This window comes from Streptomyces sp. NPDC006476, assembly GCF_040612015.1.
GTDB lineage: Bacteria > Actinomycetota > Actinomycetes > Streptomycetales > Streptomycetaceae > Streptomyces > Streptomyces griseorubiginosus_B.
In genome coordinates, this window is record NZ_JBEXPK010000008.1 from 1 (window position 1) to 54,744 (window position 54,744).

Consider the following 54,744-nt stretch of genomic DNA (forward strand, 5'->3'; position numbering starts at 1 on the left):
GCGAAACCGCCGAAAGCCACCCGTCCCGGCCCAGGCCGCCCACGAGGCCGTACCAGCAGCGCCGCACCCCGCCACCCCGTCGGCAAACACCGGCATAAAAAGGACACCCATCGACCCGGAGGACCGAGGGGAAACCTTTAATTTCAAGCTCAGGGCGGCCGGCGACAGCGCCGTTGAAGTTGACGAGGTATTCGCAGTACCGGCGCACCTGCTCGATGGGGTTGAGGACCGGCTGAGTATAGGAAGGGACGTGGCAAAGGACCGGGTCATCCTCATCCGGGACGACATCGCTCCATTGCTTAAGCTCCACCACGACATAGGAGGGTTCACCCGTGCTTGGGTGGATTCCGGCGAGGACCGCGTCGGCTCGCTTGCTGTTCATCGGGAGCGCGTACTCCAGCATGACCTCGACGTCACCGAGGCCCGCGTCGTTGAGCGCGGCGGTCAGCGCGGGGACGCTCCGTCCCCAGGACCGCGCCTCCGAGGGGTTGGGCCGGTAGCCATGCATGTGGGTGAACTGCTCGGTGAGGTGGAGATAGAGCGAACTGTCGAGCGCCATGGCGGCGACCGTTTTCGCAGACGCGCGGAACAGCAAGGACTTCCCCCGGACAGCACGAAAAGACTCGTGCGGGTGGGGGCGTGTCCTTCGAGACTCCACCGAGGTGGAGCGGAAGCCCGTCGGGCCGCGATGACGACGGGTTAGAGGTTACCTGGGCGGTGGCGAGGGACAATGACGGGGTTTCGAGGTTGCGCAGGGCTCTGGCCCTATGCGCCCCTGGCGCCCTCGGGCTGCGCTAGTCCGGTGCCCCATGCTCGCGAGTGATCCGTCGACGCGGCCCTACTCCCTGCCGCCCTGAGGCGGCCGCGTTACAGTCGCCAGCAATCGCCGGGCAGCATGGGCCTCTCCCTGGGGGCTGGTCGATCGGTCGCTACGGACAGCCAACGGCCAACAATGTATCCACCGGGCGCACTTGATCGCTCCCGGGCGTCGTGGAACGTACCCCGTCGCCCCGGCGCCTGGTGATCCGGCAGGATGACGCCATGACCGACGGGTTGGACGTGTGGACGACTGCGGCAGGGTTCGACCGGAGCGCTGTGGCCGAGGATGAGGCTTCGGCAGCGGACGAGCGCAAGCAGGTGCTCGGACAGTTCCCCTTGGAGGAGTGGGCGCGCCTGCCGCTGGAGCGCTACGCGCTGGGTCTGGACCCTTCCCGTTCGGGGACGACGTACTGCCGGCTGATCGAGTTCGGCACGCCGAACCTGGGCAGTATCAGGGGCGGCAGCGCGGCGAAGCACATCATGTATCGCCACAACTCCGGTGAATGGCGGATGGCCGCGCCGCTGCGTGGCCTGGATCCGCAGGAAGCGTGGGAGCAGCTGCGGGGGCAGTTCGTCCAGGCCTTCGAGGCGGTGGCGGCAGGGGACTTCGAGGCGCTGGACGACCTGGAGCTGCTGCGGTTCGGTCCCGCCCTGGTGACCAAGTCGCTGGCCACTTACTTCCCCGAGCACTTCCTACCCGTGTACTCCGCCGAACACATGCGGAGGTTCCTCGCCTTGCTGGGGGGCACGGCGCCGGCCGACTCGCCGACCTGGCGCAGCAACGGCAGGCTGCTGGAACTTGTGCGGTCACGGCCCGAGTTCGAGGGCTGGACCGGTTACGAGGTGATGACCTTCCTGTACCAGGACTTCGATCCACGTCCTCGGGTGCGCACGATCTGGAAGATCGCCCCGGGTGAGCGAGGCCGGTTGTGGGAGGAGTGCCGTGACGGTGGGTTCATCTGCGTGGGGTGGGACGAACTCGGCGACCTGAGCGCGTTCCAGACCGACACGGAACTCAAAACGGCCCTCGACGAGCACTGGCCGCGCGGCAGCGGCGGTAGTCTCACGACCGCGCGGCGGCTGCTGGCCTTCCGGGATCTGGAGGCAGGCGACCGGATCGTGGCCAACCGCGGCATGGACGAGATCCTGGCCACCGGAACGGTCACCGGGAACTACCACTTCTTGCCGGACCGGCCGGAGTATCAACATGTCGTTCCCGTGAGCTGGGACGTCTCCCACGCGCAGAAGCTGGCGAAGCCGCAGCACGGATGGCGGTCCACCTTCGCCAAGGTGGACCCGACCCAGTTCGTCAAGTTCACCGCGCACCAGGCCGGTTCCGCCTCGCAGGCGACCCCACCGGCCACGGTCCCCGCGGACGTGCAGGCCGTGCTGGACGCACTCAAGCGCAAGGGGCAGGTGATCCTGCACGGACCGCCCGGCACCGGCAAGACCCGGCTCGCCCTCAGCACCGCCCTCGTCCTGGCAGGACGCACGGAGATGATCAACGGTGAGCCCGCCCAACGCGCCCTGGCCCAGTCCGACGTACTCGGCGGCGAACAGGTCCGCATGGTGACCTTCCACCCCTCCTACGGCTACGAGGACTTCGTCGAAGGCTTCAAACCCGACCTCAGCGCCACCGGGCCCGGACTCACCCTCTCCCTCGCCGACGGTCTGTTCCACGTCCTGTGCCGCCGGGCCTCCGAACAGCCCAAGCAGACGTACCTGCTGATCATCGACGAGATCAACCGCGGCGATCTGCCGCGCATCTTCGGCGAGTTGATCACGCTTCTGGAACTCGACAAGCGCGGCCTGCCGCTCGACCTGCCCGTCAGCAAGCGCAGCTTCTCCGTGCCGCCGAACGTCCGGATCCTTGGGACGATGAACACCGCGGACCGGAGCATCAGCCACCTGGACGCCGCCGTGCGCCGCCGGTTCGCCTTCCTGCCCGTCGATCCCGATCCGGACGCCGTGTCGGGCACGGTCGGTCCCCTGGACCTCGCAGCGTTCTTCGAGTCCCTCAACACCCGCATCACCAGGCACCTCGACGCCGATCACCAACTCGGGCACGCCTACCTCCTCCGGGACGGCGAGCCGATCGCGACCGAGGAGGATCTGGCCGCCGCCTTCCACCACGAGGTGATCCCGCTTCTGGAGGACTACTGCCTCGGCCGGGCCGACCTACTGCACCGCATCCTCGGCGGCCTGGTCGACCCGGGCACCGGGCGCGTCGCAGTCATGTCCGCGCAGGACCTAGCCGCCGCCCTGGCGACCGAGTTCACCAACGGCGAGCCAGGCCCCGATGCCTGACCGAGCCGAGATCCGAATCGGCGAGTACCAGTCCGCCCCGCTCGACAGCGATCGGCTCACCCCCCGGGACGTCGAGCGTCTGCGTGCCCTCGAGGCCGGGCGTCACCTCACCCTGGCTCCTGACCGGTCGGGGTGGCGGCTCAGGGCCGGGGCGACCGTCGGGGTCCTGGTCCTGGACCGCGTCCGTCTCGTCATCGAGCCCAAGTTCGCCATACCGGGCGAGCGGCTCATGAGCTGGCTCGCCTACGCTCTGAACGCGCCCGCCCCCGTCCGGGTGTCCGTACGACGCTGGACAACCGAACCTGACGGTTACGCCGACCTCGTCGCCGCGGCCTTGCTGGAGCAGTGTGAGCAACTGGTCCGCGAAGGGCTCCGCCGCGACTACGTCCGGCACGACGGCGTCGAGCCGGTGCTCCGAGGTCGCCTCGACGTCGCCGCCCAGGCGACCCGCCGATACGGCCAACTCGATCGGCTACACATACGCACCTTCGACCGCGAGACGGATATCTGGGACAACCGGGTCCTGGCAACTGCCTTGAAGGCCGCCTTCGTTCTGACAGGCAGTCCAGATCTGGCACGCGACCTGCACGGCATCACGGGCGCGTTCCCGCGTCCTGCCGTCCCGGCCGCAACCCTCCACGCCCTGGACCGGATCTCGTACACGCGCCTGAATGCCCGCTACCGCCCCGCCCACACGTGGGCGCGACTGCTCCTGAACGGCGGAGGCGTGACCGACCTGCTCGCCGACCAAGGCAACTCGGCAGACGGCTTGCTGCTGGCCATGCCCGCGCTGTGGGAGGCCGTCGTCCGACGGCTCGGCACGGAAGCCGGGGTCTCCCTGGGTGGCCGTGCCCTCTCGAGCGGCGGTGACACGGCCATCACCGTCCGCGGGGACCTCGGAAACGCCTCGACCTTCCGCCCCGATCTGCTGCTCAGCCTCCCCCTGCCCGGCACATCGCAACGCGCTCTGCTGCCGGTGGACGCCAAGTACAAGCGCTACGACCGCCATGGCGTCAGCGCCGATGACGTCCACCAACTGCTCACGTACAGCGCGGGCTACACCCCCAGTGGTGATCCGTGCGGTGTGATCATCCACCCTCGGTCAGAGGGGCACACCCACCGCGTTCTCCAGGTGGGCGGCCCGCGGGGGCGGCTCGGCACCATCCATGTCCTCGGCGTGGACACCCAGGCGGACCCTGGGCATGCGAGCGCATGGATCAGGGCGGCGTTGCCCTGAGCCGATCACCGGGAGGATCACGGGTCGTGCCGACCCGCGTGTCTGACGAACAGAACCGGGCGTACCACCGACGCGGCGCCCTGGTCCCAGTTTCATGCGCGAGCAGCACACGGCGTCTCTCGTGGGCCTCGGGCAGGGCCTCGGCTCGGAAGACGAGATTGAGAAGGGCGTCAGAAACGGAAGTCGTCGCGGCTTTCGGCTGTAGACAGCATCCGCATCTCACTCGTGCTGTCGTCCACCGGGGTGGTGAGCGCAATGGCGATCAGCGACAGGAGCAGCCCCTCGACACGCACCACCATCACACCCGCCCCGTACTTGAACACGTCGAAGCTGTTGTCGATGTTCCAGCCAAAAATTCGCCGACGGAAACGGCTGCGGGCCTCCCCTGAAGGGCCCCTCCGACCGCAGATCCTGGCGGGCCTTCGGACCATGGAGCCGGTGAGTCCGCCGGAGTACCGAATCCTGCAAGGAGTTCGATGATCTTAGGAACCTGGAGGGGCTTCCCTCCGCCTAACACTGCAAGCCTTCGAGAGATCGGAAAGAGCCCCCGCCCCAGATCAGAGGCCCCTTCCCAGACTAAGCCGCAGGTAGCGGCAGACGAGTCGGGCTATACGCCGGGTTCTGTCGCCCGGTCGCCTCACGGCGGCCGGGGAGACGGCCATCCATCTAGGGCCGATGTTGCCATCGACCTCGTGCGGTCTACCCGGGGACTTGGGCGGGCAGCCCTCGAACGTCCCCGCAGGAGCCCCGTTCCAATCCCTGGAAGGAACTCCCTTTTGACCTTGCTCCGGGTGGGGTTTACCTAGCTGCCCAGGTCACCCTGGGCACTGGTGGTCTCTTACACCGCCGTTTCACCCTTACCCGGCACCGAAGTGCTGGGCGGTTTGTTTTCTGTGGCACTGTCCCGTGGGTCGCCCCAGGTGGCCGTTAGCCACCACCCTGCCCTGTGGAGCCCGGACGTTCCTCGGGGAGGCCCTCAAGGGGACTCCACGCGGCCGTCCGCCCGGCTCGTCTGCCGTGATGACCATGCTACCCGGCGGGTGGGGGTGCCCGCGGACGGACCGGCGGGGTCGTCAGGGGCAGCGGCTACTGGACCCGTCGTCGCCAGTACCGAGCCCGCCAGGATCAGCGTGAACGCCGCTCCGATGCCCCACGTCAGGTCCTCGCCCAGGAAGAGCGCCCCTGCCGCGACTGCCACCGCCGGGTTGACGTACGTGAAGACCGTCGCCCGGGTCGGGCCTACCTCCCTGATCAGTTCCAGGAAGGCGACGAAGGCCAGGGCCGTGCAGATCACGCCCAGACCCAGCAGGGCCGACAGGACCGAGGCGGAGGGGACGGAGGACGGCCAGGAGAGGGCCGCCGATGGGGCGTAGACCAGGGCCGCCAGGGCCAGGCACGGGGCTGTGAGCTGCAGGGTGGGGACGTCCTTCAGCCAGCGGGATGCGATCAGGGGGGCCGTTGCGTAGCCGAGGACCGTCAGGAACACCTCGACCAGGGAGCGGGCGTCTCCGCCGGTGAGGTGGGGGATGGTCAGGACGGCCACGCCCGCCAGGCCTAGCCCCAGGCCCACCATCCGACGTGCGCCCAGTCGCTCCGTGTTGCCGAAGAACCGGGCCAGCATTACCCCCACTATCGGCACGCCCGCTATCAGCAGGCCCGCCGTCGAGCTGGACAGGTGGCGTTCGGCGTCCGTGAGGGTGAACCACGGGCCGATGATCTCTATGCACGCGAACGCCAGCATCGGCAGCCAGTGGGAGCGGAGGACGCTGAGCAGGCCGCCTCCGCGGATCGCGAACGGGAGCAGCAGGAGCGCTCCCAGCGCGCATCGCGTGAAGACCACCATCGACGGGGACAACGGAGCGTCTACCGCTACCTTGATCATCAGGTAGGGGATGCCCCAGACCACTCCCATCAGGGAGAACAGGAACCAGCCGCGTGCAGTCATGCCGACAGGATCGGCCGACCCGCTACCTGCCGTCTTGAACGCTGTTGCGGTACGCCGCCGGCGTCACCCCGAGCACCCTGCGGAACCAGCGCGTCAGGTGGGCCTGGTCCGCGAAGCCGACCAGGGGCGCGACCTCCGCCGGGCGCAGGCCCGCGTCCAGGAGGCGGCGGGCCCGGGTCACGCGGTGCTGGGCCAGCCAGGCATACGGCGGTATCCCCATCGTCGTACGGAAGGCGCGGAGGAGCTGGTAGCGGGACAGGTCCAGCTCTGTGGCGAGGGCTGCCAGGGACGGGGGGTCGAGCAGTTCGTCCGCCAGGCGGTCTCTTACGACCCTTGCTATGCGCTCGGCGCCCGGGACCTCGTCGCATATGGGGCGGGCCGTCGAGTGGCGGCGGGCCAGGGCCGTGAGGAGCCACGGGAGGCGGGACTCCGTCTCCAAGGGATCGGGGCAGGCGCTCAGTTCGACGTGGGCGGCGAGGATGGCTGCGAACAGCTCCGGGTCGTCTATCAGCGGTTCGTGGAAGTGTGGGAGGCCGCCGACCGTGCCGTCGGTGAGGAGGGTGGTGTCGGCGTAGAGGGCGCGGTAGGCGTAGCCGTCCGTCGCGTTGCCGGGGCCGCCGGTGTGCACCTCGTCCGGGGCCAGGACGACGATCGAGCCCGGGCCCGGGCGGATGTGGCCGCCTCGGTAGTCGATGACCTCGGAGCCGCCGACGCAGACCCCGACCGAGAACTCGTCGTGAGCGTGCGGGGAGTAGACGTGTTTGTCGAAGTGGGCGGTCAGCAGGTCGAGGAAGGGGCCGCAGCGGCCCAGCCGCGCCCTCGTCCACCAAGCCTGTTCGGCCATCGCTTCCCCCTTCGACCCCTTCGTCGCTCTAAGGGTGGAACGCTCTCAGGCCCCTTTTCCATGCCGCCCCCAGATCCGCGTCGTCCGGAAACCGGCCGTGGATCTCCAGGATCACCATCCCGTGCGCGAAGGCCCACAGGGACCGGGCCGTGTCCAGATCGCCGCCGCACGCCCGCATCAGCGGCATCGCCGCCCGGTCCTCCAGGCCCGGCGGGAGGGCGGCGCGGGGCAGGGGGCGTTCCGTGGCGAGGCAGTAGAGGTGCGGGTGGGAGAGCGCGTAGGCGCGGTACGCGTCCGCGAGCGCCGTCAGTGAACCCGGTTCGCGCTCCTCCGCCGCCTCCAGTGCCGCCGCCGACTCCTCCAGCATCTGGGCGATCAGCTCGACCTCGAGGGCGTTCTTGTCGGGGAAGTGCTTGTAGAGGGACGGCGCCTTGATGCCCAGGCGGTCGGCGAGGGCCCGCATGGTCAGGGCGGTGGGCCCGGAGTCCTCGAGGATGTCCCGGGCGACCGCCGCGATCTCGCCGGCCCTCGGCGCCAGTCGTTCACCCACGCTGGAAGCCCTCCTTCGTCCGCAGCCCGTAGCCGAAGGCGCGATCGTACGAGATGTGGGCAAGCCAGCCGCACAGCGCCGCGAAGGCCGGCGCCCAGGCGAAGTACGGCTGGACCGCGTACACAACCAGCAGCGCCAGCGGGACCAGGGCGCGGTGCATCGCGTTGTAGTACGGCACCGCGCGCGGCGCCAGCTGTCCCTTCGCCATACGGGGCGCGTCGTCCAGGGCGACCAGGAAGGTCAGGTCCGGCAGGACGAGGAAGACGAACGCGAGGGTGCCGGCGAACCAGCCGTGGTTCATGGCTTCGAGGACCGCGAAAGCGGACCAGAACAGGGCGTTCGCGAGCCACGCGGTACGGCGGACGACGAGGGTGACCGAGGAGCGGCGGGCGGTTGCGGTCGGGCTGGTGCTCATTACGGGCTCCCAATGGTCTCTAGTGAGGCTAACGACGTTAGCCTGCGACGTCGACAACCGTATGGCTAACAGCGTTAGCCGTCAAGGGCTCCCTTGACCCTGCCGCTACGTCAACCTCTCTACTGGTGCCATGCGGATCGGAGAACTCGCCGCCACCGTCGGTGTCACCACGCGGGCCGTGCGCCACTACCACCACCAGGGCCTGCTGCCGGAACCCGAGCGGCTGACCAACGGGTATCGGGACTACACGCTTCGGCACGCCGTCGTGCTGGCCCGCATTCGGCGGCTGACCGAGCTGGGGCTCGGGTTGGCGGAAGTGCGGGAGGTGCTCGCCGACGACGCCGGAAAGGACCTCGCCGAGGTGCTCGCCGAGCTAGACGAGGATCTGGCGCGGCAGGAGGCGGCGATCCGGGAGCGGAGGGTACGGCTGCGGGTGCTGCTGGAGGCCGAGGACGGGCTGCCCGTCGAAGGGCCCGTCTCACCCCGCCTGGCCGCCCCGTTCGGCGACATGAGCCGCGTGGCCGTCGACTCCCCCATGGCCGCCAAGGACCGCGAGATGCTCGCGCTCATCGAGACCACGGCCGGACCGGAGGAGCGGGAGCGCCTGATCGACGTGCTGCACACCGCCTTCGGCTCCCCGGACGCCGTAGCGCGGGTGACCGAGGCGTACGCGCTGCTCGACCGGCTCGCCGACGCGGATCCCGCCGATCCGCTCGTCGAGGAGGCGGCCCGCGCGCTCGCCGCCTGTCTGCCCCGCGAACTGCTGCCACCCTCCAACCCGGCCAACGGCGGCGACAGTTTCATGCATGCCTTCTACGCCGACTTCGCTCCCGCCGAGGCGGAGGCCATCCGCCGCACCCTCCGCATCCTGGGTGAGGAGGGGGAAGGGCCGTGAGGACCGTGTACGCCCTCGTCCGGCATGAGGTGCGGATGCTTGTCGGCATCGTCCTGTGGGTCGCCCGGCGGACGGACGGGACCGTCGGCAAGACCGGCTTCGGGTACGCGCGGGGGCAGGGCGCCGTGATGTTCGGATTCGCGTTCGTGTGCGTGGTCGAGACGCTGACGATGTCCGTGCTGCTGCGGGACCATCCCGTCGCGCATCGCATCGTGCTCGTCCTCGACCTCTACACCGTCCTGTTCGTCATCGGGCTGCACGCCGCGTCCGTCGTACGGCCCTACGTCCTCGGGGCGGACTCCCTGCGCATCCGGAACGGCGGGCACGTCGACCTCACCGTTCCGCTGGAGCGGATCGCCGGCGTGCGGCGGGAGTTGCGCACCACCCATCAGCGGGCGGAGGGCGAACTCGACGTACCCGTAGGCTCGCAGACCACCCTCACCCTCGAACTCACCGAGCCCGTCCCCCACGTCACCTTCCTCGGCCGTCGACGGGCCGTCCGCCTCGTCCGCTTCCACGCCGACGACGCCGAGGCCCTCGTACGGGAGATCATGCGGGCGCGAAACGTACCTTCGCCGTTGCCGGGTCGGCCTGGGTGAGGCGGACCCGGAGGCGTTCACCGAGAGGGAGACGACCGAGGGGGAGAGTGCCGCCCTCGATGCGGCCTATGACCGCCGGGGACGTCAACTGCACCACTCCCACGGTTGGTTGACGTTCCTCGACCTCCACCACGCAGCCGTCGAACTCCTCCCCCACCCGGTCCTTCAGCAGCGCCGCCTCCACGATGTCCACGCACTCCCGCTCGACCGTCCCCGCGCGGCGGTTGCCGTCGGCCATCTCGTGCGGCAGCGCGTCCAGGGCACCCAGCACCCAGTCGGGCGGGGGCTCGCCCGCCACCGCGGCCAAGCAGATCTCCGACGCGTAGCGGTCGGCCAGGCGTCTGAGGGGGGCCGTGCAGTGGGCGTAGGGGGCGGCCACTGCGGCGTGGCTGGTGAGGGCGGGCAGGTGGCCGTCACGGAAGACGGTGTAGCCGGCTCCGCGGAGGAGGGTCGTGCACTCCTGGAGGAAGGCCGCGTGGTGGGGGTTGTGGGAGTCCAGGGAGCGGATCAGGTGGGCGTAGGAGACGTGGTGGGGCCAGTCGATGTGCAGGGCGCGTGCGGTGCGGCGGAGGCGGCCGACGGCGCCGTCCGGGGCGGCCGGGAGCGTGCGCAGGATGCCCGTGCCGTGCGCCAGCATCAGGTCGGCGGCAGCCATTCCGGTCAGCAGGGAGATCTGCGCGTTCCAGCCGTCGGCCGGGAGCGGGGCGCGGTACGTCAGTTCGTACGCGTCGTTCCGCTCCACGATCTCCTGCTCGGGCACGTTCAGGGAGATGCCGCCTCGCTCCACCTCCAGGTGCTCCCGCAGCTCGCCGATCACTTTCAGGAGCGCGAGTGGCTCCTCGGCCGTCCCCTCGTCGATCTGGCGCTGCACGCCCTCGTAGTCGAGCTTGGCGCGGCTGCGGACCACGGCCCGGCGGACGTCGACGTCGACGGTACGGCCCTCCGCGTCGAGGTCGATCGTCCAGAGGGCCGCGGGGCGGTCCTGGCCTGGGAGGAGGCTCGCGGCGCCCTCGCTGAGGAGGGGCGGGTGGAGCGGGACCTTCTCGTCGGGGAAGTAGAGGGTCGTCACCCGGCGGTGGGCCTCCGCGTCCAGCGCCCCGCCGGGTACGACGAAGGCGGCGACGTCGGCGATGGCGTACCGGACGCGGTAGCCGCCGGTGTTCCGGCGGGAGAGGTGCATGGCCTGGTCGAGGTCGGTGGCGGTGGGCGGGTCGATCGTGAAGAGGGGGATGGCCGTGGCGTCGTACGGCGGGAGGGGCGGGGCCTTCGCGGTCTGCTCGGCCTCGGCCAGGGCGTCGGGTGGGTAGCCGTCGGCTACGCCCAGTTCGGTGCGCAGGGCGGTGAGGGCGGCCCGGAGGGGGGCTTCGGGGGCGCCGGTCACGCGGATGTGGCGGCGGGGCATACAGCGAGGGTATGCAGATCGGGGGTCGTACGCTGTGCGGAGCTCAAGAGAAGGAGATCGTCCGTGCTCGTCCTGCTGCCCCCGTCCGAAGGCAAGGCCGCCTCATCCGGCCGTGGTGCCCCGCTGAAGTTGGAGTCGCTGTCGCTGCCGGGGCTGACCGCCGCCCGTGAGGCCGTACTCGGTGAGCTGGTGGAGCTGTGTGCCGGGGACGAGGACAAGGCGTGTGAGGTGCTCGGGCTGAGTGAGGGGCTGCGGGGCGAGGTCGCCAAGAACGCCGGGCTGATGACGGCCGGGGCGCGGCCCGCCGGGGAGATCTACACCGGGGTGCTGTACGACGCTCTGGATCTGGGCTCGCTGGACGCGGGTGCGAAGAGGCGGGCGGGGCGGTCGCTGCTCGTCTTCTCCGGGTTGTGGGGTGCGGTGCGGGTCAACGACCGTATTCCTTCCTACCGTTGCTCGATGGGCGTCAAGCTGCCCGGGCTCGGGGCGCTGGGCGCGCACTGGCGGGCGCCCATGGCGGACGTGCTGCCCGAGCTCGCGGGCAGTGGGCTCGTGCTTGATCTGCGGTCATCCGCCTATGCCGCCGCCTGGAAGCCCAAGGGGGAGGTGGCTGGGAGGACGGCCAGCGTGCGGGTGCTGCACGCGCCCACGCGGAAGGTGGTCAGCCACTTCAACAAGGCGACCAAGGGGCGGATCGTACGGAGTCTGCTGGCGTCCGGGGTCGCGCCGAAGGAGCCGGCGGAGCTGGTGGAGGCGCTGCGGGACCTGGGGTATGTGGTGGAGGTTGAGGCGCCGAAGGGGGCTGGGCGGGCGTGGACGCTCGATGTGCTGGTGGACGAGGTGCACTGAGGGAGCGACCCGCGCTGTTGCAGCATGCGCAATGAGCTTTGCGCATGCTGCGTTACGGCGGCACGATGACGTCATGACCTCGCCGCTGTCCTCCCCGGTGTCCTCCTGGCTGCCCGGCTCCGTGCTGGACCTCGCCCCCGTCGTCCCTGTCGTCGTCATCGAGGACGCCGCCGACGCCGTACCGCTCGCCCGGGCCCTGGTCGCCGGGGGGCTGCCGGCGATCGAGGTGACTCTGCGGACGCCGGTCGCGCTGGAGGCCATTCGGGCCATTGCCGCCGATGTGCCGGACGCGGTCGTCGGGGCCGGGACCGTGATCACGCCGGAGCAGGTGAAGGAGTCGGTGGCCGCCGGGGCTCGTTTCCTGGTCAGCCCGGGGTGGACGGACTTGCTGTTGGAGGCGATGCGGGGGTCGGGGGTGCCGTTCCTGCCGGGGGTGTCCACGGCTTCGGAGGTGGTGGGGCTGCTGGAGCGGGGGGTGCGGGAGATGAAGTTCTTCCCGGCCGAGGCGGCGGGGGGTACGGCGTATCTGAAGTCCCTCGCCGGGCCGTTGCCGCAGGCGCGGTTCTGTCCGACGGGTGGGATCGGGGCCGGGAATGCCCCGGAGTACCTGAAGTTGCCCAACGTCGGCTGTGTGGGCGGGACTTGGATGCTTCCGGCGGACGCCGTGGCCGCCCGGGACTGGGGGCGGGTCGAGGCCCTTGCCCGGGAAGCCGCCGGGCTCCGTCAGCGCAAGTGATCAGCGCAGGTGAGACGTGTCGTTGAAGAGCCGTACGCTCGCGTTGCCGTCGGCGTAGTAGGCGACCGCCGACAGTGAGGCGGCCGAGAGTTCCATCCGGAACAGAGCCTCCGGCGGGGCGCCCAGGGCCAGTTGGACGAAGGTCTTGATCGGCGTGACGTGGGAGACGAGCAGGACCGTGCGGCCCGCGTAGGCCGCGACGAGTTTGTCCCTCGCCGCCGCGATACGGGTCGCCGTCGCCGCGAAGCTCTCGCCGCCGCCGGAGGGTTCCACCGTGGGGTCGGACAGCCAGCGGGTCAGGTCGTCCGGGTAGCGTTCGCGGACCTCGGCGAAGGTCAGGCCCTCCCAGGCACCGAAGTCCGTCTCCCTGATCTCGTCCTCGACGCTCACCTCCAGGCCGAGGTGCCGGGCGACGATACCGGCGGTCTCGCGGGTCCGGGCGAGGGGCGACGCGACGATCGCCTGCACGGTCCCGCGCCGGGCCAGCGAGGCCCCCGCCCGTTCGGCCTGCTCCCGGCCGACGTCGGAGAGGGAGGGGTTGGTGCCGCCGGAACCCGAGAACCGCTTCTGCGGGGTCAGCGGGGTCTCCCCGTGCCGGAGCAGTACGAATGTCGCGGGCGCGCCCATGTCGGCGGGGGCCCAGCCGGGGCCGGCGACGACACGCGAGGCACGGACGTCCGCGGCCGACTTGGCGGTGCCCTCGGCACGCCCGGCTTCTGCGGTCCGGTCACGCGGGGACTCGGCCGCCGTAACCTCCGCGCCCCGCCCGCTCGCCAGAGCCGCCCGGACTCGTGCCGCCCCAGCCGCCGCGTCTCCCGAAGCCGCCTGCGGTTCAGGCGCCGTCGCCGTGCGTGCGGCCTTCACCGCCGCAACCTCCGGCGTCCCCTGCGGCTCGGAAACCGACGCCGCGCGCGCCGCCCCCGCGTCCAGTTCCGCCGTCGACCCCGCCGCCGACCACTGCTCCCCCCGCTTCCCCGCGTCCATCGCCTCGTTCGCCAAGCGGTCCGCGTGTTTGTTCTTCTCCCGCGGGATCCACTCGTACGTCACCTGGTGCGGCGGGAAGATGCGGGACGCCTCGGCGGCCAGCGGCTTCATGTCGGGGTGTTTGATCTTCCAGCGGCCGGACATCTGCTCGATGACCAGCTTGGAGTCCATGCGGACATGGACGGTCGCGGAGGGGTCCAGTTGGTGCGCCGCCCGCAGGCCCGCCAACAGCCCCCGGTACTCGGCGACGTTGTTCGTGGCGATGCCGATGTACTCGGCCGCCTCGACCAGGGGCTCCCCCGTCGCCGCGTCGAGGACGACAGAACCGTAGCCCGCGGGCCCGGGGTTGCCCCTCGACCCGCCGTCGGCCTCGACGATGAACTCCCGCACGGAACGCGCCCCTTACCCTTGCAGCCCTTACAGACCGGACTCGGCCGTGCGCACCAGGATGCGGCGGCAGTTCTCGCAGCGCACCACCGTGTCGGGGGCGGCCGCGCGGATCTCGTTGATGTCGGTGATGGCGAGCTCCTGGCGGCAGCCCTGGCAGGTGCGCTGGTAGAGCTTGGCCGCGCCGATGCCGCCCTGCTGCTCGCGCAGCTTGTCGTAGAGCTTGAGCAGGTCGGCGGGGATGGTGGCGGCGATGACCTCGCGCTCCTTGGTCACCGTGGCCACCTCGCCGTCGATCTCCTCGAAGGCGGCGTCCCGGCGGGCGGTCGCGTCGTCGATCTTCGACTGGACGGAGGAGACCCGCTCGGTCAGCTCGCGCACCCGCTCCTGCACGGACTCGATGCGCTCCATGACCTCCAGGACGATGTCCTCGAGGTCTCCCTGCCGCTTGGCGAGGGAGGCGATCTCGCGCTGGAGGTTCTCCAGGTCCTTGGGGGAGGTCACCGCGCCGGAGTCCAGGCGCTGCTGGTCGCGGGCGGCGCGCTGGCGCACCTGGTCCACGTCCTGCTCGGCCTTGGTCTGCTCGCGGGCGGTGTCGCTCTCCTCGGTCTGCGCGGCCACGAGCAGGTCGCGCAGCTGGGTGAGGTCCTTGGTCAGCGACTCGATCTCGGTGTGTTCGGGCAGGGACCTGCGCCGGTGCGCGAGCTGCTGCAGGCGGACGTCGAGTGCCTGGACGTCGAGGAGTCGGATCTGGTCGGCGGGCGCGGCGTTCAGTTGGGGGCTCCAGGTGAAGGGGAGTGGCTGGTCCAGGGGTCGGTGACCGTCTTGGAGACGTGGACGCGCAGGTCCCAGCCGTGGCGGTCGGAGATCTCGTCGAGCTGGGCTGCGGCCAGCTCGCACCAGGGCCACTCGGTGGCCCAGTGCGCCGCGTCGAGCAGCGCGAGGGGGCTGTGGAGGACGGCCTCGGAGGCCGGGTGGTGGCGCAGGTCGGAGGTGAGGAAGGCGTCGACGCCGGCCGCGCGGACCTGGTCGAAGAGGCTGTCGCCGGAGCCGCCGCTGACGGCGACCGTGCGGATGGTCGCCTCGGTGTCACCGGCGACGCGGATGCCCTGCGCGGTGGCGGGCAGGCGTTCGGCGGCCCGTGCGGCGAAGTCGGCGAGGGTGAGTGGGTGGTCCAGTTCGCAGATGCGGCCGAGGCCCCGGCGGCCCTCGGGGTCGGTCGGGTCCGGGACGAGGGGGCGTACGACCCGCAGGTCCAGGGCGCCGGCGAGGGCGTCGCTCACACCCGGGTCGGCCGTGTCCGCGTTGGTGTGGGCCACGTGCAGCGCGATGTCGTTCTTGATGAGGGTGTGCACGACCCGGCCCTTGAAGTGCGAGGCCGCCACCGTCGTCGTACCGCGCAGGTAGAGCGGGTGGTGGGTGACCAGCAGGTCGGCGTCGAGCTTCACCGCCTCGTCGACGATCTCCTGGACGGGGTCCACGGCGAACAGGACCCGGGTGACCTCCTGGTCGGGGTCGCCGACGACCGTGCCGACCGCGTCCCAGGACTCGGCCCGCTCGGCGGGCCACAGGTTGTCCAGCGCGGCGATGACTTCAGACAGACGGGGCACGGACAAAAGGCTACCTGCCTGATCTGTGCCGCTGAACCGAAGCCCGTGGTCGGAGTGCGGCCGGGAGTACGGGTCTCGTCGCCCCGCTGCTCCCCGATCGGCCCCTATGGCCCCCTTCAGCACAATCGCCCCCTTTCCCTCAGGCGAATCGTTCCGCTGCCATCCTTATGTGTGAAGCGTGAGCCTGGTGGTCCCACGTCCGTGCGTACGAAAACTAGCTTCGTGGCCGGAGGTGACCAGACGATGAGGGCCTGTGCGATCGAGCCCGAGGCCCCGGGGGGCGAGGCTCCCCGGGCGGCCTGCACCATCACCGCTGACGGCGCCTACGCCGCCCGCCTCGTCCTGGGCGGCGACTGCTGGTTCCCGGAGCGCTGGACGCTGGACGGCCCGGAGCCGTACGCCGTGGCGCTGCCCGGCAACCAGCCCGAGGAGCCCGGCACCGAGGTACAGCCGATGGGCGACGGGCGGGTGCTCATCCGGCGGGTGACGGAGGGGCGGCACGTCTTCTCGCTGCTGTATCCGACCGGCCCCGGCACCGGCGAGGTGCTGATCGGCGCGGTCGAGTGCCCGGACGCGGACACCTCGCTGGGGCTGCTGCCACCGGCACCGGGGGGTGCGAGGGCGTACGCCCTCGCGGTGGGCCGGCGTTCCAGCACGCTGTGGCTGGTGGCGGGCGGGGCCTTCGGTCCCGAGCGGGTGACGGAGGTCCCGGGGCGCTGCTCGGGCGGGGCGTGGCTGGACCATGCGGGGCGGATGCTGGCCCTGGACCGGGAGGTCGGGGGGCGGACCAAGACGATCGTGGTGGATTTGGAGCGGGGCGGCGAGGTGTCGCCGTTCCTGCAGATCGCCGACGGCAGCGACGACCGGCTGCTGCTGGCCGACCCGGACAGCGGGCTGCTGCTGATCCGCTCGGACGCGCCCTCGCCCGGCGAGGACCGGCTGGGGTGGGGGGTGCTGGGCAGCACGCTGCCGGTGCGGTTCCCGGAGTGTCTGCGGGTGCCGGAATGTGCGGTGACGCCGTTCGCGATCCAGCCGGGGCGGGTGCTGGTCCCGGAGAGCTGCGCGGTGGCGCTCCGGGTCGACGGGTCGATGGGCAGCTGGGTGGCGCTGTGGCGGCCGGACCGGCGGCAGGTGCACCATCTCCCGGCGCCCGAGGGGTGGTTGACGGGGACGGGGGTGTGGACGGCCGACGGGGTGCTGCAACTGCCGTACTCCACGCCCGAGGTGCCGTGCGGGGTGGCCGGGGTGACCCTGCCCACGCAGGATCCGGTGCCGAGTGCGGTGGCCTCGACGGATCCGGTCGGCGGAAATGGCACTTCTGTCGCGGCGAAGGACGACAGTTCCGCAACAGCGCCGGAGGAACAGCCGGCGGAGCCCGTGGTGGCGCGTCCGGTGCCGTTGCGGGAGGCTCCGCTGGGACGTCTTGTAACGAAGTAGTGCCGATGGGCCGTGGCGCCTGGATTCGGCCCGAGGTGTGCTGGTTACACTCGCCGGGCTGTTAGAAAGATCATGTTGTTACGGGGTGAAACCTTCCGATGAGCGACACCAGCACGATGCAGCCGCTGTCCGCCGAGGCCCAGGAGGACGCCGGTCACGGTCGTCACCGGGGTCCGGTCTCGGTCCAGGACGGTGACACGGCCCCTCAGGGCCGTCACCGCAAGCAGTCCGAGGACACGGGGACGGCTGCCTGAGAGCCTGCCTGAGAGCAGAGAGCAGACGGAATGGGCCCGCACATCACTGCCGATGTGCGGGCCCTTTCCTCTGGCCCTTCTGGCTCTTCGAGTTACGTGTCGAGTTACGTGCGTTTCAGGCCCAGCACCTCCACCGCCCCGAACGTCTCCCCCTCCGGGCGTTCGGCGTAGTGCGGGCTGAGGACCGCGTCCAACTCGTCGTAGGTGAACGTGTCCTGCTTGCTGTCGAACTTGGCCCGCACCCGCGGCCGGTCGACGATCGCCACCATGCCGCCGTGCACGACGAGGAGCTGTCCGTTGACGCGGGACGCGGCGGGCGAGGCCAAGTAGCCGACGAGCGGGGCGACATGCTCGGGCGAGAGCGGGTCGATGCCGTCGTCGGGTTCCTGGAAGCCGGCGAAGACGTCCTCGGTCATACGGGTACGGGCGCGGGGGCAGATGGCGTTGGCGGTGACCCCGTACTTGGCGAGCGCGAGGGCCGTCGAGGTCGTCAGGCCGACGATTCCGCCCTTGGCCGCCGCGTAGTTGGGCTGGCCTGCGGAGCCCGCGAGGAAGGCCTCCGAGGACGTGTTGACGATACGGCCGTAGACCGGGGCGCCCGTCGCCTTGGAGCGTTCGCGCCAGTGGGCGGCGGCGAAGTGAGTCGTGTTGAAGTGGCCCTTGAGGTGGACCCGGATGACCGAGTCCCACTCCCCCTCGGTCATGGAGAACACCATCCGGTCGCGCAGGATGCCCGCGTTGTTGACCAGGACGTCCAGCTTTCCGAACTCCGCGACCGCCAACTCGACGAGTTCCCGGGCCTGTTGGAAGTCGGCCACGTCGCCCGTGTGCGCCACGGCACGGCCGCCCGTCGCGCGGATCTCAGCGGCAACTTTCTCGGCGGGGGCCGCGGAGGCCTCCCCCGTGCCGTCCCGGCCCGGTTGTCCGAAGTCGTTGACGACGACGGCCGCTCCGAGCCGGGCGAGTTCCAGTGCCTCCGCCCGGCCCAAGCCGCGACCCGCCCCGGTGACCACGGCGGACAGTCCCTCAAGTGGCAGTGACATGAGCACCCTTCACGTAGGCGTCAGATCTCGATGCACGTACGCAGCGCGGTCCCCGAACGCATCTGGTCCAGCGCCTCGTTGATCTCGCTCAGCGGCACCCGGTGGGTGATCAGGCTCTCCAGGTCGACGCGGCCGGCCCGCCACAGGGCCATGGTGCGTTCGTAGGAGCGCAGGACGTCGCCGCCGCCGTACATGGACGGCAGGATGCGCTTCTCGTCGAAGAACAGCTCGAACATGTTGAGCTGCAGGAAGTCGTCCATGGCGCCCGCGCCGACGACCACGAGGGTGCCGCCGCGCCGGGTGTTCTCGTACGCGGTGCGGGCGGTGGCCGACTTGCCGACGACCTCGAAGACGTAGTCGAAGCCCTCACCGCCGGTGACCTCCTGCTTGGCGGTGGGCAGCTCGTCGGGCGAAACGGCCTTGGTGGCACCGAACTTGAGCGCCGACTCGCGGCGCGCGGCGACCGGGTCGACGGCGACGATCTCGGCAGCGCCCTTCAGCCGCGCCCCCTGGATCGCGGAGATGCCGACGCCTCCGCAGCCGATGACGGCGACCGACGAACCGGCCTCCACGTCGGCGGTGTTGAGGGCCGCCCCGAGCCCTGTGGTGACTCCGCAGCCGATCAGGGCGGCGATGTCGAAGGGCACGTCGTCGGGGATCGGTACCGCGCACCCGGCGTCGACGACGACCTCCTCGGCGAAGGTGCCGGTGCCCGCGAAGCCGAAGACGTCACCGCCGGGGCGCTTGAAGTTGGGGGTGCCGGCGTTCATGAACCCGGCCAGGCACAGTTCGGTCTGGCCGCGTTTGCAGGCCGGACAGGCGCCGCAGGCGGGCAGCCAGCAGACGACGACCCGGTCGCCGGGCTTGACACGGGTGACGCCCTCCCCCACCTCCAGGACCTCGCCCGCGCCCTCGTGCCCGGGCACGAACGGCGCCGGCTGCGGCAGCACCCCGTTCATCGCGGACAGGTCCGAGTGGCACAGCCCCGTGGCGCGTATCCGGATCCGCACCCTGCCGGGCCCGAAGCCCGTCGGTTCGACGTCTTCGAGGACCTCCAGCTTGTCCTGGCCGATCTCGTTCAGTACGGCTGCTCGCATGGTGCGGCTCCCCTCAAGTCAGCTGGGATTCAGGAGTGTTCGACGACGGTGTCGGCGAGGACGGGCGCGTCGTCCCGCTCGACGGCGCTGACGGCGACCCTGGTGGACTCCGCCGTGTGCCACATCCGGATGCGCAGGGTCTCGCCGGGGTAGACCACGCCGGCGAAGCGGGTCGTGTACGAGCGCACCCGGCCGACGTCCCCGCCCAGCAGCGTGTCGACGACCGCCTTCAGCGTCATGCCGTAGGTGCACAGCCCGTGCAGGATGGGCTTCTCGAACCCGGCGAGCTTGGCGAACTCGGGGTCGGCGTGCAGCGGGTTCCAGTCGCCGGAGAGGCGGTAGAGCAGGGCCTGGTCCTCGCGGATCGGGCGTTCGACGGTCCGGTCGGGTTCGCCGGTGGGCGGGTCGAGACGGGTGGAAGGGCCGCGGTCGCCGCCCCAGCCGCCCTCGCCCCGTACGAAGATCTGGGCGTCGTTGGTCCACAACGGGCCGTCGGCGTCGGCGACTTCGGTGCGCATGACCAGGACGGCCGCCTTGCCCTTGTCGTACACGGCGGCGATACGGCCCGTGGCGGTGGCGGTGCCCTGGGCCGGGATGGGGCGGTGCAGGGTGAGCGACTGGCCGCCGTGCAGGACCTTGGCGAGGTCGACGTCGATGCCCGGCATCGACAGTCCGCTGATCACGCCCGGTGAGCCGGAGCCGGCGACGGTGGCGAAACTGGGCAGCACGTGCAGCCGGGACTCCAGGGTGTAGCGCAGCTCGTCGGGGTCGGTGGCGGGGATGCCGGCGCCGATGCCGAGGTGGTAGAGCTGGACGTCCTTGGTGGTCCAGGTCAGCTCGCCGGTCCGGGGTTCGGCGGCGAGGGCCTTGGCTGCGTCGATGGGCATGGGGCTCCTGAAGGTGGCGACTGAAGACCCCGGTGCGGCCGTCCGCACCGTCGGCCGCACCGAGGTCGCTGCGGGCCGATCTAGAACGCGTTCCAGTCCGGCGCCCCTTGTATAGCCCAGCGCACCGCCATTGTGAAGGCTCCTGACGCTGTGTCAGGTGACGGGGTTCGGGACATTTGTACTGCCCGGCTCCGTACAAGCGCATCTGCCGGGCGGGCGCCGGGGTTCGTAGCGTCGTAGGCATGACAGTCGTAGGGATGACATCGGACACCGAATCGGCCGTGTCCTTCACGGGGGCGGTCAAGAACTACGGCACGGTACGGGCCGTCGACGGCCTCGACCTTGCCGTCGCTCCCGGTGAGACGGTCGCGCTGCTCGGACGCAACGGGGCCGGGAAGTCGACGGCGATCTCGCTGCTGCTCGGGCTGATCGAGCCGGACGAGGGGACCGTGCGGCTGTTCGGCGCGCACCCGGAGCGGGCGGTGCGGGACGGGCGGGTGGGCGCGATGCTGCAGGAGGCGCGGGCGGTGCCCCGGGTCACCGTGCGGGAACTGGTCACCTTCGTCGCCGGGCGCTACCCGGCGCCGATGCCGGTCGCGCGGGCGCTGGAGCTGGCCGGGATCGCCGAACTGGCGGGGCGCCGGGTGGACCGGCTCTCCGGCGGGCAGGTCCAGCGGGTGCGGTTCGCGCTCGCCCTCGCCGGGAGCCCGGCACTGCTCGTGCTGGACGAGCCGACGTCCGCCCTGGACGTCGAGGCGCGGCAGGCGTTCTGGACGTCGATGCGGGGCTATGCGCGCCGCGGCCACACCGTCCTGTTCTCCACGCACCACCTCCAGGAGGCCGACACCTACGCGGACCGCATCCTCGTCATCGACCGCGGGCGGATCATCGCCGACGGCACCGGCGAGCAGCTCAAGCGCTCGGTCGGCGGCGGCCTGGTCGCCTTCGACCTCGCCGGCCGCCCCTCGGACGGCCTGGAGCGGCTGCCGGGCGTGCGGTCCCTGGAGATCCGCGGCGACCGGGCCCGGCTGCGCACCGACGACCCGGACGCGACGGTCGTCGCCCTTGCGGCGATGGGCGCGATACGCGGCCTGGAGGTCGCCCCGGCGTCCCTGGACGAGGCGTTCCTGGCCCTCACCGCATCGGTCACGGAATCGGTCACGGAATCGGTCACGGATTCGGTCACGGAGGCAGCGTGATGTTCGACTACCTCAAGCTCGAAGTGCGCCGCACCCTGCGGGACGTCGGTTTCGTCATCGGCGGGATCGCGATGCCGGTGCTGATGTACCTGCTGTTCACCAACCTCGGTGCGGACGATGGCACTTGGAAGACCGGTGCGATGGTCGGGATGGCCGGGTACGGGGCGGTCGGCTGTGCGCTCAACACCGGCGGCGGAGTCGCCGAGGACCGGGCGATCGGATGGCTGCGGCAGCTGCGGGTGACACCGATGACTCCGCGCCAGGTCGTCGTCGGCAGGACCCTGACCGGCTCGGTGACCGTCGTACCGGCGATTCTGGCGGTGCTGGCGGCGGGCGGCCTGCTCAACGGCGTACGGCTGGCCGTGTGGCAGTGGGCGGCGATCGCGGTGCTGCTGTGGCTGGGCTCGGTGCCGTTCACCCTGCTGGGCCTGGGCAACGGCTACCGGCTCACCGGCCAGACCACCGGCGTCACCAACATGGCCTGCAACCTGGGCCTGGCCGTCCTCGGCGGGCTGTGGTTCCCGGTCGCACTCTTCCCGCACTGGCTGCGCACCGTATCCGCCTACACCCCCACCTACCGCTTCGCCGAACTCGGCACCTCCGTCGCGTCCGGCCACGCCCCGGCGCTCGGCGCGGTCGCGGTGCTGTCCGCCTGGTTGCTGGCGTTCGGTTCATACGCTGTGCTGTCGTACCGGCGGTCCGGTCGGACCGTCTGAATGGGGGAGCGACCGATGTACTGGACGCGAGGGGCCGCCTGCCGGCTTCGCGAGTGGCGGACCGCGCGAGCGCGGTGGCGGGCGGACATGCAGGCCTTCAAGGCCGCGGCGAAGGAGGCACGCCGCACCGGCGCCGAGGTGCCCGAGAACCCGGGCCCGCCGCCGACCGCCTTCTCCCTGCTTCCCTGGCTGCTGATGGGGCTGGGCGCGTTCTCCAACCTCTTCCAGGGCAAGACCCCCAACCCGTGGATCGGCGGCCTGGGACTGCTCGCCTTCAACTCCCTCTACATCTACGTCGCCGCCCGCTCCTTCGTGAAGGAGAAGCGTCAGGCGGCCTCCACCCGGGTGGCGCTGGTCCTGATGGCCGCGATCACCTGCGGCCTCGCCGGCGGCTACGGCGGCAACTGGCTGCTGTTCTTCCCCTTGCTGGGCCTGGCGACGGGCGCCGCGCTGCGGGGCGAGCACCTGCGCTGGGCCGGCACGGCCGTCGCCGTGCTCGCCGGTGGGGTCTCCGCCCTCCGCGACGGCTGGTCCGGCCTCAACATCGCCTACGCCACCTGGATCTCCACCATGGTGACGGCCGCGATCCTCTCCCTCTCCGAAGCGGTGCGCGAACTGCGCGCCGCCCGCGAGGAACTGGCCCACCAGGCCGTCGAGAAGGAACGCCTGCGCTTCTCCCGGGACCTGCACGACCTGCTCGGCCACACCATGTCCGTGATCGTGGTGAAGTCGGAGGCCGCCCGCCGGCTGGCCCCGCGCGACCTGGACGCGGCGCTCGGGCAGATCACCGACATCGAGTCCGTGGGCCGGCAGGCGCTCACCGAGATCCGCGAGGCCGTGACCGGCTACCGCGAGGGCAGTCTCGGCACCGAACTGGACCGGGCCCGCTCGGTGCTGACCGCGGCCGGTGTCGAACCGGTGGTCACCCGCTCCGGCGCTCCCCTGGCCCCGCAGAGCGAGGCCCTGCTGGGCTGGGTGGTGCGCGAGGCGGTCACCAATGTCATACGGCACTCCGGTGCGACGCGTTGCGAGATCGGCGTGGTCGCCTCGGCCGAGCACGTCCGGCTCACCGTCTCCGACAACGGCGACGGCGAGCCCGCCGTGCCGGCCGCCACCGGCGTCGGCGGCACCGGTCTGACGGGGCTGACCGAACGCCTCGCGGCGGCCGGCGGCTCACTGACCGCCGGTACCGCGCCGCGCGGCGGCTTCACGGTCACGGCCGAACTCCCGGTGGAGACCGGCGGCTTGCTGGACCCCGAGCCGGCCACGGCACCCAGCGCGCGCTGACCACCCGGCTCACCTTGGAGTCTCATCCGTCGCCCGGGGTGGTGACGGGGTACAGCGTGCGCAGGCCCTCGTTCAACGCGTACGACAACGCCGAGCCGTGGGTCTGACCGGGGTACAGGCGGGAGGTGAGCTCCAGCGACGGGTAGTCGCGCAGGCGCAGCAGCTGTGCCATGCGGGTCATCGAGCCGACGATGTCGGCGGCGGCCACGTAGGGATCGATGAGCTCCGCCTCACCCGCGCCGAGGAACACCCTGGCCGCGAGGTCGTCGTGGATCTTGGCGTACTCGGCCTCCAGTGTGAACAGCAGGTCCTCACATCCACTGAGGGCCGGACTGGCGGCCAGGTAGCGGCCGAAGGACGTCGGCCGGGAGAGCAGGGCGTAGCCGACGAAGTGTCCACCACCGGAGAACCCCACGAGGCCGTGATCGTCGTCGCACCGGAACTCGGTCGCCAACCGCGGGCGCAACTCGTCGACCAGGAACGACAGCATCGCGTCGGCGCCGCCGCCACGCGTCGGCGTCTCACCGGCCAGTGCCTCCATCCGCGCACCGCCGAGCCCGGCGTTGACCCATCTCGGCCTCGCGTAGAAGTCGTGGGTCCGCCGCGCGCCGAACTCCGCCGGATCGCTCTCGTCGGGAGCCCCGACGCCGATCACGATGAGTTCGGCGACCTCCTGCACGGTGTGGAGCCAGTTCAGCAGGCCGACGACGAGCGGGAAGGTGAGGGACGCGTCCGTCACCCAGAGGACGGGGTAGGCGCCCTCACCGTGCTCGTACGACGGAGGAAGCGCGATGTGCACGTCGTGCGGCCAGGGCACATCGATGCCCTGCATCCGTCTGGTGGGCAGAACCTGATAGGTGTGCCGGGGCTGGGGCACGACCACCTCCTTGCCGAAAGCGGGATCGTTCGGACATTCCATCAAGGTTTCTTCACGTTCACGCTCCCCACGGAACCTATTCCAACCCGCCCCCGGCACGCCCGCGCCCTACCCTTGCCCCGTGGACGAGATGCCCCGGGACCGTCGCCCGGCGAAGAACGTGCGGGTGCTGCTCGCCGAGGACCAGGGGATGATGCGGGGCGCGCTCGCCTTACTGCTCGGCATGGAGCCGGACATGACCGTCGTCGCCCAGGTGGCCTCCGGCGACGCGATCGTGGACGCGGCCCTGACCCATCGTCCGGACGTGGCCCTGCTGGACATCGAACTGCCCGTCCGCAGCGGCCTGGACGCGGCGGCCGATCTGCGCGAGCAGGTACCGGACTGCCGGGTGCTGATACTCACCACCTTCGGACGCCCCGGCTATCTGCGCCGCGCCATGGAGGCCGGAGCCGCCGGTTTCCTCGTCAAGGATGGTCCCGTCGAGGAGTTGGCGGCCGCGATCCGCCGGGTGCTGACCGGCGAGACCGTGATCGACCCCGCGCTCGCCGCGGCCGCGCTCAGCGCCGGGCCCAATCCGCTGACCGCCCGCGAGTGCGACGTACTGAAGGCGTCCGTGGACGGCGCGACGGTCGCCGACATCGCCACCAAGCTGCATCTGTCCGAGTCCACGGTCCGCAACTACCTGTCCTCGGCCATCGGCAAGACGGGCACCCGCAACCGGATGGAGGCGATGCGGGAGGCCCGTCAGCAGGGCTGGCTGTGAGCTGTCGTCGCCGCCCGGTGCGGTGAGCCGTCAGCCGTTACGGCGCCAGTCCCGTCACCCGAGCGTCCTGGTAGGCCGTGCCCTTCGGTGCCAGGCACGCGAACCAGCGGTCCTGGGAGCCCTCCACCGTGCGGATGCCCTGCTTGAAGTCTCCGTTGGCACGCTGTCCCGCCACCCGGTGCAGGACCGTGCTCGTCCCGTCCTTCCAGAGGCAGGTGACCTCCTCGGCCGACTTCGCGATCCGGCCGATCACGAGCCGCAGCGGCTTGGATTCGGGCGCCAGTCCGATCGCACCCGCGTCCATGTCCGTGCTGACCTGGGCGGAGCCCTTGGAGAGCGAGTTCTCGATCGCCACCGCTTCGTCGCCCTGGTAGCTGCGCTGCACGAAGTACGTCGTCTTGCCCACCAGGTCGGCGGCCGTCCGCACCGACGCGGGCCACTCGCCCCTGTACCCGGCCATCGCGGTCAACTGGGTCTCCGCCTCCGCCTTGTTCCGCGGTGCGTCCCACACGTCGACGTAGACCTGCCAGCCCTTGCCGTCCTCCACCCCGCTCGCCAACTGCGTACGGTGCGGCTCGGTGAGGGAGACGTGCTCCGGCGGCCGCGTGACCGCCGGCGTCACCCGCGCCCCGTCCCCGCCCGGCAGCCCCGTCAGCGCCACCGCGCCCGTCGTCCCGGCGAGCGCCAGCGCCGCACCCGCGGCCACCGCCCAGCGCCGGGCCCGGCGCCGTCGGCCACCGCGGATCACCGCCTGGGTGGGGGCTATACCGATCTCGACCCCGTCCGCCGCGTCGGCCAGCAGGAGGGCGATGTCCGTGTCCGTCATGTCGTGGCTCGCTTCCCGCTCCGCGCCCATCAGTTCCGCCCCCCGCTCGGGTCAGTCAAAAGAGGCCGCTTCTCAAGACCGGGCCGCTCCTCAAGACCGGGCCGGGCCTCCATGAGGCCGGGCCGGGTCACCATGTCGGCCAGTCCCGGTATGGCACGGAGTTTCGCGAGCCCCTTGGCCGCGTTGCTCTTGACCGTGCCCACCGAGCAGCCCATCGCCTCGGCCGCCTGGGTCTCCGTCAGGTCCTCCCAGTACCGCAGGACCACCGCCTCGCGCTGCCGGGCCGGCAACTCGGCCAGCGCCTTCAGCAGAACACCCCGGTCGTCGGCCTGCGCCATGCGGTCACCGGTGTCGGCGACCTCGCGCACCAGCCCCGAGTCGTCCTTCGGCGCGAGGAACTCCCGCAGCCTTCTGCGGTGTTTGCGATTGTGCGCGTTGATCATCACGCGCCGTACGTACGCCTCCGGATCGTCCGCCGAACCGACCTTGCGCCAGGCCACATAGACCTGCTCGAACGTCGACTGGACCAGGTCCTCGGCGGCGTGTTGCTCCCCCGTGAGGAGAAATGCCGTCCGCAGCAGCCGCGGCCAGCGGCCGATGAAAAAGCTCTGGAACTCCATGTCCCGAGCTTCCTTGCGATCCCCCATGGGCACCTCCTAGACATACAAAGGAGTCCATGGGCGGCCCGAACCGTTGCCTCACCCCGCCGAACTCTTCGAACCCGCCGCCGTTCCCGCCGTTCCCGCCGTTCCCGCCGTTCCCGCTTTTCCCACCGCCGTCCTCCGCGGCAGCCACACCAGCATCAGCGCCACCCCGGCGAGCAGCACCCCCGCCCCCGTACGGAACACCAGCGCGTAGCCGTCCGTCAGCGCCCCCGGTGTCCCGCTGTCGCCGGTGCGCGCGGCGGCGATCGTCGACATCACCGCGAGCCCCAGTGAACCGCCCATCGTGCGCGAGGTGTTGATAAGCCCGGAGACCAGCCCGGCCTCCCCCGGCGCCGCCCCCGAGGTGGCGAGCGCGGCGAGCGGGGTCGCGGTCAGTCCGGCGCCCAGCATCATCAGGATCCCGGGGAACATGATCTCGGTCAGGTACGCGCCCCTCGGGGTCATCGCCGACTGCCAGGCGAAGCCCGCCACCGCGATCAGCGTCCCCAGCGCGGCCAGGTTCCGCGCGCCCAGCGCCAGCATGAACCGCGGCGCGAGCTTCGAGCCGAGCACGATCGCCAGGGAGCTCGGCACCAGCGCGAGCCCCGCCTCCAGCGGTGAGTAGCCGAGCACGTTCTGCGCATACAGCGTCATGAAGTACCACATGCAGAACATCGCGAACCCGGTCAGGAACATCGACGCGTTCGCCGACGACACGGCCCGTACCCGGAACAGCCCGAGCGGCATCAGCGGCGCCGTCGTACGCGCCTCGACAAGCAGGAACACCGCGATCAGGGCCAGTCCGGCGGCCAGCGGCAGCAGGGTCGCGGCGGCCGTCCAGCCCTTGGCCTCGGTCTGCGAGATGCCGTACGCGAGGGTCGCGAGACCGGCCGTGACCAGGACCGCGCCCGGCAGGTCCAGCCTGCGGCCGTCCCCGTTGCGGCTCTCCGCGAGCCATCGCAGGGAACCGGCCAGCACCACGGCCCCGACCGGCACGTTGATCAGCAGCACCCACCGCCACGACAGCCCGTCGACCAGCGCACCGCCGACCAGCCCGCCGGCGGCCCCGCCGCCCGCGCCGACCGCGCTCCAGGTCGCGATCGCCCGCATCCGCGCCGCCCCCTCCGGCACGGCGGAGGTGAGGATCGTCAGCGTCGAGGGCGCGAGCACCGCGGCCCCCAGCCCCTGCACGGCCCGCGCGATCAGCAGCTCGCCGCCCTGCTGCGCGAGCCCGCCGCCGAGCGAGGCCAGCGTGAACAGGCCGAGCCCGACCAGGAACATCCGCTTGCGCCCGTACAGATCCCCCGCACGCCCGCCGAGCAGCATGAACCCGGCGAAGGCGATCGCGTACGCGTTCACCACCCACTGCAGGCCCTGTGCGCTCAGCCCCAGGTCGGCGCGCATGGACGGCAACGCCACATTGACGACCGACACGTCCAGCACGACCAGGAACTGCCCGGCGCAGGCGAGGGCCACCACCAGCCAGGTGGGGGAGGCGGTACGGGTGGGGGTCCGGGTGACGTCAGCGGCTTCCAGCATGCCTGTCATGTTCCCAACCCGGTTACACCCCTTGCATCAGGATTTCGCCCCACCGCCCCTCGTCCGCCGGACCTAGGCCCTGCCCTGGCCAACCCGCGCATGGGTGGGTTGCCGTGGCCTACTCCCTCACGCCCCCGCCGCAGGCTCGACCGCGCGCAGCAGTGTCACCACCGCCGCCCCGCCCAGCCCGATGTTGTGCGCGAGCCCGATCCTCGCCCCCGGGACCTGCCTCTCCCCCGCCTCGCCCCTCACCTGCCAGACGAGTTCGGCCACTTGGGCGATGCCGGTCGCACCCAGCGGATGCCCCTTGGAGATCAGGCCGCCGGACGGGTTCACCACCCACCGACCGCCGTACGTGGTCGCCCCGGACTCGACGAGCTTGCCGGACTCCCCCTCCCCGCACATCCCGAGCGCCTCGTACGTCAGCAGCTCGTTGACGGAGAAGCAGTCGTGCAGTTCGACGACGTCCACGTCCTCGATGCCGAGCCCGGACCGCTCGTACACCTGCCGGGCCGCCTCCCGGGACATGGGCTGTCCGACGACATCGATGCAGGAGCCGGAGGCGAAGGACTCCTCGGTGTCGGTGGTCATGGCCTGCGCGACGATCTCGACGAGTCCGGTCAGCCCCCGCCTGTCCGCGAACCGTTCCGAGACCACCACGGCCGCGGCGGCCCCGTCCGATGTCGGCGAGCACTGCAGCTTGGTGAGCGGGCGGTGCACGGTACGGGCGGCGAGGATGTCGGCCACCTCGTACACGTCCCGGAACTGCGCGTTCGGGTTGTGCGCCGAGTGCCGGTGGTTCTTGGCGGCCACGGCGGCGAGCTGCGCCTCCGTCGTGCCGTACTTCTCCATGTGCTCGCGGGCCGCGTCGCCGAAGATCTGGGCGGTGGGCGGGGTCATCTCGAAGCCGTGCCGGGCGGCCATGATCCCGTAGTGCCGGGCGACGGGGGAGGTCGAGAAGTCTCCGCCGTCGGCTCCCCCGCCCAGCGCGCCCCTTTTCATCTTCTCGAAGCCCAGCGCCAGTACGCAGTCCGCCGATCCGCCCTCGACCAGCTGCCGGGCGAGCATCAGCGCGGTGGAGCCGGTCGCGCAGTTGTTGTTGAGGTTGTAGACCGGGACGCCCGTGAGACCCAGCTCATACGCGGCGCGCTGGCCGGCGGTGGAGGGCTGGAAGCAGTAGCCGACGGGAACCTGTTCCACCTCGTCGTACGAGATCCCCGCGTCCGCGAGCGCGGCCCCGCCCGCCTCCCGCACCATGTCCCAGTACTGCCAGTCACGGGTCTCGGGCTTCTCGAACTTGGTCATCCCGACCCCGGCCACATATGCCCTCATGGCGCGCGAGATTAGAACACGTTCCACTCGATGACCAGAGCTGACGACTGATCAGATTCCCATGATCCGGTCAAGAATTGATTAGAGGCCCGAAGCAACGGAATAGTTGCCCGTGCATACGAGGTTTACCGGGCACTTATCTTCACTGGAGGCCTCACCCCATGACCCACACGACGAACGACCAGCCCGCCCGGAGAGCGAGCGGGGCCGTGGTCCCCGTACTCGCCTTCGCGGGGATCGTTGTCGCGGTGATGCAGACCCTGCTCGTCCCGGTGATCAAGGACCTGCCGCAGCTGCTGGACACCGCGCCGAGCAACGCCACCTGGGTCCTGACCTCGACGCTGCTCTCCGGCGCCGTGGCCACCCCGATCATGGGCCGCCTCGGCGACCTGTACGGCAAGCGGCGCATGCTGATCCTCAGCATCGCCCTGATGGTGGTCGGCGCTCTGGTCAGCGCCTTCACCAGCACCCTGCTCCCGATGATCGTCGGCCGTACGCTCCAGGGCTTCGCGATGGGTGCCATCCCGCTCGGCATCGGCCTGATGCGCGACATGCTGCCCCGCGAGAAGCTCGGCTCGTCCATGGCGCTGATGAGCTCCTCGATCGGCGTCGGCGGCGGACTCGCCCTGCCGCTGGCCGCGCTGGTCGCCCAGCACGCCAACTGGCACGCCCTTTTCTACGGCGCCGCCGGCCTCGGCGTCCTCTCGATCGTCCTCACCCTCCTCGTCGTACCGGAGTCCCCGATGCGCGCCGAGGGCACGTTCGACGTCCTGGGGGCGATCGGCCTCTCGGCCGGCCTGGTCCTCTTCCTCCTGCCGATCACCAAGGGCAGCGACTGGGGCTGGACCTCCGGCACCACGCTCGGCATGTTCGCCGCGTCCGCGATCGTCCTCGTCCTGTGGGGCCTGTTCGAGCTGCGTTCCGCCGCGCCCCTCGTCGACCTGCGCACCACCGCCCGCCCGGCGGTCCTCTTCACCAACCTGGCCTCGATCATGGTCGGTGTCTCCTTCTACGTCGTCTCGCTCGTCCTTCCCCAGCTGCTCCAGCTCCCGAAGGCGACGGGCTACGGCCTCGGCCAGTCGATGGTCGTCGCGGGTCTGCTGGTCGCCCCGCTGGGCCTGACGATGATGCTCACGGCGCCGGTCTACGCCCGCCTCTCCGCCAAGTACGGCCCCAAGGTCACCCTGATCCTCGGCATGCTGATCATCGCCATCGGCTACGGCGCGGGGCTCGGCCTGATGAGCGCGGCCTGGCAGAGCCTGGTCATCTCGGTCGTCCTCGGCGCGGGCATCGGCCTCGCGTACTCCTCGCTCCCCGCGCTGATCGTGGGCGCGGTCCCGGCCTCCGAGACGGGCGCGGCGAACGGCCTCAACACCCTGATGCGCTCCATCGGTACGTCCGTGTCGAGCGCCGTCATCGGGATGGTGCTGGCCAACACCGCGAAGAACGTCGGCGGGGTCGAGATACCGACCATGCACGGCTTCCGGGTGTCCTTCCTGATCGCGACGGGTGCGGTGGCGGTCGGCCTGCTGATGGCCCTGTTCCTGCCGAAGCCGAACCGGGCGCCGCAGTTGCGGGCCTCCAGCGAGGAAGAGGCCTCGCTGGAGCGGGCCGAGGAGGCGCTGCGGGGGTTCCGCGGACGGGTCCTGGACGCCGAGGGTGCGCCGGTGGCTCGGGCCAAGGTGACGCTGATCGACCGGCGGGGGCGGCAGGCGGGGGCCGCGGTCTCCGACGAGAACGGGAGTTATGAGCTCGCGGTACCGGCGGAGGGTACGTATGTGCTGGCCGCGCGGGCGTTTGGGCACGGGCCGCTTGCGTCTGCCGCGTCGCATTCGGGGGAGGAACGTGCGGTGGATCTGGATCTTTCGCTGCCTGGGGAGAGTGTGACCGCGTAGCGCTCCGCGCGGGTGCCGGGAAAGGCTGGATGGCGGCTGATGCGCCGTCGTGGCTGGTCGCGCAGTTCCCCGCGCCCCTTAAAGCCTTGCCGGCACCCCCTGTCGAAATGTCGGCCGGGGGTGCGGCAGCATGGGCCCCCCGGACGCCCGTACTGACTCGGAGGGGACCCCATGACCTCGGCACCCAAGCCGGAGATTCTTGCCGCCTTTGAAGCGGCCAAGGGGTTCATGCCCGTGGGGGAAGGGCTGGCGCTTTACGCGGCTGCCGTCGAGGCGGGGTCCCTTGGGCTTCCGCTGCTGGAAGTGGGCACCTACTGCGGCCGGTCCACCGTCCTCCTCGCCGACGCGGCCCGGCAGGCCGGGGTGGTGGCGTTGACCGTGGACCATCACCGCGGCAGCGAGGAGCAGCAGCCCGGGTGGGAGTACCACGACCCGGAGACCGTCGACCCGGAGATCGGGCTGATGGACACGCTGCCGACGTTCCGGCGGACGCTGTACCGGGCCGGGCTGGAGGAGCATGTCGTGGCGCTGGTGGGGCGGTCGCCGCAGATCGCGCAGTTCTGGGGCACTCCCCTGGGGTTCGTCTTCATCGACGGGGGTCACACCGACGAGCACGCCACCGCCGACTACGAGGGCTGGGCCCCGCATGTCGCCGAGGGCGGGCTGCTCCTCATCCACGACGTCTTCCCGGACCCCGAGGACGAGTTCACCGGGCAGGCCCCCTACCGCGTCTACCTCCGGGCCCTGGAGTCCGGCGCCTTCACGGAGGTGTCGGCGACGGACTCGTTGCGCGTCCTGCGGCGGACGGGGACGGGGATCTGAGCGCGGCTCAGGGCGGACTCAGAACAGGCGGTCCACAGCCGCCCGGTACGCCGCGGCCCGGGCCGGTGGCACGTAGCGGGAGACCCGGACGAGGACCCGGCCGTGCACACAGTCGTACTCGGCGAGGGCCGGCGTCGACCGTGTGACCCCCCGGATGCGGTCCGCCCGCGCCTTGGCGGCCGCCGGCTCGGTGAACACCTCGACGGCCCCGCCTCGTTCGACGTCGCCAGGAGCGGCTCCGGTGACGGCGTTCGCGGGGACGAAGCTGTCGGAGAAGGTGACCTTGGACGTGTACTCGTCGGGGCGGCCGAGAAGCTGGTCCGGGTCGTTCGCGGCGGTGACGGTGCCGGTCATGGTCGCCGTCCGTACCACGCGGGATATCTGCTCGAACGCCGCGCGCGCCGTCAGGGTGGCCGATGTCCCGGCGGGCTGACGGGCGTCGGCCGTGGTGGTGTGCGTGGCTTGGCTTCCGCAGGCGGTCAGTGTGACGGCCGCGAGGAGTCCGGCAGTGGTGGTACGGGTTCTGTGCATGCGCCGATGCTGGCTCCCGCCGGCCCGCGGTACGTCCGTGTAGCGGAGCTGTGACGCTGTGTTCCCTTTCTCCCGCGGTCGTTCGGACGCGACGCACCCTGTGGACGCCCTGGCCGCCCGCTAGGGTGGCAGGCGTGTCGTACGTAGGACCGGACTTCGATCCACCCCAGCCCCGCCGTCCCCGCCGCGGCCCCCTCACCGTCGCGCTCGCCGCGCTCGTGCCGGGGGCGTTGCTCGGGTGGCTCGTGTACGAGGCCGTGGGCGGGTCGGGCGACGACGGCAAGGGCTCGGACCAGGCGACGGTACGGTCGTCCACGGCGGGTACGTCCCCCAGTGTCGCCGCTTCCTCACCCAGCGACGACGCCAAGCAGCCGGACAGCCCCAAGCCGACCCTGGCCTCCCCCACTTCCTCCGCGCCCGCCGCCTCAGCGCCCGCCGCCTCCGGTTCCCTCAGGGGCAAGGTCATCGTGATCGACCCGGGCCACAATCCCGGCAACTTCCAGCACACGGCCGAGATCAACCGCAAGGTGAACATCGGGACGAACTACAAGGAGTGCGACACCACGGGCACGTCCACCAACGCGGGCTACACGGAAGCCCAGTTCACGCTGGACGTCTCGCACCGGCTGAAGGCGCTGCTGGAGAAGCAGGGCGCGACCGTGAAGCTGACCCACGACAACGGCTCCCCGTCCTGGGGCCCTTGCGTCGACCAGCGCGCCCGCATCGGCAACGACGCCCACGCCGACGCGGCGATCTCCATCCACGCGGACGGCGCGGCGGCCGGTGACCGCGGCTTCCACGTCATCCTGCCGGGCATCGTGCACGCGGGCGCCGCCGACACCCGCGCCATCGTCGCCCCCTCCGCCGACCTCGGCGAGCGCGTCGCGGGCAACTTCGTACGCGTCACGGGCGAACCGCCGTCCAACTACATCGGCGACGGCACCGGTCTCGTCACGCGTAAGGACCTCGGCGGTCTCAATCTGTCAACGGTTCCCAAGGTGTTCATCGAGTGCGGCAACATGCGCGATAGCAAGGACGCGGCACTCCTCACCAGCGCCACCTGGCGGCAGAAGGCCGCACAGGGAATCTCTGAGGGAATCGTGAGTTTCCTGCGCGGTTAGCGGCGGGCGGGCTGGTCCCGGCAGACACCCTGGTCGGGGGGACGATAGTGTCTACCGACGACGAGACGACTGATCCGAAGGACCTGAAGTGAATATCCGCTCCCTCACTCGAGGCGACGGCGTGGTGATCGGGGCAGCGGTGTTGCTGTTCATCGCGTCGTTCCTCAAGTTCTACTCCGTCGACGCCATCAGCGGTTATGACGCGAACGCGTGGGACGACCTCGGTACCGGCCTCGGCCTCTACATGGGCGGCGTGATCGGTGCCGCCCTGATCGTCGTCAACCGCGCACTGCCGCAGCCGCGCAAGGTCGTCGGACTGGACCTCGGCACGGTGGGCACGGCGTTCACGGTCCTCGTCGCATGGGCCCTGTTCTGGACGCTGGTGGACATCCCCACCGGGGGCAGCGCCGCCGCCGGCCTCATCCTCGGCTTCATCGCCGCGCTCGTCCTCGCCGGCGCCGCCATCGCCACCCCCCTCGTCCCCGCCCTGCAGGCCGCTCTCGTCCCGGCGCCCAAGCCGCAGGTGACGCAGCAGCCCTACGGGGCTCAGCCGCCCGGGGGCTACGGATACCCCGGCGGCCAGCAGGCTCAGTACGGCGGGCAGCCGCAGACGGGACAGCCCTATGGGGCCGCCGCTCAGCCGCAGCCGGCGCAGGCGCAGCCGCCGACCGGGGAGTTCTCGCCGTTCTGGTTCGCCGTTCCGGTGCCGCGGCCGCTGTTCGCGGAGGACGGTTCGCCCACGCCGATCGCCGAACTCGCCCCGGGTACCTGGTACCTGGCCGTCGAGCAGCGCGGTCCGGCTCTGGTCGCGCAGACGCAGGACGGGCGGCGCGGCGTGCTGCAGGACACCTCCGGGATTCAGCGCGGCTGAGCCGCCTCGACGTCGTTCACGGCCTCTCGCCCTTCCGGGCGGGGGGCCGTTGTCGTACAGTCGCAGCCGCCGGTCCCGAAACTGACGGACCGTCAGATGGGAGGCGTCATGCGACTCGGGGTCGCTCTCGGTTACTGGGGCCGTGGTCCCTCCGCCGATCATGTGCCGCTGGCCCAGGAGGCCGAGCGGCTCGGGTACGACTCGGTGTGGACCGCCGAGTCGTGGGGGTCGGACGTCTTCACGCCGCTGACCTGGATCGCCGCTCAGACGTCAAGGATCAGGCTGGGGACGGCCGTTGCGCAGATGGCGGCCCGCTCGCCGACCACCACCGCGATGCACGCCCTCACCCTCGACCATCTCTCCGGCGGCCGGGTCATGCTGGGGCTCGGGCTGTCGGGGCCGCAGGTGGTGGAGGGGTGGTACGGGCGGCCGTTCCCGAAGTCGCCGCTGACCGCGACCCGGGAGTACGTGGACGTCGTACGGCAGGTGTTGCGCCGGGAGGGGCCGGTGGCGCTGGACGGGCGGTTCCACTCGCATCCGTACCGGGGGGAGGACGGGACCGGGCTGGGCAAGGCGCTGAAGCCGATCACGCATCCGCTGCGGGCCGATCTGCCGATTCTGCTCGGGGCGGAGGGGCCGAAGAACGTCGCGCAGACGACGCGGATCGCCGACGGGTGGCTGCCGCTGTACTGGTCGCCGACCCGTCCCGAGGTGTACGAGGCCTCGCTCGCCGACGCTCCGGAGGGGTTCCTCATCGCGCCCATGGCTCAGGTCCGCGTCTGTGACGACGTGCGCGAAGGGCTGCTGCCGGTGAAGACCATGCTCGGCTTCTACATCGGCGGGATGGGGCACGCGGCCCGGAACTTCCACGCCGATCTGATGGCGCGGATGGGGTACGAGGAGGAGGCGCGCCGGATTCAGGAGCTGTTCCTGACCGGGCGGCGCGAGGAGGCCGTGCTCGCCGTGCCGGACGCCTTCGCCGACGAGATCTCGCTGGTCGGCCCACGGGAACGCATCGCCGAGCGGCTGGAGTTGTGGCGCAAGGGCCCGGTGACGGACCTCCTCGCCCTGGCTCCGGACCCGCATACACTGCGGGTACTGGCGGAGCTGAACTCCTAGGGCTGCCGCGTACGAAATCAGCCGGGTTTCATTCAGAAACCGGCGGCAATCCGCAAGGTATGTCTCGATACAGCAGCGGCAATCGAGCCGGGGCGGTCATAGCGATCGTCGCCGACATCATGGCCCTCATCCTGGGCCTGTGGATTCTCATGTACCTGCTGGACGCCAACCGCGCCAACGACCTGGTGCAGTTCGTCCACAACGCGGCCAACTGGCTGGCCGGCTGGTCCCGCGACCTCTTCACCTTCGACAAGGCCTGGGCCCGCGTCATCGCAGGCTACGGCCTCGCAGCAGTCGTCTACCTCTTCGTCGGCCACGCCATCGCAGGCCGCATGCAGCGCCACTGACACGCACGCCGAACGGCCACACACCGGCCCCCGCCCCACCCCCGCACCAGTCCGTCACGCGACCCGGGGGCCTGGGGGGCACCCCCAGACAACACAGCACCTTCGACAAGGCCCGGGCCCGCGTCATCGCAGGCTACGGCCCGGCAGCAGTCGTCCACCTCTTCGTCGGCCACGCCATCGCAGGCCGCATGCAGCGCCACTGACGGCTCGACGGAGGGCAGCGCCGCTGAGGGATCGGCGGATGCAGCGGCGCTGAGGAACCCCCGTCACGCCCTCAGTCGCAGCAGTCCGTTTCCAAGCCCCTCGGCAGGTGGTCGCCGCCGAAGACCGCGCATGTGGCCTCGTGGCCGCCGAGGGCGGCGACGGCCAGGAGGAGGGAGCCGGCCGTCCAGGTGGTCAGTTCCTGGGGCCAGATGGCCTTGTCCTCGAAGACGTAGCCGGTCCAGTACAGGCCGCTCTCCGCGTCCCGCAGGTGCTGGATGGACTGGAGCACGTCCAGCGCCCGGTCGGACTCGCCCATCGCCCAGAGGGTGAGGGCGAGTTCGGCCGACTCGCCGCCCGTGACCCACGGGTTGGGGACGACGCAGCGCACCCCGAGACCGGGCACGACGAAGCGCTCCCAGCCTTCCTCGATACGGGACTTGGCCTCGCTGCCGGTCAACGCGCCGCCCAGCACGGGGTAGTACCAGTCCATCGAGTAGCGGTCCTTGTCGAGGAACCGCTCCGGGTGCCGGCGTATCGCGTGCCGCAGCGCGCCCACCGCCAACTCCCAGTCGGGCTGCGGCTCTTCACGCTGCTCGGCGATGGCGAGCGCGCAGCGCAGGGCGTGGTGGACGGAGGAGGAGCCGGTGAGGAGGGCGTCCGTGGTGGACGTGCCGTCGTCCTCGCCCTTCCAGCCGATCTGTCCGCCGGGCTGCTGGAGCCGGAGGACGTACTCGATCGCGGCGTAGACGGCGGGCCACATGCGGTCGAGGAAGGTGTCGTCGCCGGTGGAGAGGTAGTGGTGCCAGACACCGACGGCGATGTAGGCGACGAAGTTGGTCTCGCGGCCGCGGTCGGTGACGTCGCTGAAGTCGCCGTCGGCGTAGGCCGCGTACCAGGAGCCGTCCTCGTTCTGGTGCCGGGCGAGCCACTCGTAGGCCCGCTCGGCGGCCTCGTGCTCACCGGCGGCATCCAGCGCCATCGCGGCCTCGGTGTGGTCCCAGGGGTCCAGATGGTGACCCCGGAACCAGGGGATCGCGCCGTCCTCCCGCTGCTGGGCGAGGATGCCGGCGACGGTCGCGGCGGCCTGCCCGGCGGTGAGGACCCCGGGCAGGACGAGGTGTTCTGTCCGGGGGGTGGTCACTTGGCGTCCACCGCCGGAAGGTGCGGCTTGGTCGCGTAAGCCACGAAGCTCTTGCCTATGAGCGGGTTCAGCGCCTGCTCGGCGACCCGCGTGGCCAGGGGTTTCTTCATGATGTCCCAGACCAGCAGCTTGTGGTACGCCTGCACGGGCAGCGCCTTGTCGTTGTCGACGCCGAACGCGCACTTGAGCCACCAGTAGGGGCTGTGCAGGGCGTGCGCGTGGTGGGTGCCGTACGGCTCGAGCCCCGCTTCCCTGATTTTCGCGAGCAGTTCGTCCGCCTTGTAGATGCGGATGTGGCCGCCCTCGACCTCGTGGTAGGCGTCGGACAGGGCCCAGCAGACCTTCTCGGGGCCGTAGCGCGGGACGGTGATCGCGATGCGCCCGCCGGGCTTCAACACCCGTACCATCTCGGCGAGTACGCCCTTGTCGTCCGGGATGTGCTCCATGACCTCGGAGATGATCACGACGTCGAAGGACTCGTCGGGGAAGGGCAGGGCGAGGGCGTCGCCCTCCATGGCGGTGGCGGTGGCTCCGGCGGGGGCCTCCCCGGCCTCCTTCATCGCCGCGAACCACTTGGCGACCTCGCGGATCTCCTCACCGTTCTGGTCGAGGGCCACGACCTGGGCGCCGCGCCGGTAGCACTCGAAGGCGTGCCGGCCGGCCCCGCAGCCGAGGTCCAGGACGCGGTCGCCCGGGGCGAGCGGGAACCGGGAGAAGTCGACGGTCAGCACGTGGCCCTGCTTTCGGAGTCTGCGTGGGGTTCGAGGGTGGGGGTGGTCTCCGTCGCGGCCGCTGGTTTCGCCGCGACTGGTGGTACGGACGCGGCCGTGCTCGCCGGGGGTTGAGCGGCGGACCTCGCCCCGGCCTTCGCGCCGCGCGCCCCGGCGATGGCGGCACGGTAGTGGGCCACGGTGCCCTCGGCGGCCTTGGCCCAGGTGAACCGCGCCAGTACCCGCTCACGTCCGGCCCGGCCCAGCCGTACGCGCAGTTCGGCGTCGCCCAGCAGCCGGCTCAGCGCGGTAGCGAGCGCCCCCGGGTCCCCGGGCGGCACCGCGAGGCAGGTCTCGCCGTCGCGGCCGGCGACCTCGGGGATGGCGCCGCCGGTCGTGGCGACGAGCGGCGTGCCGGTCGCCATGGCTTCGGCGGCGGGCAGCGAGAAGCCCTCGTAGAGCGAGGGCACGCAGGCGACCTGGGCCGAGCGGACGAGGTCGACCAGTTCGGCGTCGGAGATGCCCTTGACGAACTCGACGGCGCCCTCGAGGCCGTAGCGCTCCATCGCCTGCGCGACGGGGCCCTCGGCGGGCCGTGTGCCGACGACGACGAGGTGGGCCTCGGGGTGCTCGGTGCGGACCTTGGCGAGCGCCTCGACGAGGAAGACGAGCCCCTTGAGCGGCACGTCCGCGCTGGACGTCGTCACGATGCGCCCCGGGACGACCGGGACCGACGCGTCGGGCGAGAAGAGGTCGGTGTCGGCGCCGATGTGGACCACGTGCATACGGTCGTCCCGTACGCCGAGTTGGTCGACGATCTCCTGGCGGGAGGTGCCGGAGACAGTGAGCACGGAGGGCAGCCGGCGGGCGACACGCTTCTGCATGCGGGTGAAGGCGTACCAGCGCCGCTTGGACAGACGCTGCTGCCAGGTCTCGGCGGCGTCCAGCTCCAACTGCCGGTCGACGGTGATGGGGTGGTGGATGGTGGTGACGAGTGGCGCGCCGATGTCCCCCAACAGGCCGTAGCCGAGGGTCTGGTTGTCGTGCACGACGTCGAACTCGCCGCGCCGGGCGCGCAGATGGCGGCGGGCGCGCAGGGAGAACGTCAGCGGCTCGGGGAAGCCGCCGGTCCACATGGTGGCGACCTCCAGCGCGTCGATCCAGTCGCGGTACTCGTCGCGCTTCGGGGTGCGGAAGGGGTCGGGCGAGCGGTAGAGGTCCAGGCTCGGCAGCTCGGTCAGGGACAGGCCGTCGTAGCCCTCGTCGAGGACGGGATAGGGCTGGGAGCCGATGACCTCGACGCGGTGGCCGAGGCGGGCCAGTTCGCGTGAGAGATGGCGGACGTAGACACCCTGGCCGCCGCAGAACGGGTTCCCTTTATAGGTGAGGAGCGCGATGTGGAGCGGTCGCTCGCCGTCGGCGGCGGGATCCTCCTGGCGGCCCGCCTGACTGGCCTCAGCGGTCACTCTGGGCCCCCTTCTGCATGCATTGTCCCGCGAGATTACGCCGGGACGCTAATCTAGAACAAGTTTCAGACTTGATCGTCCAGGAGGCTCTGAATCTACCGGGCGGTAGGGGAGCTGTGAGCAGTGGATCAGGTGATTCGCGCCACGACGCACGCCCTGCCATGCTCGGTGCGATCACCAGCCCTCACCGAGTGTCACGGAACGGGATCCATGCCTGTGGAAGCCAAGCTCGAAGCCACCGGGCGCCCAGCCTCCCCGCCCCTCACGGAGCGGCAGGAGGCGCGCCGTCGCCGCATCCTGCACGCGAGTGCGCAGTTGGCCAGCCGGGGCGGTTTCGACGCGGTGCAGATGCGGGAGGTCGCCGAGTCCTCGCAGGTGGCGCTGGGCACGCTGTACCGCTACTTCCCGTCCAAGGTGCATCTGCTGGTCGCCACGATGCAGGACCAGTTGGAGCACATGCACGGCACGCTCCGCAAGAAGCCCCCGCAGGGCGAGACGGCGGCGGAGCGGGTCGCGGAGACCCTGATGCGGGCCTTCCGCGCCCTGCAGCGGGAGCCGCATCTGGCCGACGCGATGGTCCGCGCCCTGACCTTCGCCGACCGCAGCGTCAGCCCGGAGGTCGACCAGGTCTCCCGTCAGACCACGGTGATCATCCTCGACGCGATGGGCCAGGACAACCCGACCCCCGAGCAGCTCTCCGCGGTCCGCGTCATCGAACACACCTGGCACTCGGCCCTGATCACCTGGCTCTCGGGCCGCGCCTCCATCGCCCAGGTGAAGATCGACATCGAAACGGTATGCCGCCTGATCGACCTGACGGCTCCCCAGAACAAGCCCTGACCTCCATCCGCCCATTCTCCAACGGGAATTGTGGCTCTCCCCCGCCCCCCGCAGGATCGACTCCGAAGCGAACGGCCGTCGAGGAGGCATGATGAAGGACATCGATCCGCAGGATCTTGCCCGGCGTCACATGAGGTGGTGGGCGGCGGCCTGGATCAGGACCGACTACATGGTCCCGGGCGCCTGAGCGGCGGCCAGTCGCAGCGCCTCGGCCGTCGCCGGGTCGGCCGGCAGGAACGCCTCCAGCTTCAGCTCGGAGAGGGTGATGTCGACGGCGGTGGCGAAGGTCGTCACGGTCGTCATCAGGTGCAGATCGCCGTGCGAGGAGGACACAAGCAGCGGTACCGCGAACCCGAGCTGTCCGGCTGAGGGCTCCAACTCAAGCACGTATTCCGTGAGTTCGGCACGCAGGTCCGGCAGATGGTCCAGGCGCACCAGGATGTGCCGTGCCCATTCGGCGAGGTTGCGGATGCGCGGAGCCACTCCGTCGGGGTGCAACGCGAGACGGTAGACGTTGGCTCCCGGGCCCAGCAGCTCGGGGGCCGCGCCTTCCGTGATCACAGCGAAGGCGCGGTTGGCGGCGATCAGGTCACCCCGCCCGTCCACCACCAGCGCCGGATACGGCTCGTGCGCGCGCAGGATGTGCTCGATCGCAGTGCGCGCGGGCGCCAGCACGGGGTCGTCCAGCGAACTCTCGGGATACGCGGGCGCGTAACCGGCGGCCAGCAGCAGCTCGTTGCGCTCTCGCAGCGGCAGCTCCAGCGACTCGGCCAGCCGCACGACCATGTTCCGCCCCGGCACCGATCTGCCGGACTCGATGAAGCTGAGGTGCCGCTGGGTGGTTCCCGCCCGCAGCGCCAGGTCGAGCTGGCTGATACGACGGCGGGTACGGCGTTCGCGCAGGGCGCTGGGGAAGTCCACGGCCCCGTTCTACCTGCGGCGCAGGGCGCCGGACCATTCCCCGCAGGGAATTGTCGCCGTGTCCCACCGGTCGCGAGCATCGACGGCATGGACATCGGCGTACTGCTACCGACCGGAACCGCACAGTGGGGCCCGGCCGACGACCCGCGCGAGCTGATCGCCTTCGGCCGCCGGGCCGAGGCCGCGGGATTCTCCTCGCTCTTCGTCAACGACTCCCTGGTCAGTCCACGCGTGGAGGCCCTGACGATGCTGGCCGCGCTCGCCCCGGTGACCGGGACGGTGAGCCTGGGCACGGCCGCCCTGCTGCCCTTCCTGCGCCGCCCGGTGCAGACGGCCCAGTCCCTGGCCTCGGTCGACCTGCTGTCCGGCGGCCGGCTCGTGGTGACCGTCGGCGCGGGCTTCCCCGGCCGCTTCGGGCGCCCCCTCTACGCCCTGTCCGAGGTGCCGTGGCCGCGCCGTTTCACCCGCCTCGACGAGACCGTCGCCCTGTGGCGGGCCGTGTGGGACGGCGCGGGCTCCTTCCACGGCGACCTGCTCCACTTCCCCGAGCTCCCGCCCGCGACCAGACCGTCACGGCCCGGCGGCCCACCCATCTGGCTCGGCGGCGCGACGCCCGCCGCCCTCGCCCGCACGGGCCGGATGTACGACGGCTGGCTGCCCTACCCACCCGACCCCGCCGACTACGCCTCCGGTCTCCGGGCGGTCCGCGATGCGGCGGCCGACGCGGGTCGCGCGGCCCAGGCCATCACCCCCGCCCTCTTCATCACGGTCCGCGTCGACGACGACGCCCCAGCCGGACACCGAGCCCTGGACGCCTACGCCCGGACCGTGTACGGCATGCCGCTCGAGGAACTCCGGAAGATCCAGGCCCTCGTCACGGGACCCACGGACCACGTCCTCCAGCACCTGGAACGGTACGTCGCCGCCGGCGCCCGGCACCTCGTCGTCCGCCTCGCCGCGCTGGACCTGCGCTCCCAGCACGAACAGCTGGAACGGCTCGCGACTCTCCTCCCCGCCGTACAGGCGGCGGCAGCTCCCATGACACCGACGTGAGGGCGCCGGCGGGTTCGGCGCCGTAGTCGTGGTCGACGAACAGGATGAGCAGGGCCGTCTGGTCCTCCGCGGCGGCCTCGGCAACCGTAACCTCCAGGGTGGGCAGGTCGGAGGGCTCGAAGAGCAGCAGCTCGTCGAAGACGGGGCAGGTGACGCCGTCGACGATCCGCTCCCCCTTCGGCTCGCCGTCGTGCACCACGATCTCGCGGCCGCCCCGCTGTCGAGCCGTACGCACGCGTTGCCGAAGCGCCCGAAGATCTCGCCCTCCCCGTCCGGGAGTCCGGGGTACGCCTTCGCCCAGTTCCGCAGGAACTTGGGCGAGCGCGGCGTCGTAGCACCACACCGCGCCCGGCCTCACGTCCGGGAAGTGCGAGCACCAGCCTCACAGGCGCCTGTTACTCGTCCTCCGGTGGGAACACCGCCTCCCCGCTGCCCAGTAGCGTGATCACGATCGCCTCCACGGGGCAGTTCTCGGCGGCGTCCAGGATGCGTTCGTTGGCGTCGGTCTCCGGGTCGACCGGGTGGGACTGCATGGCGGAGTCGAGGCGGAACGCGCCCGTCGCGCGGTGGACGCACTGGGCCGAGCCGATGCAGACGGAGCGGTCGACCTCGACGTGCCAGCGGTCGCCCATGGCGGCTCAGCCCTCCCAGCCGGCCGGGAGATGGATCATCTTGTGTTCGAGGTACTCGCCGTAGCCCTCGGGCCCGAACTCCCGCCCCAGACCGGAGTTCTTGTAGCCGCCGAAGGGGCCGAGCATGTCCAGGCTGAAGGTGTTCACGGAGTACGTGCCCGTACGGACCTGCTTCGCGACCTCGATCCCGTGCGCCACGTCCGCCGTCCACACGCTGCCGCTCAGCCCGTAGTCGGAGTCGTTGGCGATCTTCAGGGCCTCCGACTCGTCGCCGTACGGCAGCAGGCAGATCACCGGGCCGAAGATCTCCTCCCGGGCGATCCGCATGGAGTTGTCGACGTCGCCGAACAACGTGGGCTCGACGTACCAGCCCTTGTCGAGACCCGGTGGACGCCCCCCGCCGGTGAGGATCTTCGCGCCCTCTTCCTGCCCGATGCGGATGTAGTCGAGATTGCGCTGCTGCTGGCGCCGGGCCACCAGGGGGCCGACCTGGGTCGCCGGGTCCAGCGGGTCGCCGACCACCAGCGCGCTCGCCGCCGCGGAGAAGGCCTCGGCGAACTCGTCGTAGCGGGAGCGCGGCAGCAGGATGCGGGTCTGGGCCACGCAGGCCTGGCCGTTGTTCATCCAGGCCGCCGGGACGACGCCGGCCACGGTGGTCGCCACATCCGCGTCCGGCAGGACGACGGCGGCCGACTTGCCGCCCAACTCCAGCGTCACCCGGGTGAGATGGCGGGAGGCGACCTCCATCACGCGCTTGCCCGCGGCCACCGACCCGGTGAAGGCGACCTTGTCGATGTCCGGGTGCCCGACGAGGTACTCGCTGACCTCACGGTCCGCGGGCAGGATGGACAGGACGCCCTCCGGCAGCCCGGCCGCGCGGGTGATGTCGGCCAGGATGTACGCGTCCAGCGGCGACTCCGGCGAGGGCTTCAGAATCACCGTGCAGCCGGTCAGCAGCGCGGGCGCGAGTTTGGCGGCGGCGACGAACTGCGGCACGTTCCAGGGCACGACGGCGGCGACGACCCCGACCGGCTCCCGCCGCACGAGGATCTTCCCGAGGACACCGTCCCGCTTCTCCTCGTACGTGAAGTTCCGGGCGACCGTGATCGCCGCGTCCCAGACCATCATCGCGCCGAGCGCCTGGGCGAGGACGCTCCAGGAGTACGGCGACCCGTTCTCGGAGGAGATCACCCGGGCGAGCTCCTCGTGACGGACGGCGATCGCGTCCTTGATCCGGCTGACGACCTCGATCCGCTCGTCCAACGACATCCGTGGCCAGGGCCCCTCGTCGAAGGCCCGCCGCGCCACGGCGACGGCCCGGTCGACGTCCTCCCGAGAGGCGTGCGGCACCCGCCCGATGACCTCCTCGGTATGCGGCGAGATCACCTCGATGACGTCCCCGCCCAGGGGATCGGTCAGTTCGCCGCCGATGAACAGCTGTCCGTGTTCCACGAGCTCGGCCATCGCCACTGCCCTCGTTTCTGACGGTGTTTCAGAAACTGATACCAGTTCCACTTCAACTAGGCCAGACCTCCTTCGCAGGGTCATGGGCGTTGCCGCGCTTCGGGTCATTGTGAAACGGGTTCTAGTTATAGTGGGCGGTGGCCGTGGAGCGGAGGGTGGATGGTGGAGACGTTCGATCATGGTGGGGGTGTGCGGTCCGTTCGGGTGCCCATCCCGGACAATCCCCTCGGCCACACGCTGGTCTATGTCGTCGACACCGACCGGGGGCCCGTGCTGGTGGACACCGGCTGGGACGATCCCGCGTCATGGGACACGCTTGTTCAGGGGCTCGTCGGCTGCGGGACGGCGGTCGAGGACATCCACGGGGTCGTGATCACCCATCACCACCCCGATCACCACGGACTGTCGGGCAAGGTACGGGAAGCCTCCGGCGCCTGGGTCGCGATGCACGCGGCCGACACCGCGATCGTGCGGCGCACCCGGGAGACCCAGCCCGGACGGTGGTTCTCGTACATGTCCGCCAAGTTGACGGCGGCCGGGGCGCCGGAGGAGCACGTGGCGCCGCTGCGCACGCCCCGACCCCGCACCACCCTGCCCGGTTTCTCACCCGCCCTGCCCGACCGGGAGATCGTGCCCGGCGAACTGCTCGACCTGCCCGGCCGGCGCCTGCGCGCGATCTGGACACCGGGCCACACGCCGGGGCATGTGTGCCTGCATCTGGAGGAGGAGCACCCAGCCCAACTCCCAGGCATGGGACGGCTGTTCTCCGGGGACCACCTGCTCCCGGAGATCACCCCGCACATCGGCCTGTACGAGGACCCCGACGACGCCACGATCACCGACCCGCTCGGCGACTACCTCGACTCCCTGGAGCGTGTCGGCCGGCTGGCCCCCGCCGAGGTGCTCCCCGCCCACCAGTACGTGTTCACCGACGCGGCAGCCCGCGTACGGCAGTTGCTCGACCACCATGAGGAACGGCTCACCGACCTGCGCTCCCTCCTCGTCGAACCCCTCACGCCCTGGCAGCTGGCCGAGCGGATGGAGTGGAACCGCCCCTGGGACCAAATCCCCTACGGATCACGGAACATCGCGGTCTCGGAGGCCGAGGCACACCTGCGACGACTGGTGAAGCTGGGGCGGGCCGAGGCGGTGACGGGGAGCGATCCGGTGACGTACGTGGCCGTCTGAGGCCGCTTCCTGTGCTACCACGTCCGTATGGATCATCTTCTCGCCGAACGCGCCTGTGAACGTCTGATCCTCGACTTCGTCCACCGACTCGACCTCGGTGAACCCGCCTCCGTGGCCGAGCTGTTCACCGAGGACGGGGTGTGGGAGTGGCCCCCACCCGGGGACGGACGCCGGTCGGAAGGGCGGGAGGCACTGCGGGCGTACTTCGGCGCGCGTCCCTCGGACAAGCTCTCACGGCGGATCATGTCCAACATCCGCGTCACGGTGACGTCCGAGGACACGGCCGAGGCGACGTCGTACTTCACCACGTACCGGATCGAGGGCTGGGACGGCGCCATGGTGCCGGCCGGCGCACCCGTGCAGGTCGGTCACTACGAGGACACCTTCCGGCGCGTCGACGGGCGGTGGCTGCTCGCCTCCCGGACGTTGCGGCTGCCGTTCGGCGGGCCCACGCCTCGGCAGGGGCGGGGCGCTCTCGAAGCGGTGCGTACCGACCGGACGCCGTTCGTGCGGTTCGCGGACGGCAGCGAACCGCCGCTGTCGCAGGGGGTGCGTGTCGGGCCGTTCCTCTTCACCTCCGGGCAGGGGCCGTTGGACCCGGTGACCGGGGAGATGCCGGCGGACTTCGGCGCGCAGGTGCGGCAGGTGCTCGCCAACGTCGAGGCCGTCGTCGCGGCGGGGGGCGGCGACCGTACGTCGATCACCCGCTGCACCTGCTACCTCGCCGATCCCTCCCACTTCCCCCAGTTCAACGCCGTCTACCGGGAGTTCTTCGCCGACTGCACTCCGCTTCCGGCCCGTACGACGGTGGTGGCGCGGCTGGTGCGGGAGGGGGTGCTGGTGGAGGTGGACGCGGTGGCGGCACTCGGGTGAGCGATGAGCGCCTGGAGTCGTGGAGGTGAGTGGGCGTCAGTCGTCGCTGCCCAAGGCGTAGTCGAGCCCCTCGTCGTACGACATCGCCGTACCCTCCGTGTAGGCCTGCTCGTAGGCGTCGTCGCCGACGCGGGCGCGGATGCGGTGTTCGCGGGTGTGGCGGGCGGCGAGCAGGTCGGGGGAGTCGAGCTGGGCGCGGCCGAGGAGTTCCCAGACGCGTCGGCTGATGCCGTGCAGACGGGCGGCGCGCCGAGGGTCGTCGCCGACGGCCTCGGCCTCGGCGAGGGCGTCGAGGGTGTAGGCGGTACCGAGGGTGTTGTGCACCAGCCGGTTCCCGGTCAGCGCGGTACGGCAGTTGCGGCGGGCCGCGTCGATGTCGCCGCGTACGACGTCCGTCTGGGCGGTGATCGCGGCGTTGGTGGCCCCCACCCAGAGTTCGCCGCACCGCCCGCTGATGGCGCGGAGTTCCTCGGCCGCCGCACGCGCCTCGTCGAACGCGCCGCTCATCAGGTGGGCGTAGACGGCGGTGATACGGGCCTCCAGCAGCGCCGCTCCCCGCCAGTCCCCGCCCACGGGCAGCCGGGACACCTCCGCCAGTGCCTCGATCGCCTCGGGCTGCCGACCGCTGACGGCCAGATACGCGCCGACGTTGTAGCAGGCGGCCCCGATGGAAAGAGGATCCCCCAGACGTCGGGCCGCGTCAGCACACCGGACCGCCCAGTCCCGTGCCACCTCCAGATCCCCCTGGGTGATCGCCACGGCGGCGCGCGCCCACAACGCGAGCACCAACTCGGGCGCCGACGCGGGCGCTTCCAACGGACGGGCGAAGTCGCGGACCTGTCCCAGGTCGACGGGCCAGGCGCTTCCCGGTCGTTCGCCGAGCGCCACGTCCAGACACCGCTGGGCGTCTCGCATCGAGCCGCAGTGCCGCCACAGGAACCCCACCGTCCCGGCCATCTCCAGCGCCACCCGGTCCTCCGGTTCCGTCAGCGCGTGGTCCACCGCCGCCCGCAGATTGGCCTGCTCCGCGAACACCCGCTCGCACCAGGCGACTTGACGGCCCGAGTTCCAGTCGGAGCACGCCTCGCGCGCGAACCGCCGGTAGTGGTCCCGGTGCCGTCGCCGTACGTCCGCCTCCTCGCCCAACTCGCGCAGCCACTCGGCGCCGTACTCCCGCACCGTGTCCAGGAGCCGGAAACGCTCGGGGTCGGCGGGGTGACGCAGCACGATCGACTGCCGGGTCAGGCGCAGCAGGACCTCCGCGACCCGGTCGGCGGACAGCGGACCGCCCGCGCAGACCCAGGTGGCGGCGCCCGTGGTGAACGTACCGGCGAAGACCGACAGCCGGGCCCACAGCAGGCGTTCGAGCGGCTCGCACAGTTCGTGGCTCCAGCCGATGGTGGTGCGCAGGGTCCGGTGGCGGGGCGGCCCCTCGCCGGGCTCGGCGTCCGTGGAGAGCAGGTCGACGCGGGAGCGGAGGCGGTCGGTGAGAAGCTCGTGGAGCTTGGCCAGGGGCTGGACGGCCAGCCGTGCGGCGGCGAGTTCGAGGGCGAGCGGGATGCCGTCGAGGGCACGGCAGATGTCGGTGACCAGGGGGCGCGCGTCCTCGTCGAGGGCGAACCCGGGGTCGACGGCGACGGCCCGTTGCACGAACAAGGCTTCGGCGTCGGCCTGTTGACGCCCCTCCGGGTCCCCCACCGGCAGCGCGTCGACGGCCAGGACCCGCTCCCCGGGCATCCCCAGCCGCTCCCGGCTGGTGGCGAGGACGCGCAGTCCCGGCGCGGCCGCCAGGAGATCGGCGACCAGGGTCACGCAGTCCGTCAGCAGGTGCTCGCACGAGTCGAGGACCAGCAGCAGCCGTTTGTCGCGCGCCCACACCGACAGCGCTTCGATCGCCGAATCGGTCGACTGATCGACGAGCCGCAGCGTCTCCATGACGGCCAGCGGCACCTGGCCGCCGGCGCGGAGCGCGGACAACTCCACCAGCCACACGCCGTCGGGGTGGACGTCCCGGGCCGCTCCGGTCGCCCGCAGCGCGAGCCGCGTCTTGCCGACCCCGCCGACCCCCGCGAGGGTCAGCAGCCGGCCACCGCTCACCAACTTCTCTCCCAGCCAGGCAAGTTCGTCTCGTCGTCCGACAAAGGGGCGGCTGTCGGGCGGCAGGTTCCCCGGACCGGGTGCGTCCTTCTTCCCAGGCACGTCGACAGTGTGGTCGTACCGCGCCGCGACATATGCCACACGACCGGGTACGACCGAAAGATCACCGCAACTGGTCGTTACGGGGCGCATTCCGACGCCTTACGCTCACCTCACACTGATCGACGCTCACATCGCAGTGATCGAATCAAGTCCTCCGCCTCACCGAGGAGTTCGACCTCCCTCCGGCTCATGACGGGCTGGGCCGCGCGTCGGCGCCGGGCCTCCGTCAGGCCGTCCTCGGTGAGGTGGGAGGGGTCGGCGAGGAGGCCGGTCAGCACCTCGCGAGCGAGACCGGCGATCGGCTCCTCGCCCACGGCGACCTGGGCGAGGATGATCGCGGACATGCCCCAGTCCAGGCCGGGACGCCCCTCCTCGGCGTTGCTCCAGTCGATGACCCAGGGCCCGTCGGGGGTGAGCATCACGTTGTCGGGATGCAGATCGAGGTGCAGGACGCACCCGCCGTTGCCCCACCCGGGAACGGTGTGCAACTGCCGCAACAGCCGCGCGAGCACCGCCCCGCCCTCCCGCGCCCCCATGGCCCCCGCCCCGAACGCCGCCAGCATCGTCGGCCCCGACAGCCGTTCCATCACCAGCTCGGTGCGTGTGGAGTCGGCGAGGCGTACCCGGGGCACGGGATAGCCGTGCTCGCGCACATGCTCCATGACGGCCCCTTCGGCGAGGGCGTCCCCCCACCCCTCCCGGTTGCGCCGCAGCACCCACCCGGCGTCGAGCTCGTAGACGTCGGAGGTCCGCCCGGACCCGAGCAGCCTGCCGCCGCCACCGACCCTCCCCGTGATCCCCATGGCCTGGAACGTACCCCGCCCCACAGCCGCCGCTCAGGCGATTCCTACGGGCCGGTAGAGTGGCCGGGTCGTCATCACGCCCGTACGGGGGGAAGCCGGTGCAATTCCGGCGCTGACCCGCAACCGTAATCCGGCCGGACCCCGGCCGGTGAGCCGGACTGCCCCGTACGGACTCGTGACCGGCTCACGTGCGTCGGCAGTTCGCCGGCACACGGCACCGTCGAGGAATACGGGGCCGAGCCGCCGGGGTGTCCCGTGCTGCCCGGCTCCCTTCAGGGAGAGGCATCCGCCGATCATGAACGTCGTCAGCCGCTGCGCCGCGGCCCTGGCCGCCACCGTGGTGATCGGCACCGCGACCCCCGCGGTCGCCGCGCCGCCGTCTCCCTCGCCGAAGGTGGCGATACCCGACGGGTTGTACGGCACGGCGGATCCTACGTACGACGGGGTGTGGCGGCAGTCGCTGGCGTTGCTGGCGCAGAACGAGGTGGGCGTCGACCCCGTCGACAAGGCCGTTGCGTGGCTGGCCGGCCAGCAGTGCGCGAACGGCGCCTTCCCCGCCTTCCGCGCGGACACCGGCCAGCCCTGCGCGGCCAAGCTCGCGGTGGACACCAACAGCACGGCGGCCGCGGTGCAGGCGCTCTCCACCCTCACCGCCACGTACGACTCTCAGGTGGACAAGGCGGTCGCCTGGCTGAAGTCGGTGCAGAACAAGGACGGCGGCTGGGGCTACTCCCCCGGCGGAGCCAGCGACGCGAACTCGACCTCCCTCGTGATCGGCGCGCTCGCACAGGCCGGCGTGACAGTGCCGAACCTCCGCAAGGACGGGAAGTCCCCGCTCGACGCCCTGGCCGAACTGGCACTGCCCTGCGGTGGCAAGGACGGTGGCGCCTTCGCCTACCAGCCGGACAAGAAGGGTGCGTTGACGGCCAACGCGGACGCCACCGCCGCGGCCGTGCTCGGGGCGTACGGCGAAACGCTCGCGGGAAGTCGCCAGGACGACACGGACGCGCCCATGAGCTGCGCGAAGGCCACGGACGACGGCTTGGACACCGAGGCCGGGGACAACGGCGCCGTCTGGCTGACCAGGACGCTGGCCAAGGACGGATACCTCAAGTCGGTGCTGCCCGGGGCCGGAGACCAGCCCGACTACGGCAACACGGCCGACGCGGTCGTCGCCCTCGCCTCCGCGGGCCGCAACGACCAGGCCGCCGCGTCCCTGCACTGGCTGGAGGGTCACGCCGGCAAGTGGGCGGAGCAGGGCGGCCCGGCCGCGTACGCCCAGCTCATCCTCGCGGCGAGCGTCGTCCAGGGTGGGGACGCCCATCACTTCGGTGGCAAGGACCTGGTCACCCTGCTCAACGCGACGGGACCCGCCCCCAGGGCGATCAACAAGCTGCCCCCGACCGCCCCTTCGCACAGCCCCAAGGCGTCCGACGACAACGACGGCTCCCTGCCCGTCGGCTGGGCCGTGGGCGGCGGTCTGCTGCTGGGCGCGCTCATCGGCTTCGCGCTGATGCTCCGCGGCAGGAAGCGACAGTCATGACACGCCGGTACACGGCCCTGCTCCCCGCCCTGCTGCTCCTCCTGCTCCTCGCCCCCACGCAGGCCCAGGCCACCGGCTACCGCTACTGGTCCTTCTGGACCCGCACCGCCACCCACTGGACCTACGCCACCCAGGGCCCCTCCACCGACCGTCCCTCCGACGGTGACGTCCAGGGGTTCCGTTTCTCCGTGAGCGAGGACTCCAGCGACGCTGCGACTCCTCGGGGCACCGCCGACTTCGCGACGATCTGCGCGAAGACACCGGCGCGGGACGGCAGGAAGCGGGTGGCCCTGCTCATCGACTTCGGCACTCGCACGGACGCGCGGTCCGGCGAGACCCCGCCCCCCACCCGCACGGCCTGCGCCCAGGTGTCGCCCGACGCGACGACGGCGGAGGCCCTGGCCACGGTGGCGAAGCCCCTCCGCTACGACACCAACGCCCTGCTCTGCGCGATAGCCAGCTACCCGGAGAAGGGCTGCGGGGAGCAAGTGGCGGCCGGAAAGAAGTCGCAGACTGCCACGCAGGAGAAGGAGGGGGAGAAGAAGGGGAGCGGAGGTCCCTCGGTGGGGCTGTGGACGGGCGCGGCGGTCGTGGCCGTGCTGGGCGCGGCAGCGGTGTGGCAGGCGAGGCGGCGCAGGCATGTCCGGTAGCAGGGCACAGCCGGAGAGCAGTCACATCGCCGCGGCGGCTCCCCCGCCGAGGAGGGGCACCGCCCCGCGCCCCGCGCACCCCGCGTACCCCACGCCCCTGCACCCCGGCGCCTGGTGGCTCTGGGCCATCGGGCTCGGTACCGCCGCCACCCGCACCACCAACCCCCTCCTCCTCGCCCTGCTCATCGCCACGTCCGCCTACGTCGTGGCGACGTGCCGCCCCGCCTCCCCCGCCGCCCGTTCCTACTCCGCCTTCCTGAAGCTCGCCCTCGCCGTCCTCCTCATCCGGCTCACCTTCGCGACGGTCCTCGGCTCCCCGATCCCCGGCACCCACATCCTCGTCACCCTCCCCGAACTCCCCCTCCCCCACTGGGCCCAGGGCATCCGCATAGGCGGCGAGGTCACCGCCGAGTCCGTCCTTTTCGCCCTCTACGACGCCCTGAGACTCGCCGCGCTCCTCATCTGCGTCGGCGCCGCGAACGCCCTCGCCAACCCCGCCCGCCTCCTCAAGTCCCTGCCCGGCGCCCTGTACGAAGCCGGCGTGGCCGTCGTCGTCGCCCTCACCTTCGCCCCCAACCTCATCGCCGACGTCCACCGCCTGCGCGCCGCCCGTCGTCTGCGCGGCCGCCCCGACAGCGGTATCCGGGGCCTCCTCCACGTCGGACTCCCGGTCCTGGAGGGCGCGTTGGAACGCTCCGTCGCCCTCGCCGCCGCCATGGACGCCCGCGGATACGGCCGTACCGCCGCCGTTCCCGCCCCCGTACGCCGTACGACCAACGCCCTCACCCTCGGCGGCCTGCTCGGCGTGTGCGCCGGAACGTACGGTCTCCTCACCGCCGAAGCCGGCGCCTACGGCCTCCCTCTCCTCCTCGCCGGCCTCACCGCGGCCCTGGCCGGTCTGCGCCTCGGCGGCCGCCGTAGCCCGCGTACCCGTTACCGGCCCGCCCGTTGGGACCTCCGCGCCGGGCTGGTCGCCTGCTCCGGCGCCGCTGTGGCCGCCCTCCTCACCCTCGCCGCGTCCACCGACCCCGCCGCGCTCCACCCCGGCGTCGTCCCGCTGACCGCCCCCACGCTCCCCCTCTGGCCCGCCGCGGCCGTCCTCCTCGGCCTCCTCCCCTCCCTCCTCGCTCCCAAGGAAACGTCATGATCCGCTTCGAGAACGTCTCCGTGACGTACGACGGCGCGACCGAACCGACCATCCAGGGCGTGGACTTCGAGGTCCCGGAAGGTGAACTCGTCCTCCTGGTCGGCCCGTCCGGCACCGGTAAATCGACCATCCTCAACGCGGTCAGCGGCCTGGTCCCGCACTTCACCGGCGGCACCCTGCGCGGCCGGGTCACCGTGGCGGGCCGCGACACGCGCACGCACAAGCCGCGCGAACTCGCGGACGTGGTCGGCACGGTGGGGCAGGACCCGCTGTCCCACTTCGTGACGGACACGGTCGAGGACGAACTCGCCTACGGAATGGAGTCGTTGGGTCTCCCGGCCGAGGTGATGCGCCGCCGCGTCGAGGAGACCCTCGACCTCCTGGGGCTCGCCGACCTCCGTGCCCGCCCCATTTCCACGCTCTCCGGCGGCCAACAGCAGCGCGTGGCCATCGGCTCGGTCCTCACCCCGCACCCCAAGGCCCTGGTCCTCGACGAACCGACCTCGGCGCTGGACCCGGCAGCGGCGGAGGAGGTCCTGGCGGTCCTCCAACGCCTGGTCCACGACCTCGGCACCACGGTCCTCCTGGCCGAACACCGCCTGGAACGGGTCATCCAGTACGCCGACCAGGTGGTGGTCCTCCCGGCCCTGGGATCCCCACCCCAACTGGGCACCCCGGCCGAGATGATGGCGACATCCCCGGTCCACCCACCGGTGGTGGAACTGGGCCGCCTGGCAGGCTGGACCCCCCTGCCCCTGACGGTGAGAGACGCCCGCCGCCAAGCAACCGACCTACGCAACCGCCTGGCAGGACCAACGGACAGCCCCACCGCAGCCGACTCCGCGCCGTCTGCGGCAACAGACGGCATCCCGCCGGCGCGGCCGAGCGAAACGCCCCCGACCCCAGCCCCCACCCACCGCCGCCTGCCCTTCCTCCGCAAACGCAACCGCACAGCCCCCACCACCCCGACAACACCGCCCGCCCACCTCCAAGCCGTAACAGTCACCCGCTCCCACACCCGAGCCCTGCACCAGGCCACCCTCACCATCACCCCCGGCGAAACCATCGCCGTGATGGGCCGCAACGGTGCGGGAAAGTCCACCCTCCTCAACACGCTCGTCGGCCTGCTCGAACCCTCCTCCGGCACGGTCCGCGTCTCCGGCCTCACCCCCCACCGCACCGCACCCCCCACCCTCATCCACCACGTGGGCCTGGTCCCCCAGGACCCTCGCGACCTCCTCTACACCGACACCGTCGCTGCGGAGTGCGCGGCCGCCGACCAGGACGCCCAAGCAGCCCCCGGCACCTGCCGCGCCCTCCTCTCCGACCTGCTCCCGGGCATCCCGGACGCCACCCACCCCCGCGACCTCTCCGAGGGCCAGCGCCTCACCCTCGCGCTCGCCGTCGTCCTAACCGCCCGGCCGCCCCTGCTCCTCCTCGACGAACCGACCCGTGGTCTGGACTACGCGGCGAAGACCCGTCTCGTCGCCCACCTCCGCGCCCTCGCCGCCGAGGGCCACGCGATCGTCCTGGCCACCCATGACGTCGAACTGGCCGCCGAACTCGCCCTCCGGGTGATCCTGCTCGCGGACGGCGAGGTCATCGCCGACGGCCCGACCGAGGACATCGTCGTGTCCTCCCCCTCCTTCGCCCCTCAGGTGACCAAGATCCTCGCCCCGCAGAAATGGCTCACGGTCACCCAGGTGAGAGACGCCCTGTCAGGC

Annotated in this window: 51 protein-coding genes, 1 other RNA gene, 3 pseudogenes and 1 riboswitch (1 of these 56 only partly in view); of the genes and pseudogenes, 27 read left to right on the forward strand and 28 right to left on the reverse strand. The window is 71.3% G+C overall.

The annotated features are described in order from the left end of the window. Window positions 1-595, reverse strand: a pseudogene (locus ABZZ74_RS10800) (hypothetical protein); the annotation flags it as partial. Between the two features lie 446 nt (window positions 596-1,041). Here ABZZ74_RS10800 and ABZZ74_RS10805 point away from each other — a divergent pair. Together ABZZ74_RS10805 and ABZZ74_RS10810 are read left to right on the forward strand one after the other, a co-directional pair. Then, a complete protein-coding gene (locus ABZZ74_RS10805; protein ID WP_356763315.1) occupies window positions 1,042-3,126 on the forward strand; it encodes an AAA family ATPase in 2,085 nt (694 codons plus the stop codon). Then, entirely contained in the window at window positions 3,119-4,363 is a 1,245-nt protein-coding gene (locus ABZZ74_RS10810; RefSeq protein ID WP_356763317.1) for a PE-PGRS family protein, read from the forward strand. The genes ABZZ74_RS10805 and ABZZ74_RS10810 overlap by 8 nt, the downstream gene beginning before the upstream one ends. A gap of 170 nt (window positions 4,364-4,533) precedes the next feature. Here the strand turns inward: ABZZ74_RS10810 and ABZZ74_RS10815 are convergent, their stop codons facing one another. The 6 genes and pseudogenes from ABZZ74_RS10815 to ABZZ74_RS10840 form a co-directional block, all read right to left on the reverse strand. Further along, a complete protein-coding gene (locus ABZZ74_RS10815) occupies window positions 4,534-4,686 on the reverse strand; it encodes a hypothetical protein (RefSeq protein WP_356763319.1) in 153 nt (50 codons plus the stop codon). Window positions 4,687-4,957: 271 nt separating this feature from the next. Then, an RNA gene (rnpB, locus tag ABZZ74_RS10820) (RNase P RNA component class A) lies at window positions 4,958-5,374 on the reverse strand. Between the two features lie 148 nt (window positions 5,375-5,522). Beyond that, window positions 5,523-6,308, reverse strand: a pseudogene (locus ABZZ74_RS10825) (DMT family transporter); the annotation flags it as partial. A 22-nt stretch (window positions 6,309-6,330) separates the two neighbouring features. Next, window positions 6,331-7,152 carry an AraC family transcriptional regulator gene (locus ABZZ74_RS10830; RefSeq protein WP_356763321.1) on the reverse strand — a complete coding sequence of 274 codons (822 nt, stop codon included), beginning with the start codon at window positions 7,150-7,152 and terminating at the stop codon, window positions 6,331-6,333. Between the two features lie 28 nt (window positions 7,153-7,180). Next, complete coding sequence (locus tag ABZZ74_RS10835; RefSeq protein ID WP_356763323.1) at window positions 7,181-7,702, reverse strand: TetR/AcrR family transcriptional regulator; 522 nt, start codon at window positions 7,700-7,702, stop codon at window positions 7,181-7,183. Next, window positions 7,695-8,117, reverse strand: a complete 423-nt coding sequence (locus ABZZ74_RS10840) for a DUF4260 family protein (protein ID WP_356763325.1) — start codon at window positions 8,115-8,117, stop codon at window positions 7,695-7,697. Before ABZZ74_RS10840 ends, ABZZ74_RS10835 begins: the two co-directional genes overlap by 8 nt. A 130-nt stretch (window positions 8,118-8,247) precedes the next feature. Between ABZZ74_RS10840 and ABZZ74_RS10845 the strand changes: the two genes are divergently transcribed. Beyond that, complete coding sequence (locus ABZZ74_RS10845; RefSeq protein ID WP_356763327.1) at window positions 8,248-9,012, forward strand: MerR family transcriptional regulator; 765 nt, start codon at window positions 8,248-8,250, stop codon at window positions 9,010-9,012. Window positions 9,013-9,047: 35 nt separating this feature from the next. Further along, window positions 9,048-9,611, forward strand: a complete 564-nt coding sequence (locus tag ABZZ74_RS10850) for a hypothetical protein (protein WP_356763724.1) — start codon at window positions 9,048-9,050, stop codon at window positions 9,609-9,611. Here the strand turns inward: ABZZ74_RS10850 and ABZZ74_RS10855 are convergent. Beyond that, window positions 9,562-11,013 (reverse strand): RNB domain-containing ribonuclease, encoded by a 1,452-nt coding sequence (locus tag ABZZ74_RS10855; protein WP_356763329.1) that lies wholly within the window; start codon window positions 11,011-11,013, stop codon window positions 9,562-9,564. The two genes, ABZZ74_RS10850 and ABZZ74_RS10855, sit on opposite strands and share 50 nt — an antisense overlap. Window positions 11,014-11,076: 63 nt before the next feature. Between ABZZ74_RS10855 and yaaA the strand changes: the two genes are divergently transcribed. Then, window positions 11,077-11,862: a peroxide stress protein YaaA gene (gene yaaA / locus ABZZ74_RS10860; protein WP_356763331.1), complete on the forward strand. Its 786-nt coding sequence runs from the start codon at window positions 11,077-11,079 to the stop codon at window positions 11,860-11,862. A gap of 73 nt (window positions 11,863-11,935) precedes the next feature. Beyond that, window positions 11,936-12,598 carry a bifunctional 4-hydroxy-2-oxoglutarate aldolase/2-dehydro-3-deoxy-phosphogluconate aldolase gene (locus ABZZ74_RS10865; RefSeq protein WP_356763333.1) on the forward strand — a complete coding sequence of 221 codons (663 nt, stop codon included), beginning with the start codon at window positions 11,936-11,938 and terminating at the stop codon, window positions 12,596-12,598. Here the strand turns inward: ABZZ74_RS10865 and ABZZ74_RS10870 are convergent, their stop codons facing one another. Genes ABZZ74_RS10870 through ABZZ74_RS10880 form a run of 3 tightly spaced genes read right to left on the reverse strand, consistent with a single transcriptional unit; the run spans window position 12,599 to window position 15,579 of the window. Further along, window positions 12,599-13,972: a bifunctional RNase H/acid phosphatase gene (locus ABZZ74_RS10870; protein ID WP_356763335.1), complete on the reverse strand. Its 1,374-nt coding sequence runs from the start codon at window positions 13,970-13,972 to the stop codon at window positions 12,599-12,601. Between the two features lie 27 nt (window positions 13,973-13,999). Further along, window positions 14,000-14,743, reverse strand: a complete 744-nt coding sequence (locus tag ABZZ74_RS10875) for a C4-type zinc ribbon domain-containing protein (RefSeq protein ID WP_356763726.1) — start codon at window positions 14,741-14,743, stop codon at window positions 14,000-14,002. Beyond that, entirely contained in the window at window positions 14,740-15,579 is an 840-nt protein-coding gene (locus ABZZ74_RS10880) for a Nif3-like dinuclear metal center hexameric protein (protein ID WP_356763337.1), read from the reverse strand. Before ABZZ74_RS10880 ends, ABZZ74_RS10875 begins: the two co-directional genes overlap by 4 nt. A 243-nt stretch (window positions 15,580-15,822) precedes the next feature. Between ABZZ74_RS10880 and ABZZ74_RS10885 the strand changes: the two genes are divergently transcribed. Then, window positions 15,823-17,016 (forward strand): hypothetical protein, encoded by a 1,194-nt coding sequence (locus ABZZ74_RS10885; RefSeq protein WP_356763339.1) that lies wholly within the window; start codon window positions 15,823-15,825, stop codon window positions 17,014-17,016. 98 nt (window positions 17,017-17,114) lie between these two features. Beyond that, the gene (locus tag ABZZ74_RS10890) at window positions 17,115-17,270 is read left to right on the forward strand and encodes a hypothetical protein (protein ID WP_208783310.1); all 156 of its coding nucleotides are present in this window, start codon (window positions 17,115-17,117) and stop codon (window positions 17,268-17,270) included. A 104-nt stretch (window positions 17,271-17,374) separates the two neighbouring features. Here the strand turns inward: ABZZ74_RS10890 and ABZZ74_RS10895 are convergent, their stop codons facing one another. From ABZZ74_RS10895 to ABZZ74_RS10905, 3 genes are read right to left on the reverse strand one after another with little or no spacing between them, the layout of a single operon-like run. Beyond that, window positions 17,375-18,313, reverse strand: coding sequence for a 3-oxoacyl-ACP reductase (locus tag ABZZ74_RS10895; RefSeq protein ID WP_356763342.1), 939 nt, complete (start codon window positions 18,311-18,313; stop codon window positions 17,375-17,377). A 20-nt stretch (window positions 18,314-18,333) separates the two neighbouring features. Beyond that, window positions 18,334-19,410, reverse strand: coding sequence for a Zn-dependent alcohol dehydrogenase (locus ABZZ74_RS10900; RefSeq protein WP_356763344.1), 1,077 nt, complete (start codon window positions 19,408-19,410; stop codon window positions 18,334-18,336). A gap of 29 nt (window positions 19,411-19,439) precedes the next feature. Then, window positions 19,440-20,297, reverse strand: coding sequence for a MaoC/PaaZ C-terminal domain-containing protein (locus ABZZ74_RS10905; protein ID WP_356763346.1), 858 nt, complete (start codon window positions 20,295-20,297; stop codon window positions 19,440-19,442). Window positions 20,298-20,554: 257 nt separating this feature from the next. On the opposite strand from ABZZ74_RS10905, the gene ABZZ74_RS10910 reads away from it, so the two are divergent. From ABZZ74_RS10910 to ABZZ74_RS10920, 3 genes are read left to right on the forward strand one after another with little or no spacing between them, the layout of a single operon-like run. Further along, window positions 20,555-21,496 (forward strand): ABC transporter ATP-binding protein, encoded by a 942-nt coding sequence (locus ABZZ74_RS10910; RefSeq protein ID WP_356763348.1) that lies wholly within the window; start codon window positions 20,555-20,557, stop codon window positions 21,494-21,496. After that, on the forward strand, window positions 21,496-22,212 hold the full coding sequence (locus ABZZ74_RS10915; RefSeq protein WP_356763350.1) for an ABC transporter permease: 717 nt from the start codon (window positions 21,496-21,498) through the stop codon (window positions 22,210-22,212). The genes ABZZ74_RS10910 and ABZZ74_RS10915 overlap by 1 nt, the downstream gene beginning before the upstream one ends. 15 nt (window positions 22,213-22,227) lie before the next feature. Beyond that, window positions 22,228-23,499: a sensor histidine kinase gene (locus ABZZ74_RS10920; RefSeq protein WP_356763352.1), complete on the forward strand. Its 1,272-nt coding sequence runs from the start codon at window positions 22,228-22,230 to the stop codon at window positions 23,497-23,499. Window positions 23,500-23,521: 22 nt separating this feature from the next. Here ABZZ74_RS10920 and ABZZ74_RS10925 read toward each other — a convergent pair whose 3' ends face one another. Beyond that, the gene (locus ABZZ74_RS10925; protein WP_356763354.1) at window positions 23,522-24,376 is read right to left on the reverse strand and encodes an alpha/beta hydrolase-fold protein; all 855 of its coding nucleotides are present in this window, start codon (window positions 24,374-24,376) and stop codon (window positions 23,522-23,524) included. A 130-nt stretch (window positions 24,377-24,506) separates the two neighbouring features. On the opposite strand from ABZZ74_RS10925, the gene ABZZ74_RS10930 reads away from it, so the two are divergent. Next, complete coding sequence (locus ABZZ74_RS10930) at window positions 24,507-25,139, forward strand: response regulator transcription factor (protein ID WP_356763728.1); 633 nt, start codon at window positions 24,507-24,509, stop codon at window positions 25,137-25,139. 37 nt (window positions 25,140-25,176) lie between these two features. On the opposite strand, the gene ABZZ74_RS10935 is transcribed toward ABZZ74_RS10930, so the two are convergent. From ABZZ74_RS10935 to ABZZ74_RS10950, 4 genes are all read right to left on the reverse strand, one after another. Next, complete coding sequence (locus ABZZ74_RS10935) at window positions 25,177-25,965, reverse strand: hypothetical protein (protein ID WP_356763356.1); 789 nt, start codon at window positions 25,963-25,965, stop codon at window positions 25,177-25,179. Between the two features lie 29 nt (window positions 25,966-25,994). Continuing rightward, the gene (locus tag ABZZ74_RS10940; protein ID WP_356763358.1) at window positions 25,995-26,612 is read right to left on the reverse strand and encodes a SigE family RNA polymerase sigma factor; all 618 of its coding nucleotides are present in this window, start codon (window positions 26,610-26,612) and stop codon (window positions 25,995-25,997) included. A gap of 51 nt (window positions 26,613-26,663) precedes the next feature. Beyond that, window positions 26,664-28,148 carry a DHA2 family efflux MFS transporter permease subunit gene (locus tag ABZZ74_RS10945; RefSeq protein ID WP_356763360.1) on the reverse strand — a complete coding sequence of 495 codons (1,485 nt, stop codon included), beginning with the start codon at window positions 28,146-28,148 and terminating at the stop codon, window positions 26,664-26,666. 126 nt (window positions 28,149-28,274) lie between these two features. Next, window positions 28,275-29,480 (reverse strand): lipid-transfer protein, encoded by a 1,206-nt coding sequence (locus ABZZ74_RS10950; RefSeq protein WP_356763362.1) that lies wholly within the window; start codon window positions 29,478-29,480, stop codon window positions 28,275-28,277. Window positions 29,481-29,641: 161 nt separating this feature from the next. Here ABZZ74_RS10950 and ABZZ74_RS10955 point away from each other — a divergent pair, with 161 nt between their 5' ends. Beyond that, the gene (locus tag ABZZ74_RS10955; RefSeq protein ID WP_356763364.1) at window positions 29,642-31,375 is read left to right on the forward strand and encodes an MFS transporter; all 1,734 of its coding nucleotides are present in this window, start codon (window positions 29,642-29,644) and stop codon (window positions 31,373-31,375) included. Between the two features lie 171 nt (window positions 31,376-31,546). Then, on the forward strand, window positions 31,547-32,197 hold the full coding sequence (locus ABZZ74_RS10960) for a class I SAM-dependent methyltransferase (RefSeq protein ID WP_356763366.1): 651 nt from the start codon (window positions 31,547-31,549) through the stop codon (window positions 32,195-32,197). 18 nt (window positions 32,198-32,215) lie between these two features. Here ABZZ74_RS10960 and ABZZ74_RS10965 read toward each other — a convergent pair whose 3' ends face one another. Beyond that, window positions 32,216-32,728 carry a hypothetical protein gene (locus ABZZ74_RS10965; RefSeq protein ID WP_356763369.1) on the reverse strand — a complete coding sequence of 171 codons (513 nt, stop codon included), beginning with the start codon at window positions 32,726-32,728 and terminating at the stop codon, window positions 32,216-32,218. A 134-nt stretch (window positions 32,729-32,862) separates the two neighbouring features. On the opposite strand from ABZZ74_RS10965, the gene ABZZ74_RS10970 reads away from it, so the two are divergent. The 4 genes from ABZZ74_RS10970 to ABZZ74_RS10985 all read left to right on the forward strand — a co-directional run bounded on the left by ABZZ74_RS10970 (window position 32,863) and on the right by ABZZ74_RS10985 (window position 36,186). Beyond that, complete coding sequence (locus ABZZ74_RS10970) at window positions 32,863-33,849, forward strand: N-acetylmuramoyl-L-alanine amidase (protein ID WP_356763371.1); 987 nt, start codon at window positions 32,863-32,865, stop codon at window positions 33,847-33,849. 88 nt (window positions 33,850-33,937) lie between these two features. Beyond that, a complete protein-coding gene (locus tag ABZZ74_RS10975) occupies window positions 33,938-34,720 on the forward strand; it encodes a DUF5336 domain-containing protein (protein ID WP_356763373.1) in 783 nt (260 codons plus the stop codon). Window positions 34,721-34,828: 108 nt separating this feature from the next. Further along, window positions 34,829-35,839, forward strand: coding sequence for an LLM class F420-dependent oxidoreductase (locus tag ABZZ74_RS10980; protein WP_356763375.1), 1,011 nt, complete (start codon window positions 34,829-34,831; stop codon window positions 35,837-35,839). 59 nt (window positions 35,840-35,898) lie between these two features. Further along, window positions 35,899-36,186, forward strand: a complete 288-nt coding sequence (locus tag ABZZ74_RS10985; protein ID WP_133041315.1) for a hypothetical protein — start codon at window positions 35,899-35,901, stop codon at window positions 36,184-36,186. Window positions 36,187-36,460: 274 nt separating this feature from the next. On the opposite strand, the gene ABZZ74_RS10990 is transcribed toward ABZZ74_RS10985, so the two are convergent. From ABZZ74_RS10990 to ABZZ74_RS11000, 3 genes are read right to left on the reverse strand one after another with little or no spacing between them, the layout of a single operon-like run. Continuing rightward, window positions 36,461-37,531: a prenyltransferase/squalene oxidase repeat-containing protein gene (locus ABZZ74_RS10990; RefSeq protein ID WP_356763377.1), complete on the reverse strand. Its 1,071-nt coding sequence runs from the start codon at window positions 37,529-37,531 to the stop codon at window positions 36,461-36,463. Further along, a complete protein-coding gene (locus tag ABZZ74_RS10995) occupies window positions 37,528-38,262 on the reverse strand; it encodes a class I SAM-dependent methyltransferase (protein WP_133041313.1) in 735 nt (244 codons plus the stop codon). The genes ABZZ74_RS10990 and ABZZ74_RS10995 overlap by 4 nt, the downstream gene beginning before the upstream one ends. Next, complete coding sequence (locus tag ABZZ74_RS11000) at window positions 38,256-39,707, reverse strand: glycosyltransferase family 4 protein (RefSeq protein ID WP_356763380.1); 1,452 nt, start codon at window positions 39,705-39,707, stop codon at window positions 38,256-38,258. The genes ABZZ74_RS10995 and ABZZ74_RS11000 overlap by 7 nt, the downstream gene beginning before the upstream one ends. A 210-nt stretch (window positions 39,708-39,917) precedes the next feature. Here ABZZ74_RS11000 and ABZZ74_RS11005 point away from each other — a divergent pair, with 210 nt between their 5' ends. Continuing rightward, entirely contained in the window at window positions 39,918-40,547 is a 630-nt protein-coding gene (locus ABZZ74_RS11005; protein ID WP_356763382.1) for a TetR family transcriptional regulator, read from the forward strand. Between the two features lie 165 nt (window positions 40,548-40,712). Here ABZZ74_RS11005 and ABZZ74_RS11010 read toward each other — a convergent pair whose 3' ends face one another. Then, a complete protein-coding gene (locus tag ABZZ74_RS11010) occupies window positions 40,713-41,468 on the reverse strand; it encodes a helix-turn-helix domain-containing protein (RefSeq protein WP_356763384.1) in 756 nt (251 codons plus the stop codon). An 87-nt stretch (window positions 41,469-41,555) separates the two neighbouring features. Here ABZZ74_RS11010 and ABZZ74_RS11015 point away from each other — a divergent pair, with 87 nt between their 5' ends. Beyond that, entirely contained in the window at window positions 41,556-42,521 is a 966-nt protein-coding gene (locus ABZZ74_RS11015; RefSeq protein WP_356763386.1) for an LLM class flavin-dependent oxidoreductase, read from the forward strand. Window positions 42,522-42,916: 395 nt separating this feature from the next. On the opposite strand, the gene ABZZ74_RS11020 is transcribed toward ABZZ74_RS11015, so the two are convergent. Together ABZZ74_RS11020 and ABZZ74_RS11025 are read right to left on the reverse strand one after the other, a co-directional pair. After that, window positions 42,917-43,153, reverse strand: a complete 237-nt coding sequence (locus ABZZ74_RS11020; RefSeq protein ID WP_240868274.1) for a ferredoxin — start codon at window positions 43,151-43,153, stop codon at window positions 42,917-42,919. 6 nt (window positions 43,154-43,159) lie between these two features. Beyond that, window positions 43,160-44,617 (reverse strand): aldehyde dehydrogenase, encoded by a 1,458-nt coding sequence (locus tag ABZZ74_RS11025; RefSeq protein WP_356763388.1) that lies wholly within the window; start codon window positions 44,615-44,617, stop codon window positions 43,160-43,162. Between the two features lie 159 nt (window positions 44,618-44,776). Between ABZZ74_RS11025 and ABZZ74_RS11030 the strand changes: the two genes are divergently transcribed. The 3 genes and pseudogenes from ABZZ74_RS11030 to ABZZ74_RS11040 all read left to right on the forward strand — a co-directional run bounded on the left by ABZZ74_RS11030 (window position 44,777) and on the right by ABZZ74_RS11040 (window position 46,678). Beyond that, complete coding sequence (locus tag ABZZ74_RS11030; RefSeq protein ID WP_356763390.1) at window positions 44,777-45,805, forward strand: MBL fold metallo-hydrolase; 1,029 nt, start codon at window positions 44,777-44,779, stop codon at window positions 45,803-45,805. A 27-nt stretch (window positions 45,806-45,832) separates the two neighbouring features. Continuing rightward, window positions 45,833-46,264 (forward strand): annotated as a pseudogene (locus tag ABZZ74_RS11035) (nuclear transport factor 2 family protein); the annotation flags it as partial. Window positions 46,265-46,312: 48 nt separating this feature from the next. After that, complete coding sequence (locus ABZZ74_RS11040; protein WP_356763730.1) at window positions 46,313-46,678, forward strand: RidA family protein; 366 nt, start codon at window positions 46,313-46,315, stop codon at window positions 46,676-46,678. A gap of 36 nt (window positions 46,679-46,714) precedes the next feature. On the opposite strand, the gene ABZZ74_RS11045 is transcribed toward ABZZ74_RS11040, so the two are convergent. Further along, window positions 46,715-48,877, reverse strand: a complete 2,163-nt coding sequence (locus ABZZ74_RS11045; RefSeq protein ID WP_356763392.1) for a hypothetical protein — start codon at window positions 48,875-48,877, stop codon at window positions 46,715-46,717. 110 nt (window positions 48,878-48,987) lie between these two features. Next, window positions 48,988-49,680, reverse strand: a complete 693-nt coding sequence (locus ABZZ74_RS11050; protein ID WP_356763394.1) for a phosphotransferase — start codon at window positions 49,678-49,680, stop codon at window positions 48,988-48,990. An 88-nt stretch (window positions 49,681-49,768) separates the two neighbouring features. Continuing rightward, a riboswitch (cobalamin riboswitch) is annotated at window positions 49,769-49,844 on the forward strand. 131 nt (window positions 49,845-49,975) lie between these two features. Here ABZZ74_RS11050 and ABZZ74_RS11055 point away from each other — a divergent pair. The 4 genes in view from ABZZ74_RS11055 to ABZZ74_RS11070 are tightly spaced (each overlapping or abutting the next) and all read left to right on the forward strand, a layout consistent with a single transcriptional unit that may run on beyond the window. Further along, window positions 49,976-51,223, forward strand: a complete 1,248-nt coding sequence (locus ABZZ74_RS11055; protein ID WP_356763396.1) for a prenyltransferase/squalene oxidase repeat-containing protein — start codon at window positions 49,976-49,978, stop codon at window positions 51,221-51,223. After that, window positions 51,220-51,873, forward strand: a complete 654-nt coding sequence (locus tag ABZZ74_RS11060; protein ID WP_356763398.1) for an SCO2322 family protein — start codon at window positions 51,220-51,222, stop codon at window positions 51,871-51,873. Before ABZZ74_RS11055 ends, ABZZ74_RS11060 begins: the two co-directional genes overlap by 4 nt. Next, window positions 51,863-53,020 (forward strand): energy-coupling factor transporter transmembrane component T, encoded by a 1,158-nt coding sequence (locus ABZZ74_RS11065; protein WP_356763400.1) that lies wholly within the window; start codon window positions 51,863-51,865, stop codon window positions 53,018-53,020. The genes ABZZ74_RS11060 and ABZZ74_RS11065 overlap by 11 nt, the downstream gene beginning before the upstream one ends. Then, window positions 53,017-54,744, forward strand: the 5' portion of a protein-coding gene (locus ABZZ74_RS11070) for an ATP-binding cassette domain-containing protein (protein ID WP_356763402.1). The gene runs 27 nt beyond the window's last position; 1,728 of the gene's 1,755 nt are visible here — the first part of the coding sequence; its start codon is at window positions 53,017-53,019; its stop codon lies beyond the right edge, outside the window. The genes ABZZ74_RS11065 and ABZZ74_RS11070 overlap by 4 nt, the downstream gene beginning before the upstream one ends.

Excerpts from the sequence above, each read along its gene's own strand:
- ABZZ74_RS10985 (WP_133041315.1), top strand. The coding sequence starts at position 35,899 with ATGTCTCGATACAGCAGCGGCAATCGAGCCGGGGCGGTCATAGCGATC.
- ABZZ74_RS11065 (WP_356763400.1), top strand. The coding sequence starts at position 51,863 with ATGTCCGGTAGCAGGGCACAGCCGGAGAGCAGTCACATCGCCGCGGCG.
- ABZZ74_RS10940 (WP_356763358.1), bottom strand. The coding sequence starts at position 26,612 with ATGGGGGATCGCAAGGAAGCTCGGGACATGGAGTTCCAGAGCTTTTTC.
- ABZZ74_RS11025 (WP_356763388.1), bottom strand. The coding sequence starts at position 44,617 with ATGGCCGAGCTCGTGGAACACGGACAGCTGTTCATCGGCGGCGAACTG.
- ABZZ74_RS10915 (WP_356763350.1), top strand. The coding sequence starts at position 21,496 with ATGTTCGACTACCTCAAGCTCGAAGTGCGCCGCACCCTGCGGGACGTC.
- ABZZ74_RS10955 (WP_356763364.1), top strand. The coding sequence starts at position 29,642 with ATGACCCACACGACGAACGACCAGCCCGCCCGGAGAGCGAGCGGGGCC.
- ABZZ74_RS10895 (WP_356763342.1), bottom strand. The coding sequence starts at position 18,313 with ATGTCACTGCCACTTGAGGGACTGTCCGCCGTGGTCACCGGGGCGGGT.
- ABZZ74_RS10930 (WP_356763728.1), top strand. The coding sequence starts at position 24,507 with ATGCCCCGGGACCGTCGCCCGGCGAAGAACGTGCGGGTGCTGCTCGCC.
- ABZZ74_RS10900 (WP_356763344.1), bottom strand. The coding sequence starts at position 19,410 with ATGCGAGCAGCCGTACTGAACGAGATCGGCCAGGACAAGCTGGAGGTC.
- ABZZ74_RS10805 (WP_356763315.1), top strand. The coding sequence starts at position 1,042 with ATGACCGACGGGTTGGACGTGTGGACGACTGCGGCAGGGTTCGACCGG.
- ABZZ74_RS10935 (WP_356763356.1), bottom strand. The coding sequence starts at position 25,965 with ATGACGGACACGGACATCGCCCTCCTGCTGGCCGACGCGGCGGACGGG.
- ABZZ74_RS10840 (WP_356763325.1), bottom strand. The coding sequence starts at position 8,117 with ATGAGCACCAGCCCGACCGCAACCGCCCGCCGCTCCTCGGTCACCCTC.
- ABZZ74_RS10890 (WP_208783310.1), top strand. The coding sequence starts at position 17,115 with ATGAGCGACACCAGCACGATGCAGCCGCTGTCCGCCGAGGCCCAGGAG.
- ABZZ74_RS11015 (WP_356763386.1), top strand. The coding sequence starts at position 41,556 with ATGGACATCGGCGTACTGCTACCGACCGGAACCGCACAGTGGGGCCCG.
- ABZZ74_RS10845 (WP_356763327.1), top strand. The coding sequence starts at position 8,248 with ATGCGGATCGGAGAACTCGCCGCCACCGTCGGTGTCACCACGCGGGCC.
- ABZZ74_RS11030 (WP_356763390.1), top strand. The coding sequence starts at position 44,777 with ATGGTGGAGACGTTCGATCATGGTGGGGGTGTGCGGTCCGTTCGGGTG.
- ABZZ74_RS10950 (WP_356763362.1), bottom strand. The coding sequence starts at position 29,480 with ATGAGGGCATATGTGGCCGGGGTCGGGATGACCAAGTTCGAGAAGCCC.
- ABZZ74_RS10905 (WP_356763346.1), bottom strand. The coding sequence starts at position 20,297 with ATGCCCATCGACGCAGCCAAGGCCCTCGCCGCCGAACCCCGGACCGGC.
- ABZZ74_RS11005 (WP_356763382.1), top strand. The coding sequence starts at position 39,918 with ATGCCTGTGGAAGCCAAGCTCGAAGCCACCGGGCGCCCAGCCTCCCCG.
- ABZZ74_RS10850 (WP_356763724.1), top strand. The coding sequence starts at position 9,048 with ATGCTTGTCGGCATCGTCCTGTGGGTCGCCCGGCGGACGGACGGGACC.
- ABZZ74_RS10855 (WP_356763329.1), bottom strand. The coding sequence starts at position 11,013 with ATGCCCCGCCGCCACATCCGCGTGACCGGCGCCCCCGAAGCCCCCCTC.
- ABZZ74_RS10910 (WP_356763348.1), top strand. The coding sequence starts at position 20,555 with ATGACATCGGACACCGAATCGGCCGTGTCCTTCACGGGGGCGGTCAAG.
- ABZZ74_RS10960 (WP_356763366.1), top strand. The coding sequence starts at position 31,547 with ATGACCTCGGCACCCAAGCCGGAGATTCTTGCCGCCTTTGAAGCGGCC.
- ABZZ74_RS10980 (WP_356763375.1), top strand. The coding sequence starts at position 34,829 with ATGCGACTCGGGGTCGCTCTCGGTTACTGGGGCCGTGGTCCCTCCGCC.
- ABZZ74_RS10920 (WP_356763352.1), top strand. The coding sequence starts at position 22,228 with ATGTACTGGACGCGAGGGGCCGCCTGCCGGCTTCGCGAGTGGCGGACC.
- ABZZ74_RS11050 (WP_356763394.1), bottom strand. The coding sequence starts at position 49,680 with ATGGGGATCACGGGGAGGGTCGGTGGCGGCGGCAGGCTGCTCGGGTCC.
- ABZZ74_RS10830 (WP_356763321.1), bottom strand. The coding sequence starts at position 7,152 with ATGGCCGAACAGGCTTGGTGGACGAGGGCGCGGCTGGGCCGCTGCGGC.
- ABZZ74_RS11055 (WP_356763396.1), top strand. The coding sequence starts at position 49,976 with ATGAACGTCGTCAGCCGCTGCGCCGCGGCCCTGGCCGCCACCGTGGTG.
- ABZZ74_RS10885 (WP_356763339.1), top strand. The coding sequence starts at position 15,823 with ATGAGGGCCTGTGCGATCGAGCCCGAGGCCCCGGGGGGCGAGGCTCCC.
- ABZZ74_RS10865 (WP_356763333.1), top strand. The coding sequence starts at position 11,936 with ATGACCTCGCCGCTGTCCTCCCCGGTGTCCTCCTGGCTGCCCGGCTCC.
- ABZZ74_RS10945 (WP_356763360.1), bottom strand. The coding sequence starts at position 28,148 with ATGCTGGAAGCCGCTGACGTCACCCGGACCCCCACCCGTACCGCCTCC.
- ABZZ74_RS10965 (WP_356763369.1), bottom strand. The coding sequence starts at position 32,728 with ATGCACAGAACCCGTACCACCACTGCCGGACTCCTCGCGGCCGTCACA.
- ABZZ74_RS11060 (WP_356763398.1), top strand. The coding sequence starts at position 51,220 with ATGACACGCCGGTACACGGCCCTGCTCCCCGCCCTGCTGCTCCTCCTG.
- ABZZ74_RS11020 (WP_240868274.1), bottom strand. The coding sequence starts at position 43,153 with ATGGGCGACCGCTGGCACGTCGAGGTCGACCGCTCCGTCTGCATCGGC.
- ABZZ74_RS10810 (WP_356763317.1), top strand. The coding sequence starts at position 3,119 with ATGCCTGACCGAGCCGAGATCCGAATCGGCGAGTACCAGTCCGCCCCG.